The 43,658-nt window shown below is 43.5% G+C and carries 45 protein-coding genes; 8 read left to right on the top strand and 37 right to left on the bottom strand.

Translation table 11 applies throughout. The annotated features are described in order from the left end of the window. Positions 1-546 precede the first annotated feature (546 nt). From VB077_RS04190 to ilvD, 11 genes are all read right to left on the bottom strand, one after another. The gene (locus VB077_RS04190) at positions 547-1,803 is read right to left on the bottom strand and encodes a glutamate-5-semialdehyde dehydrogenase (protein ID WP_323413963.1); all 1,257 of its coding nucleotides are present in this window, start codon (positions 1,801-1,803) and stop codon (positions 547-549) included. Between the two features lie 14 nt (positions 1,804-1,817). After that, positions 1,818-2,921 (bottom strand): glutamate 5-kinase, encoded by a 1,104-nt coding sequence (gene proB / locus VB077_RS04185; RefSeq protein WP_323413962.1) that lies wholly within the window; start codon positions 2,919-2,921, stop codon positions 1,818-1,820. After that, positions 2,918-3,724, bottom strand: a complete 807-nt coding sequence (proC, locus tag VB077_RS04180; protein WP_323413961.1) for a pyrroline-5-carboxylate reductase — start codon at positions 3,722-3,724, stop codon at positions 2,918-2,920. The genes proB and proC overlap by 4 nt, the downstream gene beginning before the upstream one ends. 371 nt (positions 3,725-4,095) lie before the next feature. After that, positions 4,096-5,157, bottom strand: coding sequence for a 3-isopropylmalate dehydrogenase (gene leuB / locus VB077_RS04175; RefSeq protein ID WP_323413960.1), 1,062 nt, complete (start codon positions 5,155-5,157; stop codon positions 4,096-4,098). Then, a complete protein-coding gene (gene leuD / locus VB077_RS04170; protein ID WP_323413959.1) occupies positions 5,150-5,638 on the bottom strand; it encodes a 3-isopropylmalate dehydratase small subunit in 489 nt (162 codons plus the stop codon). The genes leuB and leuD overlap by 8 nt, the downstream gene beginning before the upstream one ends. Further along, positions 5,638-6,903, bottom strand: a complete 1,266-nt coding sequence (gene leuC, locus VB077_RS04165; protein ID WP_323413958.1) for a 3-isopropylmalate dehydratase large subunit — start codon at positions 6,901-6,903, stop codon at positions 5,638-5,640. The genes leuD and leuC overlap by 1 nt, the downstream gene beginning before the upstream one ends. A gap of 4 nt (positions 6,904-6,907) precedes the next feature. Continuing rightward, complete coding sequence (locus VB077_RS04160) at positions 6,908-8,437, bottom strand: 2-isopropylmalate synthase (protein WP_323413957.1); 1,530 nt, start codon at positions 8,435-8,437, stop codon at positions 6,908-6,910. Positions 8,438-8,559: 122 nt separating this feature from the next. Continuing rightward, positions 8,560-9,555 carry a ketol-acid reductoisomerase gene (gene ilvC, locus VB077_RS04155; RefSeq protein WP_323413956.1) on the bottom strand — a complete coding sequence of 332 codons (996 nt, stop codon included), beginning with the start codon at positions 9,553-9,555 and terminating at the stop codon, positions 8,560-8,562. 76 nt (positions 9,556-9,631) lie between these two features. Continuing rightward, complete coding sequence (gene ilvN, locus VB077_RS04150) at positions 9,632-10,111, bottom strand: acetolactate synthase small subunit (protein ID WP_323413955.1); 480 nt, start codon at positions 10,109-10,111, stop codon at positions 9,632-9,634. A gap of 5 nt (positions 10,112-10,116) precedes the next feature. Further along, positions 10,117-11,829, bottom strand: coding sequence for a biosynthetic-type acetolactate synthase large subunit (gene ilvB / locus VB077_RS04145; protein WP_323413954.1), 1,713 nt, complete (start codon positions 11,827-11,829; stop codon positions 10,117-10,119). 17 nt (positions 11,830-11,846) lie between these two features. Beyond that, positions 11,847-13,538 carry a dihydroxy-acid dehydratase gene (gene ilvD, locus VB077_RS04140; RefSeq protein ID WP_323413953.1) on the bottom strand — a complete coding sequence of 564 codons (1,692 nt, stop codon included), beginning with the start codon at positions 13,536-13,538 and terminating at the stop codon, positions 11,847-11,849. Positions 13,539-14,035: 497 nt separating this feature from the next. Here ilvD and VB077_RS04135 point away from each other — a divergent pair, with 497 nt between their 5' ends. From VB077_RS04135 to VB077_RS04115, 5 genes are all read left to right on the top strand, one after another. Further along, positions 14,036-15,319, top strand: coding sequence for a homoserine dehydrogenase (locus VB077_RS04135; protein ID WP_323413952.1), 1,284 nt, complete (start codon positions 14,036-14,038; stop codon positions 15,317-15,319). Between the two features lie 17 nt (positions 15,320-15,336). Then, positions 15,337-16,230: a homoserine kinase gene (gene thrB / locus VB077_RS04130; RefSeq protein ID WP_323413951.1), complete on the top strand. Its 894-nt coding sequence runs from the start codon at positions 15,337-15,339 to the stop codon at positions 16,228-16,230. A 238-nt stretch (positions 16,231-16,468) separates the two neighbouring features. Then, positions 16,469-16,942 carry an Lrp/AsnC family transcriptional regulator gene (locus VB077_RS04125; protein ID WP_323413950.1) on the top strand — a complete coding sequence of 158 codons (474 nt, stop codon included), beginning with the start codon at positions 16,469-16,471 and terminating at the stop codon, positions 16,940-16,942. Between the two features lie 35 nt (positions 16,943-16,977). Beyond that, a complete protein-coding gene (locus VB077_RS04120) occupies positions 16,978-17,706 on the top strand; it encodes an AzlC family ABC transporter permease (RefSeq protein WP_323413964.1) in 729 nt (242 codons plus the stop codon). After that, on the top strand, positions 17,673-18,008 hold the full coding sequence (locus VB077_RS04115) for a branched-chain amino acid transporter permease (protein WP_323413949.1): 336 nt from the start codon (positions 17,673-17,675) through the stop codon (positions 18,006-18,008). The genes VB077_RS04120 and VB077_RS04115 overlap by 34 nt, the downstream gene beginning before the upstream one ends. Positions 18,009-18,082: 74 nt before the next feature. On the opposite strand, the gene VB077_RS04110 is transcribed toward VB077_RS04115, so the two are convergent. From VB077_RS04110 to VB077_RS04085, 6 genes are all read right to left on the bottom strand, one after another. Then, positions 18,083-19,114 (bottom strand): XdhC family protein, encoded by a 1,032-nt coding sequence (locus VB077_RS04110; protein WP_323413948.1) that lies wholly within the window; start codon positions 19,112-19,114, stop codon positions 18,083-18,085. Positions 19,115-19,180: 66 nt separating this feature from the next. Beyond that, positions 19,181-19,594: a MerR family transcriptional regulator gene (locus tag VB077_RS04105; RefSeq protein ID WP_323413947.1), complete on the bottom strand. Its 414-nt coding sequence runs from the start codon at positions 19,592-19,594 to the stop codon at positions 19,181-19,183. A 131-nt stretch (positions 19,595-19,725) separates the two neighbouring features. Next, the gene (locus tag VB077_RS04100; protein WP_323413946.1) at positions 19,726-20,094 is read right to left on the bottom strand and encodes a NifB/NifX family molybdenum-iron cluster-binding protein; all 369 of its coding nucleotides are present in this window, start codon (positions 20,092-20,094) and stop codon (positions 19,726-19,728) included. A 132-nt stretch (positions 20,095-20,226) separates the two neighbouring features. Then, positions 20,227-20,808 carry a class I SAM-dependent methyltransferase gene (locus tag VB077_RS04095; RefSeq protein ID WP_323413945.1) on the bottom strand — a complete coding sequence of 194 codons (582 nt, stop codon included), beginning with the start codon at positions 20,806-20,808 and terminating at the stop codon, positions 20,227-20,229. A gap of 403 nt (positions 20,809-21,211) precedes the next feature. Then, positions 21,212-23,056 (bottom strand): ATP-binding protein, encoded by a 1,845-nt coding sequence (locus VB077_RS04090; RefSeq protein WP_323413944.1) that lies wholly within the window; start codon positions 23,054-23,056, stop codon positions 21,212-21,214. Further along, on the bottom strand, positions 23,049-23,744 hold the full coding sequence (locus VB077_RS04085) for a response regulator transcription factor (protein WP_323413943.1): 696 nt from the start codon (positions 23,742-23,744) through the stop codon (positions 23,049-23,051). The genes VB077_RS04090 and VB077_RS04085 overlap by 8 nt, the downstream gene beginning before the upstream one ends. Before the next feature lie 190 nt (positions 23,745-23,934). Between VB077_RS04085 and VB077_RS04080 the strand changes: the two genes are divergently transcribed. Next, positions 23,935-24,423, top strand: coding sequence for a DUF2680 domain-containing protein (locus VB077_RS04080; RefSeq protein WP_323413942.1), 489 nt, complete (start codon positions 23,935-23,937; stop codon positions 24,421-24,423). An 89-nt stretch (positions 24,424-24,512) separates the two neighbouring features. Next, positions 24,513-25,628, top strand: coding sequence for a 4Fe-4S binding protein (locus tag VB077_RS04075; protein ID WP_323413941.1), 1,116 nt, complete (start codon positions 24,513-24,515; stop codon positions 25,626-25,628). 93 nt (positions 25,629-25,721) lie between these two features. On the opposite strand, the gene nrfD is transcribed toward VB077_RS04075, so the two are convergent. The 5 genes from nrfD to VB077_RS04050 all read right to left on the bottom strand — a co-directional run bounded on the left by nrfD (position 25,722) and on the right by VB077_RS04050 (position 31,573). Then, a complete protein-coding gene (gene nrfD, locus VB077_RS04070) occupies positions 25,722-26,609 on the bottom strand; it encodes an NrfD/PsrC family molybdoenzyme membrane anchor subunit (RefSeq protein WP_323413940.1) in 888 nt (295 codons plus the stop codon). A gap of 13 nt (positions 26,610-26,622) precedes the next feature. Next, positions 26,623-27,219, bottom strand: coding sequence for a 4Fe-4S dicluster domain-containing protein (locus VB077_RS04065; RefSeq protein ID WP_323413939.1), 597 nt, complete (start codon positions 27,217-27,219; stop codon positions 26,623-26,625). Between the two features lie 12 nt (positions 27,220-27,231). Further along, positions 27,232-29,901, bottom strand: a complete 2,670-nt coding sequence (locus tag VB077_RS04060; RefSeq protein ID WP_323413938.1) for a molybdopterin-dependent oxidoreductase — start codon at positions 29,899-29,901, stop codon at positions 27,232-27,234. A gap of 379 nt (positions 29,902-30,280) precedes the next feature. Further along, positions 30,281-30,622, bottom strand: a complete 342-nt coding sequence (locus VB077_RS04055; RefSeq protein WP_323413937.1) for a glutaredoxin domain-containing protein — start codon at positions 30,620-30,622, stop codon at positions 30,281-30,283. Between the two features lie 57 nt (positions 30,623-30,679). Further along, on the bottom strand, positions 30,680-31,573 hold the full coding sequence (locus tag VB077_RS04050) for a LysR family transcriptional regulator (RefSeq protein ID WP_323413936.1): 894 nt from the start codon (positions 31,571-31,573) through the stop codon (positions 30,680-30,682). Positions 31,574-31,731: 158 nt separating this feature from the next. Between VB077_RS04050 and VB077_RS04045 the strand changes: the two genes are divergently transcribed. Next, the gene (locus VB077_RS04045; protein WP_323413935.1) at positions 31,732-32,760 is read left to right on the top strand and encodes a YeiH family protein; all 1,029 of its coding nucleotides are present in this window, start codon (positions 31,732-31,734) and stop codon (positions 32,758-32,760) included. Position 32,761: 1 nt separating this feature from the next. On the opposite strand, the gene VB077_RS04040 is transcribed toward VB077_RS04045, so the two are convergent. The 15 genes from VB077_RS04040 to VB077_RS03970 form a co-directional block, all read right to left on the bottom strand. Continuing rightward, on the bottom strand, positions 32,762-33,313 hold the full coding sequence (locus tag VB077_RS04040) for a TlpA disulfide reductase family protein (protein ID WP_323413934.1): 552 nt from the start codon (positions 33,311-33,313) through the stop codon (positions 32,762-32,764). A 26-nt stretch (positions 33,314-33,339) separates the two neighbouring features. Next, the gene (locus VB077_RS04035) at positions 33,340-34,047 is read right to left on the bottom strand and encodes a cytochrome c biogenesis CcdA family protein (RefSeq protein WP_323413933.1); all 708 of its coding nucleotides are present in this window, start codon (positions 34,045-34,047) and stop codon (positions 33,340-33,342) included. Positions 34,048-34,057: 10 nt separating this feature from the next. Further along, complete coding sequence (locus VB077_RS04030) at positions 34,058-34,753, bottom strand: hypothetical protein (protein ID WP_323413932.1); 696 nt, start codon at positions 34,751-34,753, stop codon at positions 34,058-34,060. A 14-nt stretch (positions 34,754-34,767) separates the two neighbouring features. Beyond that, positions 34,768-34,950: a histidine kinase gene (locus tag VB077_RS04025; protein ID WP_323413931.1), complete on the bottom strand. Its 183-nt coding sequence runs from the start codon at positions 34,948-34,950 to the stop codon at positions 34,768-34,770. Then, the gene (locus VB077_RS04020) at positions 34,943-35,152 is read right to left on the bottom strand and encodes a DUF362 domain-containing protein (RefSeq protein WP_323413930.1); all 210 of its coding nucleotides are present in this window, start codon (positions 35,150-35,152) and stop codon (positions 34,943-34,945) included. Before VB077_RS04020 ends, VB077_RS04025 begins: the two co-directional genes overlap by 8 nt. Positions 35,153-35,228: 76 nt before the next feature. Beyond that, positions 35,229-35,429: a zinc ribbon domain-containing protein gene (locus tag VB077_RS04015; RefSeq protein ID WP_323413929.1), complete on the bottom strand. Its 201-nt coding sequence runs from the start codon at positions 35,427-35,429 to the stop codon at positions 35,229-35,231. Between the two features lie 14 nt (positions 35,430-35,443). After that, positions 35,444-36,802: a radical SAM/SPASM domain-containing protein gene (locus VB077_RS04010; RefSeq protein WP_323413928.1), complete on the bottom strand. Its 1,359-nt coding sequence runs from the start codon at positions 36,800-36,802 to the stop codon at positions 35,444-35,446. A gap of 242 nt (positions 36,803-37,044) precedes the next feature. Further along, a complete protein-coding gene (locus VB077_RS04005) occupies positions 37,045-37,677 on the bottom strand; it encodes a methyltransferase domain-containing protein (protein WP_323413927.1) in 633 nt (210 codons plus the stop codon). A 50-nt stretch (positions 37,678-37,727) separates the two neighbouring features. Continuing rightward, positions 37,728-38,606, bottom strand: a complete 879-nt coding sequence (locus VB077_RS04000; protein ID WP_323413926.1) for an NAD(P)/FAD-dependent oxidoreductase — start codon at positions 38,604-38,606, stop codon at positions 37,728-37,730. A 102-nt stretch (positions 38,607-38,708) separates the two neighbouring features. Next, positions 38,709-39,989 (bottom strand): thioredoxin-disulfide reductase, encoded by a 1,281-nt coding sequence (trxB, locus tag VB077_RS03995; protein ID WP_323413925.1) that lies wholly within the window; start codon positions 39,987-39,989, stop codon positions 38,709-38,711. Positions 39,990-40,199: 210 nt separating this feature from the next. Further along, complete coding sequence (locus VB077_RS03990; protein ID WP_323413924.1) at positions 40,200-40,598, bottom strand: helix-turn-helix transcriptional regulator; 399 nt, start codon at positions 40,596-40,598, stop codon at positions 40,200-40,202. Between the two features lie 37 nt (positions 40,599-40,635). Beyond that, on the bottom strand, positions 40,636-41,502 hold the full coding sequence (locus VB077_RS03985) for a CoB--CoM heterodisulfide reductase iron-sulfur subunit B family protein (RefSeq protein WP_323413923.1): 867 nt from the start codon (positions 41,500-41,502) through the stop codon (positions 40,636-40,638). Then, positions 41,499-42,083: a 4Fe-4S dicluster domain-containing protein gene (locus VB077_RS03980; RefSeq protein ID WP_323413922.1), complete on the bottom strand. Its 585-nt coding sequence runs from the start codon at positions 42,081-42,083 to the stop codon at positions 41,499-41,501. The genes VB077_RS03985 and VB077_RS03980 overlap by 4 nt, the downstream gene beginning before the upstream one ends. Beyond that, positions 42,055-42,468, bottom strand: coding sequence for a 4Fe-4S dicluster domain-containing protein (locus VB077_RS03975; RefSeq protein ID WP_323413921.1), 414 nt, complete (start codon positions 42,466-42,468; stop codon positions 42,055-42,057). The genes VB077_RS03980 and VB077_RS03975 overlap by 29 nt, the downstream gene beginning before the upstream one ends. A 33-nt stretch (positions 42,469-42,501) precedes the next feature. Further along, positions 42,502-43,512, bottom strand: coding sequence for a CoB--CoM heterodisulfide reductase iron-sulfur subunit A family protein (locus tag VB077_RS03970; protein WP_323413920.1), 1,011 nt, complete (start codon positions 43,510-43,512; stop codon positions 42,502-42,504). Positions 43,513-43,658: the final 146 nt, after the last annotated feature.

Below are 43,658 nucleotides of genomic sequence, written 5' to 3'. Positions count from 1 at the left end.
CCGCCAGCGTTCGTCCTGAGCCAGGATCAAACTCTCCATAAATTTTATGAAGAAAATTTGATTGCTCAAATTGTCTTTTACTCATTGACGAGTCATTGGCTGTTCCTTGTTGTTTAGTTTTCAAAGACCATAAGACTAAACCTGGTTTTGGTTTGCCGCAGTTACCCGCGACAGTTATTTATTTTAGCAGATTAACTCTTGCGAGTCAAGTGCTTTTTTCGCTTCCGAACTTCGTTTAAAAGTTAATCCGTTTCTTTCAAAGCTCATCGGCGAGGAGTTTCAGATTAACATTTTTCCTCTCTCGAGTCAACTGTTAATTTTATCCTCCGTGCGCATGTCAGCATATTAGCCGGCTTTAGGATTTCTGTCCCTCAGCGCTCAATAAGAGTACCACAGACTAAGACTTTATGTCAACATATATTTTATTGTGTCGATTTTAGTCCTAATGATACAAAGAAAGAGCCATAGGAAACTCCGAATAAGGTATAAGTTAAGCAAGTCAAAAGGAGTTTGAACCGATGGCCCTTTAAGCTATTTAATTAAAACTTATTTTACAATCTGTCCGTCACCATAGATAAGATATTTTACAGTCGTTAATTCCTTCAAGCCCATAGGACCCCGCGCATGAAGTTTCTGCGTGCTTATCCCGATTTCTGCCCCAAAGCCAAAGCGCCCGCCGTCTGTAAAACGGGTTGATGCATTGACATAAACAGCAGCCGCATCGACTTCTCTTAAGAATCTCTGAGCAACAGTATAGTTTTCAGTAATGATTGTTTCAGAATGTTTAGTACTATACTCATAAATATGATCCATCGCCTCATCGAGATTTTTAACAACTTTTATACTGAGTATCAAGTCAAGATACTCTGTCGCCCAGTCCTCCTCAGTTGCCGGAACTGCATAGGGTAAAATTCCACAGGTTTCAGCACAACCGCGTATTTCCACATTGTGTTTCTGCAGCTCCGCCCCCATCAACGGAAGGAAGGATTCGGCAATTTTCTGATCGACTAAAAGAGTCTCCAGAGCATTACAAACTCCAGGCTTTTGGGTTTTCGCATTGATCACGATAGGAATTGCTTTGTTAAAGTCTGCATTCCTTTCAACAAAAGCATGACAAATCCCTGTTCCGGTCTCAATCACAGGGACTGTTGCATTTTGAACGACGGTTTGAATTAATCCGGCTCCACCCCTAGGAATAACAACATCAATATATTTATTCATTTTTATGATTTGTTGAACCCAATCATGTGACGTTTCCTCAACAAGTTGAATCGTTCCGGCGGGCATACCCTTGCTTTCCGCTGCTTCGGCAATAACACGGGCTAACACTTTATTGCTTTCAATCGCCTCAGCCCCCCCTCTTAAAATCACGGCATTCCCGGATTTGAGACAGAGAGCAGCGGCATCAACGGTTACATTGGGTCTTGCTTCATAAATCATGGCCACAACGCCAAGCGGAACACGCATTTTCTGCATTCTTAATCCATTGGGGCGTGTCCAGAAATCTCCTTCTCCGACAGGATCGGCTAAGTGAACCACATCGCCCAAAGCTTCACTCATCTGATGAATGCCTTCAGAGGTTAAGCGCAAACGATTGATTAAACTTTTCTTAATCCCTTTCTTTTCAGCAGCAGTAATATCCCTGCTATTCGCCCGGAGAATTTCATCTTCAGAAAGAATTAACGATTGGGCCATCGCCATAAGAGCTTCATTTTTGGCATCGGTCCCCATATAAGCTAATTTACGCGCCGCTTTTTTTGCGTTTTGTCCCATCTTTAAAAGTTCTGAATCGAAGTTGCTCATAAAAAAACCCTCCCTTAGATCATCAATGTCATGTTATCCCGGTGTACAATTTCATTTCCCTCAAGATCAGGAATAAGCCTCAGCACTTCATCAGAATGTTTGCCCTGGGTAAGTATTATCTCTTCACTGCTTAATTCAACCAAGCCGCGGGCAATTTCCGTTCCTTTGACGTTAACGATTCGGACAAGTTCTTTCCTTTCCCATTCTCCCTCGGCCCCTATGATCCCCGTGGCAAGGAGGCTTTTGCCCTCTTTTGCTAATGCCTTAACGGCCCCGTCATCGATGATGATGCTCCCCTCGGAAAGTCCGCCATAAGCAATCCAGCGTTTCTTCCCCATGAGGCGATGTTTTGCCGGTACAAAATAGGTTCCCGTAAGTTTTTCTCCTTGAAAATATGCGGGTAAATCTTTCATTCGATTCGAATTTACAAGATAGGTTCCAATTCCGAAACGTGTGGCAATTTCTGCCGCTTTAAGCTTGGTAATCATACCGCCCGTTCCTAGCTGCGTCCCTGCTCCGCCGGCCAGTCCTTTCACTTGGGCAATATTTTCTACCTTTTCAATCAGTTTAGCCTCAGGGTATATCTTCGGATTTGCCGTATAGAGGCCGTCTACATCAGTAAAGATAACCAGTAAATCGGCATGAATAATTCCTGCGACAAGTGCGGAAAGACGATCATTATCCCCAAAACAAAGTTCTTCAACGGCTACCGTGTCATTTTCATTGATAATAGGGATGGCTTTGAATTTTAATAATTGTTCTAAGGTGTTCTGAGCATTTTTGTACCGAGATGGATCAGCTAAATCAATTCTTGAAAGCAAGATTTGAGCCCCTACAAGGTTGTGGTCATCTAAATACTGGGCGTATCTTTCTATTAAAACGCCCTGACCAATCGAAGCAACCGCCTGCCTGCCTGCTACATCTTTTGGCTTTGTGGCAAGACCGAGTTTACCTACCCCTGCCGCTACTGCACCGGAGCTGACAAGGATGCACTCAACCCCTTGCGCAGATATTTCAGAGATAACCTTAACAATCTTTTCGATTGAACGATCATCTAAACCACCTGTAGGATGATTCAAACTGCTGCTTCCAATCTTAATAACGATTCTCCGGTTCACCCCTGATACTCCCTTTCCATTTCCTCTGCACGTGTTTGACAAGCCTTCGCCGCGCCCGTAACAATACCTTGTAAATCCTTTTCCCAGAAAACATTTAATGCGGCTAATGTTGTCCCCTTGGGGGAAGTCACCTCTTCACGCAACCTTGCCGGAGATTTCCCAGATTTCTTCAACATTTGCGAGACTCCGAACAATGTTTCCTTAGCGAGCATTTCTGCATTTTCTTCCGAAAGTCCTATGTTTACACCGGCCTGAATTAAGGTTTCCGTAAAGAGATAGAAATAAGCAGGCCCGCTTCCGCTAATCGCCGTTAAAGCATTCATTTGTTCTTCCTGAATCCAAAGTGTTTTGCCGACAGCTTGAAAAATCGCTTCAGTTTGTTGCTGATGGCTTTCTTGAACAGCCCCTCCCTTTACTAATCCCGTCATAGAACTTAAGACGGCGCTTGAAGTATTCGGCATAGCCCGCACCACAGGAATTCCCGGCAAGATTGTTTCATAGGTTTTCATCGGGATTCCGGCAGCAACAGTAATTAGGAGTTGACTCGCTTTAATATTCTTTTGCAAATCATTTAGTACACTCATTATATCTTTAGGCTTCACGGCAAGAAGAATAATTTCTGATTCCTTAACCACTTCCTCAAAATTAGAGGGTTTGATCTCATATTGCTCGGACATAGCCCGAAGTTTTTCTTTGTTTGAACGATTAGTCACCCGGATTTCACTTGATATTCCAACTGCCCGCAGACCCCGGATAATGGCCTCCGCCATATTTCCAGAACCAATAAAACCTATTGCTTGCATAATAAACTTCCTTTCATTTGTAGTTAGCCATAGCTATAGAAAAAAGGTTACTTTCTGTCCTCTTTCCAAGGACGAAAGTAACCTTCCGCGGTACCACCTTAATTGCTTACGCCGGCTTTAGCCCCTACAACATGGGTTGATTGGGCTCCATATAACGGTTGGAACCGTCTGATTTAATATCAGCACTTCCCGACTGGGTTTCGGTCCTAGCACTGAGCAGCTCTCAGCAATTGCTGCCCTCTCTTCTCGAGCATCTCTTAGACCGTTTGGGTCGTTCATCAGCATTTTTTTTGTATATTTATTTAGCCTTATATTACCATAGCAGAAATCAAATATCTACTATGGTTAACTCAACCCTCAATTATTTAGGCTTAGCCCAGTGCGGCAACAACTGCGTCACCCATTTCCTTTGTCCCTAAACATTTATCCCCGGGTTGAGTAAGATCAGCTGTCCGATATCCTTGATCAAGAACTTTAACAACAGCCGTTTCGATTTGCTGAGCTTCCTTGTCAAGCCCAAAGGTATTTCTGAGCATTAAAGCCGCCGACAAAATCGTAGCTAAGGGATTGGCAATATTTTTACCCGCAATGTCCGGGGCAGAACCGTGGGCCGGCTCATACATGCCTTTCTTCCCGTTCATACTTGCTGAAGACAGCATACCGATCGAACCCCCGAGCATTGAAGCTAAATCCGTCAGGATATCTCCAAACATATTTTCTGTAACAATAACATCAAATTGTTCGGGGTAACGAACAAGCTGCATCGCTGCATTATCGACATACAAATGGGATAACTCAACTTCCGGGTAGTCTTTCGAGACCTTAATCGCGATCTCTCTCCAAAGGCGCGAAGTTTCAAGAACATTCGCTTTATCAACAGAGCATACCTTTTTACGGCGATCTTGAGCGATTTCAAACGCTAAACGAATGATCCGTTCAATTTCCGGAGCTGAATAAGACATCATATCATAAGCGGAGAGCGGATTTTCAATTCGCTTCTTCTCTCCGAAATAGACGCCTCCCGTCAGTTCTCGAATAACAACCATATCGACATTCTCAACCACTTCTTTTTTAAGCGTTGAGGAATCAATTAAGCTTGATAGCATTTTAACGGGCCGAATATTGGCATAAAACTCGAGGCCCTTTCTTAAGCCTAGAAGTGCCGCAGTTTCCGGACGTTCTCCGGCGGGAAGGTGATCCCACTTCGGTCCGCCCACTGCTCCCAAAAGAACAGCATCGGCTTCTTCGCAGCCTTTTAAGGTTTCCTCTGGCAATGCTTTTCCACATTTATCAATAGCGGTACCGCCAACCCAATACTCGATAAACTCAAATTTTTCCGGGGAGTTCGCTAAAACGGCTTTTAAAACTTTAACCGCCTCGGGAACGATTTCTTGTCCGATGCCATCTCCGGGTAATACTGCAATTTTAGGCATTGTTTTTTCTCCCCTTTATATATGGAATGAGCCCGCCGGCTTTAATCAATTCTTGCATAAACGGTGGAAAAGGTCTTGCTTGAAAGCGGGTTCCTTGGGTAACATTTAAGATTTCACCGGTTTCCAGATTAACGGAAACATCATCACCCGCCTGAATACCCCGAGCTGCCTCCGAACATTCCAAAATTGGAAGTCCGATATTCAAAGAATTCCGGTAGAATATGCGTGCGAATGACTCGGCAATCACAACTTGTACGCCGGCAGATTTAATGGCTAAAGGGGCATGCTCGCGAGATGAACCACAACCAAAGTTTTTGCCGCCGACAATCACATCCCCCACCTGAACCGCCTCTGCAAAACTCGCATCTACATCTTCCATGCAATGTGCCGCCAGGTGCTTGTGTGAGGTTTTATTCAAATAGCGCGCCGGAATGATGACATCCGTATCCACATCATCCCCAAATCTCCAGGCTTTACTCATTATGCCACCTCCTGCGGATGCACTATTTCGCCTTTAACAGCAGATGCCGCCGCAACTGCCGGACCTGAAAGATAAACTTCGCTCTCCGGATGTCCCATACGTCCTACAAAGTTGCGGTTCGTGGTAGATAAAGCTCGTTCTCCTTTGGCGAGAATCCCCATATATCCACCCAGGCATGGGCCGCATGTTGGGGTGCTCACAACAGCACCGGCATCAATGAAGATATCGATTAAGCCTTCCTTCATGGCTTGTTTATAGATGTTCTGTGTCCCCGGGATGACGATGAGACGAATATCCCGATGTACACTTTTACCCCGTAATATTTCCGCTGCAATTCTCAGGTCTTCCAAACGTCCATTTGTACAAGAACCGATAACAACTTGATCGATCCTAATTCCATGCGCTTCTTCAACCGATTTTGCGTTTTCCGGAAGATGAGGGAAAGCGACTTGGAGCGGAATATCTTCGATATTAAATTCATAGAGCTCCGCATATTGAGCATTCGGATCACTTTGATAAATCTTAAAAGGACGTTCCGCACGTTCCTTCACATAGGCCAGTGTCTTATCATCCGGTGCAATGATTCCATTCTTCGCACCCGCTTCAATCGCCATATTGCAGATCGTAAAACGGTTATCCATCGATAAGGCTTCAATACCTTCACCTGCAAATTCCATCGCCCTATAGCGGGCTCCGTCAACGCCGATTTTACCAATCGTATAAAGGATCAGATCCTTACCGCCAACCCAAGGTTGAAAGTTTTGGCCCTTAAAAACAAACTTCATCGATTCCGGGACTCTAAACCATGCTTCCCCCGTGGCTAATCCTGCGGCAAGATCTGTACTTCCCACACCTGTCGCAAAAGCCCCAAGCGCTCCGTACGTACAAGTGTGCGAATCCGCACCAATGATTACATCTCCGGGAAGAGTAACCCCTTGCTCAGGAAGCAGACAGTGTTCAATCCCTACTCGTCCTTGCTCCCAGTAATGCACGATTTTTTGATCTCTCGCAAAAAGGCGCAGGGATTTGCTTAATTCTGCAGAGGCAATGTCTTTATTCGGTGTAAAATGATCGGGCACCAGCGCAATCTTTGACGGATCCCATACTTTATCCATATTAAATTTCGCAAATTCTTGAATTGCAACCGGCCCCGTAATATCATTCGCTAAAGCGAGATCAAGCTTGCCTGTAATCAATTGTCCCGGGACAACTTCCTTCAGGCCGGCATGATCAGCCAAGATTTTTTCTGTAATTGTCATTCCCACTGTATTAAATACCTCCGATCTTAAATGAAATCCAGCCTCGTTCAAACGCACGATTGACAGCTTGGAGATATGCCTTGACACTGGCTTCGATAATGTCAGTGCTGACACCACGGCCGCCTACAGTATGCTCATCAAATTGAACACTTACCGTCACTTCCCCTTGAGCATCTTCGCCTCCGTCGATCGCTTGGAGAGCGTAACGAAGAAGTTTGTGGTCTATCCCCAAAATTTTATCAATGGCTTTATAGGCCGCATCAACAGGACCATCCCCACAGGCAGCATCATCATAGCGTTGATCCTGATAATTCAAGCCTAAGGTTGATGTGGGTACAATTTGGGTTCCACTCGAAACTTGAAGATAGTCTAAAGTAATTTCAGGTACATCATGTGTGTGCGTATCAACCAAAGAATATAAATCTGCAGAAGTTACTTCTTTTTTTCGTTCGGCGAGTAATTTAAATTCCTTAAAGACTTCATCCAGGCGTTTCTCATCCACTTCGAGCCCTAATTCGGTCAATCGATCCCTGACCGCATGCCGGCCCGAATGTTTGCCTAAAACAATAGTATCCATATCTAAGCCAATTGAATCCGGCGATATAATCTCATAGGTTGACCGTTCCTTTAAAACTCCATCTTGATGGATCCCCGATTCATGGGCAAAAGCATTTTTCCCAACGATTGCTTTATTCGGTTGAATCATCATTCCGGTTAACCGGCTCACCATTTGACTGGTACGTGCAATTTCCTTGCTATTAATCGACGTTTGAACTTGGTATTGGTCACGACGGGTATTTAAGGCCATCGCCAGCTCTTCGATCGCCGCATTTCCCGCACGTTCACCGATTCCATTAATCGCTCCTTCAAGCTGATGAATTCCTGCTTGAACAGCTGCCAGTGAATTGGCAACGGCGAGACCTAAGTCATTGTGACAATGAACGCTAACCTTGACCTTTTCAATTCCCTCGGTCCGTTCCATTACCTCATATATGAACTTTGCAAATTCTTCCGGAGTAGCATAACCGACAGTATCGGGAATATTGAGTACCGTTGCCCCTGCTTTAATTGCTGAGGAGAATATGCGTCCCAGAAAATCGACATCACTGCGTGAAGCATCTTCCGCGCTGAATTCAATATCGGAAACCTTAGATTTCGCCAATTTAACTCCGGCTACCGCTTGCTCCAGCACTTCCTCGGGGGATTTCTTCAATTTATACCGCATATGAATCGGAGACGTTGCGATAAACGTATGAATTCTTGGACTTTCCGCTTTAGAAATCGCTTCCCAAGCGCGCTCGATATCCTTTGCCTGTGTCCTCGCCAAAGCACAGACGGAGACTTGACGAACCTCCTCAGCGATTTGTTTAACCGCTTCAAAATCTCCAGGCGAGGAAATTGGAAATCCTGCTTCAATAATATTGACCCCTAACTTCGCAAGTTGGCGGGCAATCTGGACTTTTTCAGCCGGATTTAAGGCCACACCCGGGGATTGTTCTCCATCTCTCAATGTCGTATCAAAAATATCAATCTGGCGCATGCATGAACCTCCTCACCTATTGGCTTATGAAACAGCTTTAATATAGAAATTGACTTCAGGCGGAGTTATAGGCTCCACCTGAAGTTCATGAAGCAGTGATTATATCCTTTTAGGTAAAAAGATTAGTGTTTTTTTAACCAAGGCATCATTTTACGAATTTCAGCACCGACTTTTTCAAGTTGTTGATCTTCTTCACGGCGGGCAATCGCATTGAATTGCGGGCGACCCACTTTGTTTTCCATCAACCAATTCTTTGCGAAGGTACCGTCTTGAATTTCTTCAAGAACTTTCTTCATTTCCTTGCGGGTTTCTTGGGTAATGATTCTTTTGCCGATCATTTGATCCCCATATTGAGCCGTGTCGGAAATGGAATAGCGCATCCAACTGAATCCACCTTCGTTAATCATATCAACAATCAGTTTCATCTCGTGACAGCATTCAAAATAAGCACTTTCCGGTTGATATCCGGCTCCAACCAAGGTTTCAAAACCGGCTTTCATCAGTTCGGTAACCCCGCCGCAAAGAACAGCTTGCTCACCAAAGAGGTCTGTTTCGGTTTCTTCTTTAAAGGTTGTTTGGAGAACGCCGGCACGTGTACCCCCGATTCCCTTAGCGTATGCCATCCCGATATCATGCGCTTTACCTGTAGCATCTTGATGAACAGCAATCAGGCAGGGAACTCCGGCACCCTCTTCATAAGTTCTGCGAACCATATGTCCGGGGCCTTTCGGGGCGATCATGAAGACATCGACATCACTGGGCGGAACGATTTGTCCAAAATGAATATTAAAACCATGGGCAAAAGCAAGGGCTTTACCCGTTGTCATATGTTGTTTAACTTGATTTTCATAGACTTCGGCTTGTTTTTCATCCGGAAGAAGCATCATAATCACATCGGCTTTTTCAGCAGCCTCCGGAACGGTCATTACTTTTAACCCCGCTTCTTCCGCTTCTTTCCAACGGCGAGAACCTTGGCGTAATCCTACTATGACATTTAGTCCTGAGTCATGAAGGTTACGGGCATGCGCATGTCCTTGACTGCCATACCCCATAATCGCAATTGTCTTCTTTGCAAGTACTTCAAGATTTGCATCGGAATCATAATACATTTTTGCCATGGTATAAGATCTCTCCTTTTTATTTGCTTCTTATCCTTTTCTATCTTAAATTATTATTTAATAAGGATAGCTATGATTAAGAATCGAGGCGGGTTATTGCAATTTTACCCGTCCTGACAAGTTCCATCAATCCGAAAGGACGAATTGTACGAACAAAAGCGTCAATCTTTTCAGCATCACCTGTAAGCTCTACCGTCAAATTACTTCTGCCCATATCAACAACACGACCACGGAAAACATCGACAATTTGAAGAATTTCGAGACGCGTATCCGACCTAACTTTAATCCGAATAAGGGCAAGTTCACGATCGACGATCTCTTCCTCCGTTAAATCAGTAACTTTATGCACTACAACCAATTTAATCAATTGTTTTGTAACTTGTTCGATTATCGCGTCATCTCCGTCAACCACAATGGTCATTCGGGAAATATTCGGATCTTCAGTCTGACAAACGGAAAGGCTATTGATGTTATAGGCTCGCCGGGCAAAGAGCCCAGATACTCGGGTTAATACTCCTGGGTTATTCTCAACGAGTACCGCTAAAGTATGCAACATTAGCCCTACCTCCCTATCATATCGGTTATTTCATTTCCTGAAGGAACCATTGGAAAAACAAGCTCGTCTTCAGAAATTGTAAAATCCAAAAGCACCGGTCCATTATAAGCAAGGGCTTCATCAATCGCCGACGCAACCTCGTCCAAACGTGTAACCCGGATTCCACGGATATGATAGGCCTCTGCCACTTTGACAAAGTCAGGATTATCTCTCAATTGAATCTGATTGTACCGCTCTTCATAGAAAAGCTTCTGTAATTGACGAACCATTCCTAGGACTCCGTTATTGAGGAGGATAATTTTGATAGGGAGTTGACATTGGACCGTTGTTGCCAGTTCCTGAATGCACATTTGGAAAGAGCCATCTCCGGTAATCAGGAAAACCTGGGCATCAGGTTGAGCCACTTGCGCGCCGATTGCCGCGGGCAAGCCAAAGCCCATCGTTCCTAGTCCGCCGCTCGTAATAAATTGCCGGGGTCGTAACACAGGATAATACTGAGCAGCCCACATTTGATGCTGACCCACATCGGTCGTAACTATCGCTTGGGGATCCGCTTTTTCTCCGAGAACACGAATAATATTTTGAGGTGTTAATTCTTGCAAATTCTCACTGGATTCTTGTCTTGATTTCTGTTCCTTTTGCCATTCGTGAATTTGTTTCCACCAGGCGTCAATCTTGGGCGGTACCAGCTTCTTGGATAAATCCTCAAGAACACTCCGCGCATCGCCGACAATCGGAATATGGGTTTTGACAACTTTTCCAATTTCAGCGGGGTCAATATCAATATGAATAATCTTGGCTTTCGTCGCAAACTTATGGCCTAATCCGCTTGTAACACGATCATCGAAACGCACACCTACGGCAATGAGAAGATCACAATCATTGACCGCATAATTTGCGGATACTGTACCATGCATTCCGACCATACCCAATAAATTAGGATGAGTTGTCGGTAAACTTCCCATTCCCATCAATGTAGTTACAATCGGAAGGTTTCCCTTTTCAACGATCTTATTTAAAATTTCTCCGGCACCGGAACTAATCACCCCGCCTCCGGCATATAAAACCGGACGCTCACATTCGGCTAAAGCCCGAGTGGCTTCTTCAATCTGTCCCGCATTTCCTTTACTAAAAAATTTATAGCTTGTGAGACTGAGCTCATCTGTCTCCGGTTCAACAACAGCTGCCTGAATATCTTTCGGAAGATCGATAAGCACCGGTCCCGGGCGTCCTGTCCTTGCAATATAAAACGCTTCTTTGACAATGCGCGGAATTTGACGGGCATCTTTAACAATATAGGAATGTTTGGTAATCGGAAGCGTAATCCCCGATATATCCACTTCCTGAAAAGAATCTGTTCCGAGCAAAGTTGTCTGAACCTGTCCCGTTAAAACCACCATAGGAATCGAGTCCATATAGGCTGTAGCAATACCGGTCACCAAATTCGTCGCGCCGGGACCGGAGGTTCCTAAACAGACTCCCACCTTCCCGCTGACGCGAGCATAGGCGTCGGCAGCGTGAACAGCTGCTTGCTCATGTCGAGGTAAAATATGGCGGATTGGGGAATGAAGGAGAGCATCATAAATCGATAGAACAGTTCCTCCGGGATACCCAAAGATTACTTCAACGCCTTCTTTAACCAAGGAATTGAGTAAGAGCTCCGCACCGGTAGACTTTAAAACAGTTTGCCCTTCCTCTTTGGCTTTATTTTTACTCACAAGCTTCGCCTCCCGAATCACTCTTTTATAGGTCTAAAAGCCGCCCCCCGTGATGCTGATTGTACATATTCCGAATATCGGCCAAGGTACCCTGCTCTAAGCTCGGGGTTTAAATTTTCTAATTGTAATGGGTTCTTTTCATATTCCACACGCCGTGCTTTTCTTTCTTCATCTGTAGCTACCCAATCAAGGCGTCCTTCTTTAAGATCAATCCGTATTTTATCGCCTGTCTTAAGAAGTGCAATTTCACCGCCAAGAGCCGCTTCGGGAGAAACATGGCCGATAGATAAACCGCGGCTTGCGCCTGAGAAGCGTCCATCCGTAATTAAAGCAACAGAAGCATCTAAACCCATTCCCGCAAGTGTTGATGTGGGACCAAGCATTTCACGCATTCCCGGACCTCCCTTAGGCCCTTCATAGCGAATGACCACCACATCACCGGCATTAATTTCACGATTACGAATAGCCTCAGCCGCCGGAACTTCACCATTAAACACTTGCGCAGTTCCCTCAAAAACCATCTCTTGATCTTCTAGGGCCCCTTGCTTGATTATTGCCCCTTCGGGAGCAAGATTACCGTAGAGTACTTTTAGTCCGCCTTGAATACTATAGGGGTGATCCATGGGATGAATTATTTCTGTGTTTTGAACCTTGGCATTCTTTAAGCGTTCGGCTTGAGTAACACCGGAAACCGTCATCGGGCTTCCGTCAATAAACCTATTATCTATAAGTTGTTTTAATACAGCGCTTACTCCGCCAGCTTCATTCAAATCAGCGAGGACACTGTCCCCCGCAGGACTTAATTTACAGATTTGCGGGGTTGAAGCGCTCACTTCATTGACTTTGCGAAGATCCCATTCAATACCGCCTTCATTGGCAATCGCAGGCAGATGAAGGATGGTATTTGTTGAACAGCCCAAGGCCATGTCAAGAGCAACTCCGTTTTTAAGGGATGTCATCGTCACGATATCCCGGGGACGAATATTCTTCCGGAACAGCTCCATGACTTGATAACCCGTTTCTTTCGCAAGGACCAACCGTTCGGAATAAACCGCCGGAATTGTACCATTCCCGGGTAGAGCAAGTCCCAAGGCCTCAGTCAAACAATTCATCGAATTTGCCGTAAACATTCCCGCACAAGATCCGCAGGTCGGGCATGCTTTAGCTTCCAAACCATGAAGCCATTCCTCATCCTTTTTACCGGCATGTACCTGGCCCACTGCCTCGAAAAGAGTGCTTAGGGTTACAGGTTTTCCTTCGAAATGCCCAGGAAGCATCGGTCCGCCGCTGACGACGATTGCCGGCAAATTCAGCCGCATGGCCGCCATCATCATCCCCGGGACAACCTTGTCACAACTCGGGATTAATACCAAAGCATCCAATTGATGCGCTTTTGCCATTACTTCAATGGTATCAGCAATCAATTCACGACTGGCCAAGGAAAAATGCATCCCTTCATGGCCCATTGCCAAGCCATCGCAAACCGCAACAGTTGAGAATTCAAAAGGAGTACCTCCATTTGAGCGGATTCCTGCTTTTACTGCATCAGCTATTTGTCTTAAATGCATATGCCCGGGAACCATCTCTGTAAAGGAGCTGACAACACCGACAAATGGATTTTGAATTTCCCGATCGGTTAAGCCTAACGCCTTTAATAACGATCGATGAGGAGCCCGATCGATACCTTGTTTTACCGTATTACTATTCATTGCTAATTCCTCTTTTCTCAAAAGTAATTGCTATATTGACTAATTCGAATTTTCTTAAATTATAACTCAAATGTTGATTCCTTGATATGGAAAAACTTTAAAAATTAAGCGCCTCCTTTTCTTATTTTAAATTCTTTTGGATATAACAAAAGCCACGAGCACAAGTCCCCAGACAGAGGAACTTTCCGCTCGGGCTTTTTCTGCCCACGGTGTAAACCCAATTGACTGGATTTCTGTACCGCTCGGTCCTGACAGGATGTCCCCGGAACCCTAGGTACACTTCCTACATAATATATACTCTATTATCGTTGTTTTCATCGTGTTATAATACATTGATTTATTATGGATAGTGTATATGTTACAGCTTAGAGTGTCAACCCATTAATTTTGTTAAACGTTAAATTTTGTTCCTCACTCTTGTAAAACCCCTTCTTTCATACTATAATGTCCACTAGACAAATACACTTGTTTATGCAAGGAGGATTGGGGGAGTTTTTTTGCGAGAAATACAAATTGGGATATTAGGACTGGGTACGGTAGGCAGCGGAGTAGTCCAAATTCTTACCCAGAATGCCGAGGATATTACGAAGCGGACGAATAGTCATATTAACATTAAGAAAGTACTGGTTCGCAATTTGCAAACTCCTCGTTCTATCAGTGGAAATTTTACCCTCACGGATAATCCCAGCGATATTTTAACCGACCCGGATATCGATATCGTTGTTGAAGTCATGGGTGGGATTGAACCTGCGAGGACCTATATTCTAGAAGCCTTCCACAACGGTAAGAACGTCGTAACCGCAAACAAGGATTTGCTTGCTCTTCATGGTCATGAACTTCTGGATGTTGCCAAAGAAGCAGGCAAAGACCTCTATTTTGAGGCGAGTGTAGCCGGTGGGATTCCGATCATCGCTGCCCTTAAACAATCCTTGGCGGCAAATCAGATTTCAACAGTTGTTGGCGTCATAAATGGTACAACCAACTATATTCTCACTGCGATGGCTGAGCAAGGCAGGGATTATGACGAAGTATTAAAAGAGGCACAAACATTAGGCTACGCTGAAGCCGATCCCTCTTCAGACGTTGATGGCCTAGATGCCGCACGGAAATTGGCTATTCTCTCTTCAATCGCCTTTAATTCTCGGGTTACCGTTAATGATGTTTACGTTGATGGAATAGCTCGAATTACAGCGGACGATATTGCTTATGCTAAAGAACTCAATTCTTGTATTAAATTGTTGGCTATTGCCAAGAATTTACCCGATGGCTTAGAAATTCGAGTTCATCCTTCAATTATTCCTGAATCACATCCCTTAGCATCTGTCAGCGGGGTTTTCAATGCCATCTATGTCATTGGCGATGCTATTGGAGAGACCATGTTTTTAGGGCGCGGAGCGGGTTCTTTACCCACAGGAAGTGCAGTCGTTTCAGATATTATTCAAGTAACACGTAATATCGAATCGGAATCCACCGCGGCCATTAACTGTACCTGTTATAATAATCTTCTTTTGAAAAAATCGGCTGATTTTCATACCGCCTTTTATATTCGGATGCGGGTCAAGGATGAGCCCCGCGTTCTCGCAACACTGGCTCTTCTCTTCGCAGAAGCCAATGTCAGCTTTGCCTCGATTATTCAAAAACAAAAAGGCAACAATGAAGCAGAAATTGTTCTTTTAACCCACCCCATCTATGAAGGTCAATTACGGGAAGCGCTTGAATCAGTAAAAGCCTACAGTAAAGTTTTAACCATCAACAATGTCATACGTTTTGAAGGCAACTAAATTCGGAGGTAACCAATATGCTATGCGCTAAAATACCCGCTACTTCGGCTAATCTCGGCCCAGGCTTTGACTGCCTGGGCCTCGCCCTTAATCTATTCAACACTATCACTGTCGAAAAAAGTACAAGCTGGGAAATTCGTTTAGCCGGAAAATATACGGAAAATATACCCGTAGACGAAAGCAATCTCGTCTGGCAAACGATGCTTCACCTTTGGGAAAGAGTTAATTATCCTACTCCCAGAATTACATTGACAATGGAGAACAATATTCCTCCCGCCCGCGGGTTAGGCAGCAGTTCAGCTGCAATCGTCGGGGGTTTAGTTGTGGCGAACACTCTTGCCGGAAACCCTTTTTCTCAGCTTGATCTCCTGCAAATGGCCAATGAACTCGAAGGCCATCCGGATAACGTAACTCCTGCATTATATGGCGGGGTCACCCTAGCTGTCGAAACCGATGCAGGAATTCTTCCGCGCGTCTTGAGTGAGAACTCTGATGTTAAAGTTTTAGCAGTGATTCCCGAGTTCCTACTCAACACTTCGAAAAGCCGGAAAGTACTTTCCTCACAGGTTTCGCGTCCTGACGCGGTCTTTAATATTGCTCATGCCGGATTAATGATCGAAGCTTTTATCCGAAAAGACTATACACTTCTCAAGGAAGGAATGCGTGATCGACTTCATCAAAATCAGCGCGCCGCACTCGTTCCGGGTCTTCCGGAAGCCCTAAGCTCTGCACTAAATAATGGGGCTTACGGCGCAGCGCTCAGCGGATCAGGCCCTACCCTTTTGGCCTTTCTTGCTCCGGAGCATACTCAAGCAGTTGCCGAAGGAATGGTTCATACATTTGCCCGGCACGGCTTAAAAGCTGAAGCCTATCCTCTCCATATTACCCCTCAAGGAGCACATATACTCTAGCTTGTAAAGCTTGTAAATTGAACTTATGCATAGGGGCTGTCGCAAAACAGCCCCTTTTTGTTGCACCCATAATTATAGACTATTGCAAAAGACCCGAAACTACACGGCCATAGGTTTTGCGTCCTATATTTTTGTTATCCCGGCATCTACTTTCCCTTGCCTTTCAAAATAAAGTATAGTATAAATAATCTATATAAAAATATTATTTTGTATTTTAAACGAAAGGTGAATTATATAAATGGGCTTTACTCTGGATCGTTATGACAAAGCGATTATTCATGCACTCCAAGAAGATTCATCAATTTCAAACCTAGAATTATCGAAATCCATTGGATTATCACCTTCGGCGTGCCTTACCCGAACCAAAAATTTACGCGAATTAGGAGTCATTCAGCAGTTTACAGCATATGTCGATGAGAAAATGCTCGGTATTGAAACACTCGCCTTTACAAGGGTAAGCTTATCTCCTCTTAACCGTGATATTGCCAATTCATTCGTTCAAAAGATAAACGAAACTCCATACGTGCTTGAATGCTATACAATTACGGGAGGGCAAGACTATCTTTTAAAAGTAGCTGCCAAAGATATGTCTACCTACCGAGACTTTATTATTGATTATCTTATGGCAATACCCGGAGTAAACCGAGTAGAAACAAGTATCGTCATGCAAACTGAAAAAAGGACCTTATCAATCCCCCTTGGCGAACATTAGTCAAATGATCAAAAAATGATAGGAGAACATTAATGATGGAGGATAAATTAAAAGCCTTGAAGGCTGCATTTCCCTATACCCTGCCTGTAATGACCGGATATCTCTTTCTCGGAATGGCCTTTGGCATCCTTTTGAACAGTAAGGGATATTCCTTCATATGGGCTCTTTTCATGAGTATTATTATTTTTGCCGGTTCGATGCAATATGTTGCCATAGAGCTCTTGTGTGTTGCTTTTAATCCGTTAAATGCCTTTATCATGACTCTGATGGTCAATGCCAGACATTTATTTTACGGACTGTCCCTCTTAGAAAAATACAATACAGCAGGCAAGAAAAAGTTTTATCTTATGTTTGGGCTTACTGATGAAACCTTTTCCATACTTTGTGCAACAGAACCCCCTGATGGAGTAAACAAAGGCTGGTTCATGTTTTTCGTCACCTTTCTTAATCACCTTTATTGGATTACTGCCTGTGTCCTTGGCGGCATATTAGGCTCCCTTGTCTCCTTCAATACAAAGGGAATAGACTTTGTTATGACTGCGTTATTCGTCGTTATTTTTCTTAACCAGTGGAAATCGCAAAAGCGTCATGCACCGGCACTCATTGGCATCGGCGCCTCCGTTATTTGCTTGTTAATTTTTGGTGCTCAAAATTTCATTATTCCGGCAATGGGTCTTATTCTTATCTCCCTGGCCTTCTATAGAAAACCGTTTGAGAAAGGGGCAGAGAAATGTTACTTACCGTCCAGCAGTCAATCATCATAATCCTAACAATCTCAGTAGGAACCTTTTTAACCAGGTCCCTGCCCTTCATCCTTTTCCCGGCAAACCGGGAAACCCCCAAATTTGTCCTTTATCTCGGGGAGGTTCTCCCTTTTGCTTGTATCAGCTTACTGATTGTTTACTGCTTAAAAAACGTATCTTTGCTCTCCGCTCCGCATGGTCTCCCTGAAGCAATTGCCATTACGGCTATTGTCCTCGTTCACCTTTGGAAAAACAATGTGCTTCTAAGTATAGGCGGTGGTACGCTGCTTTATATGCTGCTTGTTCAGTTTATTTTTGTATAACATAAAGTATAAATAGAATGCGAGATCCAGTATCTAATCTGGTCTCGCATTTTTATTTTCCGAAGCTATAAAGATTATCTTCTCCGTACAGAAATGATCTCTGCCATAATACTAAGGGCGATTTCAGCCGGAGTTTGGGCCCTAATATTTAACCCAATGGGTGCTCGTAAACGGACAATATTTTGAGCAGTATTGCCCTCCACCTCAAGTTTTTGAACAATCGCCCTGACTTTTCGAGTACTGCCCAGCATCCCCACATATTTTGTTTCATAGTTTAGGATTTCTTTCACACACGCTGCATCTGTCTGATGACTCCAGGTCGCAACAACAACATAGGTATCTTTATCGGGGTAGTAATTTTGAATACCCGATATATATTCACCCCGTATAACCTTATAAACTTCCGGAAATAATCCCGGCTTAGCGTATTCCGCGCGGTCATCAATAACCGTAATTTCAAAATCGAGCGGTTTGGCATAATATGCTACTTCTCTTGCCACATGGCCGGCTCCTAAGATTAATAAACGTTCCCTTTGGTAGAAAGGTTCTATTAAAAAACTCTGTTCATCATTTATCTTGTGTACCTGCGTTTGCCTTGTCAACCCGAATTGATGCAAATTCTCAGCTAAACATTCAAAATTGATCGTTTCCCCTGCGAGCAGCCTACCTTCAGAATTCACAATCCCCTTAAAATAGGGAGCGTATAAAGCGGTTACCAGAGCTGCATCCTGATCATTTCCCTGTATATCTAACGCCGCTTGCCAGATATTTCGATCACGAATAGGCTCAAGCAACACCTTTAAATTTCCCCCGCAACCAGGCAACTCATCTTGGGCAGGCTCTTGATCATTTTGGAGGTTTTGTATTTCTGCTTGAACTTGGCCCTCCTCTGCTATAATAGCCAATGCTCTTTGATAAATATACTTTTCAACAGCTCCTCCCCCAATTGTACCTATGGTTTGGCCACTTCCCATAATCAGCATATGAGTTCCCAGTTCGCGAGGAGTCGGTCCCTCTGTGTACACTATCGTGGCCAGCACTGACTTTATATGGTTATCCAGATTATTGAGTATCGATCGAAGGATGGCTTCGTCCAAAAGAAACACCTCTATCTATATAATAATTCCAATATAGCATCAATAAATTTATTGATGTTATATCCAACGTATTATTTATTTGCAACCATTGCATCCCTTACAGTTCTTGAACATTTCACACGAATTACAGAGTTCACTCTTATCACTGGCTACAAGGCAAAAGGTTCCTTCTACCCGCCAACAAGGTTTGGACTCATTGATTGCTGAGGTGCTATTTTTCTTCGCCCCACCCTTACAGTTGCGCTTATACCAACATGAATACATTGATGTTAATTGTTTTACACCGGCAACATTCAACCCCTTTTGATCCATTAGGTATTTTATAAACTTCAACCGTAATAAATCATTATTGGAGTACTTCCTTTGATAACTCGCCCGATCCGGTCGAAGAAGATCATTTTTTTCCCATACTCTCAATGTTTCCGGATGTTCGCCAATTAGATCGGCAACAGTACCTATCGAATATAATCCCTTTTCTTCATCTATCATATAATCACCGCACGATCCGTCATTATGGGTACCGCCACTAAAACTCCAGGTGGAGTCAAAACTCCACCCGAAGTAATTTTTTTAACATTAAGCAAATCGATTTGTATAGAATTTTCTATAGTTATTCCTCATTATCCATGATGATGGCATTCATCACCGTGCTCATGGCAAACCGCTTCCTTAGTCACTAAGTTTCCCTGTGCATATGCATTTGCCACATCCACTACATTACCGGAAGCCCCATTGACGATTTCCATGCCTGCTGCGGTAAGCGCGTTGATCATGCCCCCGCCGATTCCTCCGCAGACAAGTGCTTCAATTCCTTTGCTCTTGAACATGCTTGCGAGTCCTTCATGTTGATGCTGAAGATTTAACGTGCTTAAAACCTCCGCTTTATGCGCTTCATTACCCTCAATTTCAAAAACTGTGAATTCTAAAGCCCTGCCGAAATGAGGATCGAGAGCCTCGCCATTTGTTGGAATTGCTATCTTTTTTGTCATAATAAACTCCTCCTTAGTTCTTTGTTTCTATTATTTTGCTTTTCTCTTTCTATAATGCATATTATATATTCTTTTTTAGATATATTCAATATTTCTATTGAAGTTTATCTTCTAAAACATGAATTTCATGTTTTAGTTCTTAATAGCCACAATGCCATATAAGACCTCAGCAAAATGGTATTCCTCATCCTGGCTAACCTCTAAACCCGCTGTCTTTAAAAGGGCGATAACTTCGTCCGAACTAAGGCGATGTTCAACAGGTGGACCCATTTTCGTCGGCTTTTTCTCCCAGTCTACCACAGCTATTCTGCCTGAGGGCTTTAAGATTCGATGTGCCTCGCAAATAAATCGTTCCTTATCTTCAACTTCATGGAGAACAGTAACCATCAGTGCGAAACTAACGGATTCATCGGGAAGTTTTAAATCATACTCCCCTGTTTTGATCGGAATTACGTTGGCCACGTCTAATCCAACGAGCCTATTTTCTACTTCGGCGAGCATTTCTTCAGAAGTATCCAATGCATAGATTTGATTCGTTGAATCAACAATTTCGGTTGCCGGAATTGTAAAATAGCCGATTCCACAGCCTATATCAGCCATACAATCTTCGGCCCGAAGGCCTAATTTTTGTAGGGTTGGAACCGGGGGTATCGCTTTAGTACGCCATTCGGCTCTAAGTTTATCCTTGTGGGCCGGATCAAATTTATGGCTCATTATTCCCTCCTAGCAAGACGATAGTCCTGATCCCTTAATGTAAAAACCGCGATTAAAAAAGTAGTTAGAATACTCAATAACCGAATTACCGATATGCTCCTCAAAAGCCGAACTATAGACAATTTTAACTCCTTTTGATTCGACAACCACATCACCATTCTGATTGTTATCCTCTTTTAGCTCATCCAGAGCTAATTGAAATTTCGGTCCCCCTCAGCCAAATCCGCCAAAAGAAACCCTAATCACTGTATTATTTGAATTAGGTTGCTTTTCGATAAGCTCATTGAGCTTTTGGGCTGCTTTTTCCGTTACGCTGATCATAGCTTTCTCCTTCTATCCTTCATATGCCCCCTATACGGGGGGCAAGTTCATCATAGCTTTTCCCTTTGTCAATGTCAATCCTTTAGCTAAAGCAAGTTTCCTTTATCGGAAGCTCAACGGTTACCCGCGTGCCTTTGCCGACTCCACTTGTTAATGAAACCTGTCCTCCGTGCAGCTGAACCAAGTGTTTAGCAATAGCCAGGCCAAGTCCCGTACCTTTGCTTTTCCTGGATTTATCCGCTTTATAAAAGCGATCCCAGACATAGGGCAGCTCTTCTTCCGGAATTCCATAACCTTGATCCTGAATTTCAACTTCTATCCTATTATCCTTGATTATGCGTGTTGATATGATAATAGAAGTTCCCTCCGGAGAGTACTTTACAGCGTTATCAATAAAAATAACAAATAACTGCCTTAGCCGATCATAATCTCCCATGAGTACGGGTATGTGTTCCGGTCCTTGAGCGATAATTTTCATTTCTTTTTTATCTGCCAATGTTTGAATACTCTTAACAACATCAGAGAGAAGGCTGGGAATATGAATCTTTTCTAAATGAATTGAAATTTTCCCCGACTGAAGCCGGGAAAGCTCAAGAAGATCCCCGACCAATCGCTCCAGTCCCTTCGTTTCGGCCAGCATTCTCTGATGATAATGCTCAATATCGCAGGTTTGGTTAACCGTACCATCCATCAAAGCTTCCAACGATCCCTTAATCACCGTGAGCGGTGTTCTAAATTCATGGGATACATTAGCAACAAAATCTTTGCGTAGTTGTTCCAGCCTTTCACTTTCACTAACATCCTGAACCAAGGCCACACATCCGGTAACCTGATTTAGTTGATCCGTAATCGGTGACAATGTAAGTTTAAGCTTTTTCCCCTTCCAATCTTTAAGAATTTCCATTGGCTTTTTACTTAGCATTACTTCCTTAAGTGAAGTATAAATCTCTAAATCCTCAAAATCCCTTCTCAAATCATCGTCGGAATATATTAAAGGTTTGTTCATAATTCCGGCAAGCGCACTATTTACACTCATTGGCATAAAATTTTGATCAAAAGCCACTATTCCCTCCGAAATGCTGGCAATAATATCGCTCATTTTTCCCTTCTCCTGAAAAAGCTGATCAATCGTGTAGCCCAGCTTCGAAGCAAGCAGGTCAAGTGAATTTCCCAGCTGTCCTAATTCATCTTCACGCTTAATCCCTGTTCGCGTTGAATAATTGCCTTGTGTCATTTCCACTGCGGTATGATTCATCGCTTTTAGGGGCCGTGTAAAACGCAAAGAATAAAATATTCCTAAGCCAATAGCCAGGATCAGTGCAACCAATAGACTGATTGCTAATATCATAATAGATTTATTTATGGTTTCCGTTATGCCACGAACCGGTGCGTGTAACAAGACAGCACCGATTACTTTGTGGTTTGAATCCCATATTGGAACCCCCACGGTTAAGGTTGTTTCATTATATACGCTGCTGAAACTCTCGCTGATTGATTCTTGCCCTGACAATACCTCATCGATCACGTTTTTGGCTTGTGACGGCAATGGATCGGTACTAAACGTTTGGCCTAAGTTTGCCGCCATCCCCTTACCCATGCCCTTTCCCATTCCATTTTCCTTACCCATGTTCATACCCGATATTACCGCAGGATCACCTTTATCATCTGTTATCCATATCTTCGCCCCTGCAAGGTTATTGAGAGCTTTCATTAATCCTCCCATACCCCGCATCTGCCCCGTTTTTTCCGTATTTTCACTGAAGAGCTCTGATATGCTGTAAGCTTTTTCTAAGAGGATCTGCTCTTGGCTGTTAAAGGTATACTGCTTAAACATTTGAATAAAAAGAAGACCGATCGTTAACATGGATATCAACACAATCCCTACGAAACCAGCCGTTAATTTTAACGTTATTGTCTTTTTAATCATGTTTAACCTCAAATTTGTAGCCTACTCCCCAAACAGTCTTTATATCCCAGTTCAACGTTTCCGAAGCGTCTATTTTGGATCTGAGTCTTTTAATATGGGTATCCACAGTACGGGCATCACCGAAATAATCATAGCCCCAGACACGATCAAGAAGGGCATCCCGCGAAAAAACCTTACCGGGATTTCCTGCTAGCAACCATAATATTTCGATTTCCTTCTTGGTCAAATTTATATCCTTTTCCTGTACCCATACTTCATAAGTCGAAATATTGATTTCTAGTCCTGAAAAACGGATGATATCCTTTTCTTCTTCCTCCTCAGAAATGTCAATCCGCCTCAAAACCGCGCGGATCCGTGCCATAACTTCCGCCGGACTAAACGGTTTAACGATATAGTCATCTGCCCCAATATCGAGACCCATGATTCGGTCTCCATCTTCACCTTTTGCTGTAATCATAATAATAGGTACATTTGAATCTTTTCGAATCCGACGGCAAACCTCAAACCCATCCTTTTTCGGCATCAATACATCGAGCAAGAGCAGGACAGGTGAATATTCATTAAACTTCTGGATTGCTTCGTCTCCATCATGAGCAAGAATCGGTATGTATCCTTCCTTACTCACATAACGCTGCATAATTTCAAGAATATCGTCATGATCATCGGCAATCAGTATTGATTTGTTCAAAATAATTCCTCCAAATCATTATTGACTTCTTCTAGCATTAATTTACCACGAAATATAAACAATGTGTGACATAACTATGGCATATTCAATGACAAAAACTTTTCGAAGTTTTGCCAAAGTTTTGCCACATTTCTTGCTTATAATCCAATTGTAAGGTAATTACACCAATGATTAAAAGGAGTGATTAATTATGAAAAATGTAAAAAAACTAATTGTTGTCGCAACTGCCATAGGCGTCTTGGGAACGGCAGGTACAGCTTTTGCCGCGACATTCAAAACCCCGGCTGATATTGCTGCCGAAGTGACAGGACAATCCGTAGAAACTGTCACTGAACAGCGGATTTCTAGCAATAAGTCTTATGGAACAATTGCTAATGAAGCCGGAAGGCTTGATGAATTCCAATCCCAAATGTTAGAGCAGCGCAAAGCAATTCTCGACGAACGCGTTCAGAGCGGGGATCTTACACAAGAACAAGCCGATCAAATCTATGAAGCCATGAAAAATAACCAGGCAACCTGCAACGGTCAGGGAATGAGGGCCGGCGGCTATGGCCGGGGAGCCGGTTGTGGTTTGGGGCTCGGTCAGGGTAATGGCAGTGCAGCCGGATTCGGAAATCGCGGTGGCCGGGGCATGGGTGCCGGTCAAAGAACGGGACAGAATTCAGCTATAAACCAATAAATAGAGAGTTATGAATTAACCAAAATGGGGCTGCCGGCGGAACATTATTTCCGCTTGTAGCCCTTTTACAAAGGAGAGAGTGATGATAGTTGAAAAAGAAATATATAAAATATCTGCGTTGGTCTATATTGATCCTAATTATCCTTTTTATCACAACCGAATCCTATTTGCATATTACTCAAGGTGGAGGAAAATCACCCTCGGTCCATGCTCTTTGTCCTTTCGGCGGACTCGAGAGTTTATATCAGGCATTCACGACAGGCAGCTTTATCAGCAAAATCTTTGCGGGAACAATGATCCTCTTTGGAATCACTCTCCTCTTGGCCTTTCTTTTTAGACGAAGCTTTTGCGGGTTATTATGCCCTTTCGGAGCCATTCAGGAATTTTTTGCTAAGATCGGTCAAAAAATATTTAAGAAACGTTTTATTATGCCTATTAAAATAGATAGACCGTTAAGGCATCTCAAATATTTAGTCCTCATTATTACCGTATTTTATGCCTGGAAGACTGCAGGTTTGTGGATGTCCCCTTATGATCCATGGTCAGCCTATGCCCACTTACCGGAAGGTTTAGGAAGTGTATGGGAGGAATCTGCAGTAGGTTTAATTCTCTTAGTCGTTACCTTGATCGGATCACTTCTCTATGATCGTTTCTTCTGCAAATATCTCTGCCCCATGGGGGCGTTATACGGAATACTCGGTAAAGCAAGCCCCTTTAAGGTTGTCAGAGATGAATTGACCTGTATCAATTGTGGAAAATGCAACCGTTCCTGTCCCATGAATATTGACGTTCAACACTCCCAAGAAGTAAAAACTGCGGAATGTATTAACTGTCAAATTTGCGTTTTAGAATGTCCTAAGCCTGGAGCATTAGAGAACAAAGAAGGTCCGAAAGCATTGCAACCGCTTCCTGTCATTACACTGGTTATGGTCATATTTTTTGGTTCCCTCCTAACCTTCAAGGCTGCCGGGGTATACACGGTTTTACCTACTCGACTAACGGCAGGTGAAACGATTGATTATGCTGAAGTCAAAGGCTATATGACGATTAAAGAGGCCGCCGAAGCGACAAATACCGAGTTAGATCAATTTTATAAAACATTTAAGATTCCCGAAAATGTTTCTCAAGAAACCATGATGAAAGAAATCAGCAAAGCGGCTCCGGGATACAGCTTGGATGAAATGAAAAAAGCTCTTCAAAATTGATTGCTAAATATTAGGCTCAAAATACGAATAGAGGATATTGGGAAAACCCAATATCCTCTATTCGTATTTTAGGACCTAGGCAAATATTATCTCTTAATAGGGCCAAGGATAAGTTTCAATTCCATTATTTACAACGCAATTCCGGGCAGCAAAACCACCAAAGAATAATGCGATTGCCAAAGCGGGCATCGCCCAAGTAATTGAGGCACCTGAGAAAAACAGATAAGCACTTAACACTAACGGGAATAACACCCCGACTATTGGATAAAGGATAACAAAACGAGCGGTTTTCAGCATACGATGCATTCCCTCTTTAGCCTCAATCGGGCCATTATGAGTATGCTCGAGATAAGCTAAAGAAATGCCGAAGGTTATTGCCGTAAGAGCCAGGATTGCGCCCATAAAAGCGGTATAAACAGCTCCTTCTGGTCCAAAGACCGCACCGATAAAGGCAATGGCTAAGGAGAATGATGTTACAAGATAGAGCAGCGGCAAGGCCGGAGTGTGCCAGAGAGGAATCGATGCCGGAGCAGAGAGTAGCCCACCGGAGATGATCGGGAACATAAATCCCGCAATGGCCGCTATAGCACCGAAAATTACTTGATAAGGAGCAAGAGCACTTGCTAAACCGCTCAGGGCACTTATATTCGCAAACTCGGGAATCACAAAGAGAATCCCAAATACATAATTCAGCACAATCAGCACGATATCCCAAGAGATTCCGGATTTGCTTACATTATTTAAAGAGTAAATTGCATTGATAGGGCGCTCCAAATCAAAGAAAACGAGGAATAACCCCGCAATGGCGAAAAAAACAAGTCCACTCAGAGCCGCTAATCCGACCATTGATCCGGTTGCTTTAAAGAAATTGAAAATATAGGACAGTGTAATCAACGCACCGCCAAAACCACCAAAGAATATATATACTGCCACAGGCCATTCAAATGCCTCTTGGCGTTCAAGCTGCATCGGTTTTGCCATGGATATCCCCTCCTTAATAAATATAATAGACGCGTGGTTCGGTATCGAGGTCAGGCCGGAGCGGTTTAGCCAATCCGGTGGCTACATCTTTTGCTACTTCGCTGTTAGGATCGTCCAAATCGCCGACTATCCTTGAAGCAGTTGGACAGGTCGTAACGCAAGCCGGTTCCATCCCACGGGCGATCCGATCTTGGCAGAAAGTACACTTATCAATGTGAACTTTGTTGTGTTGTGCACTGTCACCATATATTTCTTGCGCCTTACGTACATCCTCTTTGCTGTATACATAGCGGGCTCCATAAGGACAAGCCGCCATACACGCTTTACAACCGAGACACGTATCATAATTGACCAGGACGAAACCCTCATCGTTTTTAAAAGTTGCCTTAGTCGGGCAAACCGCCATACAGGCCGGTTCTTTACAATGCATACAAATCGTGGGGACAAAATGCCTTGCCGTATTGGGATAATGGCCTACTTGGATATCCTTTACCTTGGTCCGCCATTTATCAGACCAATATGGAGTTTGGTTTTCAATGGAACATGCTGCACTACAAGCCTGACAGCCTACACAGGAACGCAGATCTATGACCATGCCATAGCGTGCCATATTTATTCCTCCTTACTTTGTTACGCGAACGGTGAATTCTTGACTTCTGAATGCACTCACGAGAGGTTCAACCTGATAGGGAATTAAAGTATTGACCGCTGTTCCGACTCCCACAGCATTTTTCAACAATGGGTTTTCAGTTCCGAATGATGAAGCCATAAAAACGGTATCAGGACGAACCATTTCGGTTACAAAGGCTTTAATTTGAGCTTTTTGACCGCTAACCAAGTTTTCAACCCTTACGGTATCGCCGGTTTTAATCTTTAACATTGTTGCTTTTTGAGGATTAATCCATAGACCCATAAATTCATTTTCCTTGACTTTGGATAGTGCCATGAGGATGGGGTTATTAGCGTTCGTGGAAGCGTAAGAAACGGTTGGCACTTTTCCATATATAAAGTTGAATTCATCCGGTTTCTTCGCTTGGTTTACTTGCGGAGGAATATAACTGAGTCCCGGATTCCAGCTCTGGGAAGGACCTTGCTGCATCGTAAAGCCGGCAAGCATTAAGGAATATATTTCGGCCCGTCCGGAAGGAGTCGGCACCGGTAAATCTTTAAATAGTGTTGCATGCTCCCGCATTTTATCAGCTGTCTCAACAACAAGAACGCCTTTTTCGCGGAGGATTTGTTCAAGCTTATCCGCCGACATACCCAGATTCTTTGCATGTTGCTTAAAGGAGACATTACGCAGAGCTTTAGTGTAGGTTTGCTGGCCTTTAACTGCTTTACCAACTTGTTCTTGGAGATCTTGGAGATTCATACCGCTAAGCTCAGAAATCGTTTGAACTAAAGGATCTGTTGCCCCAAAAGCTTGGGCAAAGCCAAAAAGAATGTCCGCAGTTCCTTTTAACTCTGGGCTAGACTCAACTGCACTAAACCGAGTGGTAATTGCATGATCAGTGGAAGGGCCAGCTCCATAGATGAAAGGCTCATCCCGTTCAATGTAGTTCTGATTCGGGAAAATAACGTCCGCATAAGCCGCGGTATCCGATGGGACGATATCGATTACTGCAAGTATCCCAAGATTAGGACTTGACAACATCTTCTTCCAGCGAGATTCAGGATAGTAATGACGAACAGGATTTGCTGCATTCATCAATATGGCTTTAATTCGATAAGGCTCGCCGTTATATTGCAGCTTGCCATCTATCGCTTCCTCCAGCCCATAATCAGAGAATGCCGGCATAACTACGCCCGGTCTACCGGCCGCTTTTTCCGCCATCGAATGGGCCATGGCAAATGAAGGATGATTGTGTTGCCATGAACTTGGATCAAAGAACTTACCGGCAGCGGTCATTGGGAAGTTCATCCCAGGAAGTTTTAAAACCGGAGTTGGCTTACCCTCTTTCATGTTCTTTACAAAATGAAGAAGTTTTTCCCGATATTCACCGGACATGAGCCAGCCGCCGGTGGTATCAATGCCGCCGACCAAGGCTTGAACAACGCTTTGTAAACGACGGGTGTTTATCATATTGCCATAACGGGCACCATGCCAGCCCGGATCAATTAGGGATGGCCGTGTTTGTCCAAATTCAATGGCGATTTTTTCAATCGTAGCCGCCGGGATATCTGTTTCTTGTTCAGCCCATTCCGGGGTAAATTTCGCCGTTTGTTCAATCATATATTGGAAAATCGTTTTTGGCTTCTGACCATTCATCTCAAAATTTTTAGGTACTTCCAACGCGGGAACAAGATTTTTGCCCTCTACATCGACCATATTTGTATTGTTATACCCGGGGAGTTTACGGACCTCGCCGCTGACCTGATCAAGTACCCAGAAAGCCGTTGGGTTGCCTTTTTCATCATTTTCCATCATCGGAACGACCATTCCCTGATGTTCAACAGCCAGGAAAGGCATATTTGTGTGTTTAGTTACAAAATTAACATCATATAAACCTTTGCGAAGGATGACATGAATCATAGCTAGGAAAAAGGCTGAATCCGTCCCGGGTTTGATCGGGAGCCATTCATCCGCTTTTGCCGCCAACTCAGACATACGCGGATCTAAAACAATAACTTTCGCGCCCCGTTTTTTCGCTTCGGCAAAACGGACTAAACGACTGGTTGATGCTGCCGCTACGCCAGAGTTCGTTGCCGAAAAAATAATGTATTTAGCATTTTCAAAATCAGCGAGAACTTCATCATGGAAATTAAAGTTACCGGTTACGAGGTCATTGCCAAAGTGACCGGCGGTAACGCATTGCTGCATAGGAGCGGCTACAATATTCGGCATCTGCAATGTAAAAGCAAAAGCCAAAGCTAAGGGCATATAAAATACGCAGGAAGTCCAGCCGCCAATCATTGCCATTTCCCAAGGTTGAACTTGGTGCTCTTGCATTTTCTGCATGAAATATTGGGTTGCTTCCTCCCATGATGCAGGCCGGAAATTCCATTCACCCCGTTTTGATCCGGCAACCCGAATTAATGGAGTTGTGAGACGACCTTCATCATAAGTTTGTTTTAATCCCGCTTGACCGCGTGCACAGGTTTTTCCTCGATTCAAAGGACTATTGGGATTTCCTTCAATCTTAACGGCGGTCTTTTTACCGTTTACTTCTTTAACTCCGATGCGCACATTACAAACCGTTGAGCAAAAATTGCAAATACTTGGAACCCACTCAACATCACGTGAAGCAGTGGTTTGTTTAGCTGCCACGTTGCGTTCTTTTAAAGAACTCATCGCAAGGACCTCCTCTGTTCAAATTTTCACTTTTAGTGAGAGCATACCCTTTTTCTAACTTTTTTGCGAACGACAAAAAGCGTCAAATATTGGGATTATTATCACTAATCATCCAATTTTTCGCTGTAGGTCATTCATTCTTAGTTTATCCCCTGTACCCCGGGTGGGTAGATATTTACTAGACAAGAATATGTTGATTTTACCTTATAAAACCTTTTATAAAACCTTATTTTTACCTATATTACCTTTGCAAAATATTTGTTATATAAAAAATGAAGGGGAAATTATAGCGGCGTAAAAAAAAGAAGCTGATGCGCAAACATTGGTCTGCACCAACTTCATTTAAATCTATAAAGCCCCTTGAACTCTCGCGCCTCGGTTAATTAGGCGTAACATTAAATGTATGTGAGCATTTTGGGCAAGTCACTTTAATTGTTCCTTTGTCAATCGGAACTCTCATCTTTGAATGGCATTGCTCGCATTCGACAACTCGGTGATCAACAAGTTTTAGTATTTTTGCTTTATCTAAGCCTACCACAACATCATCGCCAATTAAAAACGTGGGTACGCCGCTGATATTTCTTCGCATCAATTCAGCTCGAGCTTGATCATCCTTGTTAATATCCTTTTCTATAAAGTGAATTTTTTTCTGCGAAAGAAACTCTTTCGCTACTTTACAGTACGGTCAGGTTTTCGTTGTAAATAAAATAACCTCTTTCATTTTAATCCCCCTCGTTTGATATTTCAGCGGCATCGCGGGCTTCTTCCATCGCAGCAATTATACTCTTATTCCCGCACGCAGTTCTTCCACAAAGACTTCGGCAGCTTTTGTAAAAAAATGATCAGGCATACGTGCAATTACAAATTCTCGAAAGGGCTCAATTTCATCGAGGTGAAGCGGTACAATCGCTAGTTCTCCTGACGCCAACTCCCTCTCGATAATGATGCGGGAAACTAAAGCTATTCCCAGCCCGCTAACCACCGCAGCTTTAACCCCTTTATTGCTGCTGAATAGATAAGAATGCTTCATGTTCAGGTTAAGGGTTTTTAAAAAATGGTCACTAAACTCGCGAGTGCCGGAACCTGCCTCCCTTAATATCCAGATTTGATCGTCCAGATCTTTCATTGTTACCTCATTCGCCATTGTCAGCGGATGTTCCGGCGGAGCAATCAATACCATTTCATCCTTCATAAACTGTTGAACAATAAAATCAGAATTACTGATTCGTCCTTCAACCAAAGCAATATCCAAGCGATTCTGGCTAAGGCCCTGGGCAATTTCTTCAGTATTCGAAATGGTTACGGAAACATTGAGATTAGGATATTTTGTGGCAGTCTGACTAACCACCTCGGGCAGGATGTATTCTCCTATAGTGTAACTTGCTCCGATTCGCAGGCTTCCCGAAACCACACTTTGCATTTGATTAATTTCTTCTTTGGCCTGCATATAAAGATTGATAATTTGACAGGACTTTTCATAAAATATTTCACCGGCCGGGGTAAGCTCAACATGTTTGGATGAGCGGTAGATAAGCTTTGTCCCAAATTCACTTTCCAAGTTTCGAACGCTCAAGCTAACCCCCGGTTGAGATAGAAATAAATCTTCTGCCGCTTTAGAGAAGCTTTTTTCTTCTACAACTTTATTAAAGATTTTAAGTGGTTCAATGATCAAGATATCCTCTCCCTTAAGCATATTATAACACTTACCCATAAATGAGTTATAACACTTATCAATAAATCAGATTATGAATTCATATTGGTTTTCCTGCCTCACACATTGTAAAGTAACATATGCAACTGATCAGTTAAATTAAATATTAGGAGGATATCATGTCTAATATTAATATTCTATCGGAAAGCCTGCTTTCCTCGTCCAAATATGATACTTTGCGTTTCTTCTTAGGTATTTTATTTACGGGAGTTATTGCCGCAATGGGTACGGGATTATCTTATTTACCTGTGGCCAATAAAATAGGCGCTATGCTCTGTGCCATTTTAATTGCGGTGCTTTATCGCAATACTCTTGGATATCCTGAAGCACTTCGTTCAGGTATTCAGTTTACAGGACAAAAGATCTTGCGTTTTGCTATTATTTTATACGGTTTTCGTCTAAATATTAATATGGTTCTTCGGCAAGGACTACCCTTGTTGCTTCAAGGTGCGCTTACCATTGTCCTTGCTATAAGCATTACACTGATTATATCCAAATATCTTAAAGGAGACAAAGAGCTCTCCTTGCTCTTAGGCTTGGGAACCGGAATATGCGGAGCAGCGGCGATCGCCACTGTCGCTCCGATCCTTAACGCCAAGGATGAAGATACAGCTATTGGCGTAGGTATAATCGCTCTGGTAGGTACGATTTTCACGCTTGCCTATACTATCCTCTACCCTTATTTAGGTTTAACTCAAGTCCAATACGGAATGTGGAGCGGACTTACCCTGCACGAGATTGCCCACGCAGTCGCCGCGGCTGTTCCGGCAGGGTCTGATGCCTTGGAAGGGGCCTTACTCGCCAAACTGGGAAGAGTCTTTCTTCTGATCCCTGTCAGCTTAATCCTTGTTTTATGGATGCGCCATAATTCAAAGGAAAACCCCGAAACTGCTCAAAAGCCTTCGTTTCCTTGGTTTCTTTTAGGATTTATGCTCACCAGCCTTATCGGCACCTACCTTTCAATTCCTACCCGGGTCTTGGATTCCATTGCAACTCTTTCCTCATTCCTGCTTGCGACCGCCATGGTTGGACTCGGATTGAACGTTCACATCGGGAGCTTGCGCTCGCGGGCACTTCGTCCCTTAGCAGCAATGCTGGTTGCCTCAATCACAATATCAATTGTCTCCTATTTGATTATCGTCTTTTAAGCTATTTAACAGCCCCCAGCATGGACCGCATTGAATCATATGTCATAGGACCCACAAGCTTCTTTTGAATGACCCCCTCAGAGTCTATGATAAAGCTCGCCGGTATTGAGGATACCTTGTAGAGCTGACCCACTTTTCCACTCTCATCCAGCACTACAGGAAATGTAATACCATTGCCCTCTATAAAAGTCGGAACATCTGTCCGGCTTTTTTCTGCGCTTGTTAGATTGACACCCAAAATTTCAATCCCGTTTTGATGATTATCGGTATAGAATTTTTCCATATCCGGCATCTCTTGTCGGCAAGGCGGACACCAGCTTGCCCAAAAATTAAGAATAAACTTTTTTCCTTTGAGACTTGAAAGGGTAATTGTTTTGCCGTCTAATGTCTGAAGTTCAAAATCAGGAGCTAAGTTACCCACTTCAAGACCAACGCTCAAGCCCTGATCTTTGTTTTCGGAAGTGCTGTTCGGTCGGCTATTGTTACCCTGAACACTGGCAAAACCCCAAAGACCTAAGGCAACTAAGACAATAATAGCTAAGTATTTTTTCATTCACACCCATCTCCTCTAACCTAGAATTATAGCGTAAATTGGGATAACCATGCGCTCATCTTTTGGAGTTGACCTGTAAATAATAATAAACCCATACCCACTAAAATCCACCCGCTGATCATCGAAATGATTCCCAATTTACGGTTAATAGCCCTCACGACCTTAAACGAATATGTAATGATTAAGGATATCGCCAGAAAAGGAATTCCCAACCCCAGGGAGTAAACGAAAAGCAAAAACATTCCATTATATACCGTTTCAGCTGATCCGGCGATTAAAAGAATAGAGGATAGGGCTAAGCCAACACATGGAGTCCAGCCTGCTCCAAAGGAAACCCCCATGATCAAAGATCGCCAAATCGAGTTTCCTGTCGCTTGGCTGCCATCCCAGCGTTTCTCCATCATAAGGAAACGGAGTTTCAACACTCCCGCCATTTGCAACCCCAGCATAACAATGAGGAGTCCGCTGATCTTTTGAATAAGCTCTCGATTATTCGTAAAGAAACGCCCTAAAGCACTCGCTGAAGCGCCCATGAGCACAAAGATAATACTAAATCCAAGGATAAAACTAACAGAACGCGTTAAAAGCACCCGTTTAGAAACCTCGATCCGATTGTCTCCATAGGTTGAACCTGTAAGATTAGCTATATAAGCTGGAATCAAAGGAAATACGCAGGGCGAAAGAAATGATAGTATCCCTGCTGTAAAGGCAAAAAGTATTGAAACATTCTCCATAGGGCTCCTCCTAAGCGTCCTTTTTAGTCCTGTCTGCCGGTAAAAAGTCAAGCCCAATGCACACTGCAGCAAGGATTATGAAGTTAATTTGATCTTGCGCAAAACCCAGCCAAACATTTTGTTTTAATGGATTTAAAAATGAAACGAAGACCTGCCCGAGGCTGAACCATAGTAAAGCCCGGTTGAGGTTCTTTAACCTTGCAATCTTTGCGCCACTATGAAAATGAAGATAATACAGCACAACTGCAATAAGGACTTGACTTCCGTAAACCCATGCTTTGTTCATGTTTCCAATAAGAGCAAATATAGAATATACTCCCATAGCTACTAAAAAGGCGGCCGCTAAAAGATCCATATAAAGCCAGATTGAATTACCCTCTTTTTTCGCACGGTAGTAAAAAAAGGCGACGGCAGTGACAATAGCTAACCAAACTCCCCGCTCTCCCCCTGAAAAATAGAGTAAAGATGAAGGATGAGCAAGGACACGTACCGGCTCAAAAAGGATAAAGCTGAATTTCCAGATTGCGATCGCAAGAATAAAAGCGATCTCAAGCGTTTCAATAATTTGATTTTTATTGGAATCCGCAATACTTTCGATACGTTTCAACCGAAAAGTAACATTATAATAACCCAAAAACGCTGCCATGGCTATGACTAAACCTTGGATTTGGAGTACAAACGGACCTATCTGAAGAGTTGAGCTCATTTTTACCCCCAGTTTTACACTGACTTATTTTTACCTAAAAGCTGCCGCAGCTTATCGATTTCTTCCTCCAGTTCCTCTAGCTCAATAAGCATAGCCGGCTTTATGGAGTGAGCTGGCCAACGCAATTTGAGGTCAGCTAATTCCTTCTGCAACACATCAAGACGCTCCTCAGTCATCTTCCTTTGATTCTCATCCATGTGCGCTAACCTCCCCTTTGGTCTCACGGAAAGTAATCGCCCCCTGCATACAGACCTCCATACATGCTTCACATTCAATGCATAGGTCCGGATTCACGACCGCTAACTGTGAAAGCATTTGGATTGCATTCTGCGGACAGGCATGAACACACCTCTGACATCCTCGGCAGAGTTTTTCCAAAACAAATGCAGCTAAAGACATCCCAACTCCTCCCCCAAAGTCAACCTTAAAGCCCCTTAATTTTATCAAGAAACACACGGTTTCCCTAGCATCCGGCTCAGCCAAACCCAGATGACCTTACGGGTGCTGCACCAGCGCTGCCGGTAGCTTTACTTCCCCCAATATTAACCGCCGTAAATCGTTGATTAACCTTCGGGCTTTCACATTGCGGACACTTTTGCTGATCTTTTTGGCTAATGCTGCAAAACACTGAAAATTTATGTCCACACACCTGACAAATCATATCATAGCTTGGCATATCTGTATTCCCCCCTAAAAACCCATTTTAAGAAGATCATCACCATAATATTTTAGACCTAAAGTAAGGATTTCTTTGATTGGCCGACAGTCCGGTCCTTGCACACGACCCGTCCGATCCTTCGCAATGGCACCACAACCGCCGCCACAGATTAAACTGACATCACAATCCTTACATTCGGGGATGGTTAATACACTTCGTTCTTCCCATTCTTTGGCTTCTTGTTCCTTAACTGTATACTCGGGATAAAAAGTTCCAAGTTTATATTCATCTTGTCCGGCACTTGCCGTACACCCATAAATATCACCATAGAGATCATAGACCCATTCCGTTTTACACGCCGGACACGTATCATAACTTGGTAAATAGAGTTCTCCCGTCTGAACCAAATGATTGATCCCTTTGAATTCAGGCTTGTGGAACTTTTTAAGAATAGGATATTTTTCGGCTAACTCTATAAACATCGCCCAATGCTCAGCCTGACCCAGTAAATGATCGGGCATCGCATAGCATTCAAATAATTCATAATTGCGGCCGATTGCCGTTTTGAACCGCTGAGGCGGAAGATCCAACCAGCCTCTCCGGTCAAAATCCTCGGCTAAAGTTACCAAATCTTTAAAGTTCGTTTTATCAACAACGGCCCTTAGATTAATCGGAATTTCCCGTTGAATTGCCGCCGTAAGGCCCTCCATAATACGATCATAGGATCCTTGTCCCCCTGCGGTAGGACGACGAAGATCATGAATAGACTTCGGTCCATCAACCGTTACCTGAATTTCCTTAATCTCTGCCTGCTGTAGAATATCCAGATATTCCTGCAAATCATAACCGTTTGTAACCGCTGAAATCGCGTACCCGCCCTGTGCCGCTTCTTTAACAATGTAGTCAATCATTTCTTTCTGTTTAACGGAATTTTTCAAGGCCTCCCCGCCAAATAAGGTAATAAAGGGTTTACGGCCCGGAAACTTCTGAGCTAAATGTTCAAAGAAAGCGTCAACGACATCTTTCGTTACAAGATCCTTTTTGTGTTTAATTCCATTTTCATAGCAATAAGGGCATGCGAGATTACAGGTATACGTAGGTACAAACAAAACTTGCGGTGCCGTTTCATTAAGAGCGTTATTGAATTCCGGCAACCGTTCTTGCAGACGCTGATTCTCCGCTTCCTTATCCTGATAAAGATAGCCTCGGCTTTGCAGGTAATTTAGGAATTCAATATCCTCTATCACTTCTCCTCTCTTCAAGGCTTGCAGTTTCTCATAATCTTCCTGGGGAACAAGATCAAACCCACCGGAAAGCGAGTTCAAAATAGCATACGGAAATTTCGGGTTTTCTTTCATCGGCAAAATTAAATTATATTGACTAAAAAACATCTTCCCACCCTTTTCTTTCAAACCGACTCCTATAAGGAGAAATAATTATCAAAAAAGCGGCAGACTTTCTCCGCCGCCACCCTAATTAGTCGTGGCAACCCGCGACGATTTGGGAAGACTTCGAGCAACATTGTGCAACAGTCAGTGCTAGACTTGAGTTGCAACAGGTTGACGATGTTGAAGTAATTGGACGCACCACTCTCACCCCCCTTCTAAAGTGCCCCTGCACTTTTCTCAATTATTTATTCTTTATAGCCTTGGAAGGTGCGACTGATCATTTCATATCCATTTTTTAAATAGCGTCGTTCTTTAAATACTTCAATTTTAGTAAAACCAGCGTTACTCAAAGCTTCTCCATATTCCTGAACAGTGATTGCTCCCCCAAAACATTCGGCAATGGCTTCCGGGTCTTCTCTAATCTCCCGCGGTAAAGGCTTTTCAGTCATAATATCTGATACGATAAAACGACCGCCTTGCTTCAGAACACGATGTATTTCACGATAGACGGCAGCTTTATCCTCAACGTGGTTAATTGCACAATTGCTTAGAACCGCATCTAGGCAATCATGTTCAAAAGGAATCTGATCCATAGAAGCCATAATAAATTTTGCATTCTTAACTCGCTCTTTCTGTGCTCGCTCCTTGGCAAGGTCAATCATGCGCGGTGTTAAATCAAGACCCCAGGCAAAGCCTTTTGGCCCCACGCGTTTTGCTGCTTCTATCGTTTCTCCGCCCCGGCCACAGCCCAAGTCGAGAACCTTTTCACCTTCTTTTAAATTAAGATATTGAATATTTCCCCCGCAGCTTAAATTCGCATCTTTATCCTCTTCTGTATACCTTTTCACAATCTCAACAATCGGCACAATTTCTCCCATCCTCAATCCACTTTATTGTTTAAATCTATAATCAATTATCCTTTGGACGCCTATTTCTTTAGTCCATCCAGATACTTAATAGCATGCAAAGCCGCTGTTCCGCCCTCACCTGCAGCTTTTATCAACTGATAGGGCTGGCCCGTACTGTCTCCCGCTGCAAACAAACCCGGAACATTCGTTTCTAAATGATGATTGACAGCCACGGCTCCATTATCCATTTGGAGACCCGGAACTAATTGCTCCGTAGGCAAAATATCACGCAAGAAGAAAACACCGTCGACGTCCAGTTCCTCTTGCCCAAGTGCGAGCGTCTCAACCTTCTGGTTCCCTTTAATCTCTTTTACTTTATCCTTCTTTAGCTCAATTCGTTCATCCAGTTTACCGACTTCTTTATAGAAGGGGATATAATAAACTTTTGAGCAAAGATCCGCCATAAAGTTTGCTTCATTCTCGCCTTCCCGATCATAGGAAACAATTGCCACAGTTTTTCCTTTATAAAGCGGGCCATCACATGTTGCACAGTACCCTACACCACGACCCAGAAACTCAGCTTCACCCGGTACGAGTTTTTGAACGGAGACCCCCGTGGCTAAAATCACCGCATCCGCTTCAAAGGACTGATCCTTCCCAACTAACATAAACGGAGGTCCCGGATAAATGTTCGTGACTTTCAGTGATACAATTTCTATTTCCATTTGTTTCAGATGATTTAAGAAACGCTGGCGCAGTTCCTCCCCTTTAATTTCTGGAAATCCCAAAAAATTATCAACTTGGGGAGACTTCGCGAGTTTGGGGCTGCAAAAATCGGAGCCTAACAAGACGAAATCCCGTTTCCGAATCTTTGCATTAAGCGCAGCGGCCATACCAGCCGGTCCGCACCCCACAATCGCTAACTCATAATGTGTTTTAAGTCGAAAGTCACTTGGCATAATTAGTTCACTCCAGCTTTTAATTTCTCAATCACTTGCTTTAACTTCTGGTCTAAAATTATTTGGAGTTTACCCCCAGTTTTAAAGTTTTATTCATCCGAACTATTTATGTGACGCCAAATAGCGTTCAGCATTAACTGCCGCCACTGCCCCATCACCGACAGCTGTAGCGACTTGACGGACAGTCTTGCTCCGAACATCACCCGCGGCAAAAACACCCTCGATATTCGTTCTCATCTCATCATCCGCTTCAATATATCCCCAACTGTTGATTTTTAATTGATCCTTCAGAAGTTGGGTACGGGGCTGCATTCCGATATAGACGAATACCCCGTTTGCTTCAACCGTGCTCTCACTATGGTTTAAAACATTTTCTATTTTAACGCCTGTCAGATGTTTATCCCCAATAATTGAACGCACTTCCGAGTTCCAAATGACGCTGATCTTAGGATTTGCCATTGCTTCTTCCTGAGCTGTCTTTGATGCTTGGAAGTGATCAAATTGATGAATAATTGTAATATGCTTTGCAAACTTCGTAAGATATATGGCCTCCTCTACGGCTGAATTTCCTCCGCCGACAACAATAACATTATCGGCCTCCTGGTACATTGCCCCATCACAGGTTGCACAGTAGTGAACTCCATTTCCTCGAAAATCCGCTTCTCTTTCTGCCGGAAGACGGCGTGATTCCGCACCTGTTGCAACAACAACTACAGGGGCCCGATAGACTGCATCTTCAGTGACAATCTCTTTTACTTCGCTGCTTAAGCCAACACTGAATACTTCTTTCAGATCATGAATTTCTGCACCAAAGCCCTTCACTTGATTGATCATATTTTCCATAAGATCTTTGCCGCCGATAGTTCCCACGGTTCCCGGATAATTCGCAATATGATACGTGGTTGCAGCTTGACCGCCGGCAATTCCTTCCTCTATTACAATTGTCCTGAGCCTTGAACGGGAAGCATATAATGCGGTGGTTAAACCCGCAGGTCCCCCGCCGAGGACAAGTACATCTGCATCAATAACTTCTTTTTCAATTTGTTCGGGTTCGATTCCCAGCAAATTTTCTAAAGCAATTCTCATTTGCGATTTGGCAATATACCCCGTTAATCGTTCTCCGACTTCTTTCCCGTTTTGAAAGAAAAGAACGGTTGGGCTTCCTTTGACACTAAGACGCTCCGCAAGCGGACGATACGTTTGCCGCATCATTTTAACAAATGTAACTTGCGGAAACTTTTCTGCCATACGTTCGTAAATCGGTGCTAATTGGGCACAAGGCGGGCAATCCTCGGAAAAGAAATCTAGGACTAAGAGACCTTTGTTATGGTCTAATTCATTTTCAAATTGTTCCGCTGATAGATATAAAATTTTGTCACTCATTTAAATCTCCCCTATCTATACCAATAGTATGCACATTTATTAAGGAATCATCATTATGCTTGTTCCCTTACCCCAGGGGGGTATATTTACAATATATGTGATTTCTGCTTTTTTGTCAATAGTAGGACATCCTCTGCTAACAAAAAATTAATAAAAAAACTGCGCCAACCTTTGCGGTTTGAAACGCAGTTTTTATCATATAAATGAAAGCTAATTTTGAGCAGGCAGTTCCTTTTTAATCAGAAGATAGAACTCCTGATATATTTCATTTTTCTTCTGCTCGGGTAATGAAGACATGCCAATTTCTTTTAGTGCATCCTGCAAGATTGGATGCTGATCCACTTCTTCTCGAGCAATGAGTGGGGCTTTTCCAAGACAATTATAGATATAGTTTTCATCAAGGCTGCAATTATCAGACAGGCTCCTAATGAAGGAATCATCAGGAATCCGTTCTCCTCGTTCAACTTCCCTTAAATAAGAAGGATTTACTCCTAACCTCATGCTCAAGTGCTGCAAGGAAAAATTTCGACGTACTCGACAATCGTGGACATAACGCCCAATTTCAATATAGATATCCTTGTTTTGTTTTAGTTCTTTATTTATCGTCATATTTAAGGGCTCCTTTTACCTTTGAGCGAGTTAGATTTTAGCTTATTTTAGCCGTCACGGCTGCGGTGCTAACGACATGTTTACGAGTCCCTAACTCCGAATGGGGAATACCCAAAGCCATTCCCAGGAGTTCTGTAATATACATAACCGGAACTTTGGTTTCTTTACCCGTGGCTTTTTGAATAGCGCTTTGCCGTAAATCTAAATTAGACATACACATGGGACAGGCGGTTGCTATGGCATCCGCATGCGCCTCTTTAGCCTGATGAACAATTCGGCCGGTCAGTTCAAGGACAACCTCCTGCCGGGTAAGAACATGGGCTGCCCCGCAACAGTCTGTTTTCGCGCCCCAATTCACAACTTCTGCTCCTAACGCTTCCAGCAAACGGTCCATACTTTGTGGATTGATGGGATCATCAAACTGAGCAATTTTCGCGGGTCGTGTCAGCACACATCCATAATAAGGAGCAATTTTCAAGCCTTTTAACGGTTTCTTCACCTTTTTGGCAATGTTCTCTATGCCGACGCGATTGACTAAAAGGTCAAGAATATTGAGTACGTGAACGTGGTTATCAAATTTCATCTCAATTGCTTTTTGAACATTTTGATGCGTTTTTTTATCTTTGGCGCACTCTACCTCGGCAGTACGCAAATGGCTGAAACATGCCGCACAGGGAGCCATAATTTCTTTCATCCCTGCTTTTTCCGCTAGGGCTAAGTTTCGAGCCGACAAAGACAAGGCTAAAAGATGATCCGTTTGGTGGGCGGGCGTTGAGCCACAGCAATTCCAATCTGGGATTTCATCGAGCTGTACGTCTAATGTTTTAAAGACTGCCTGTGTTGATGATTCATAATTTTTCGCGGTGGAATGGAGGGAACACCCAGGGAAGTATCCAATTCTCATCTTGCATGTCCCCCTTGCATTTTCTCGACATTCTCAAAAATCCTGGCTACAGCGCTTTGTCCTTGGATCTTATGACCCAGCATATCACCGGGTCCCATAATTCCTTTTAAAAACATAGGCGGACCGATTGGAATTAAGGAAGCGGCATCCTTGACGAATTGACCTTGACTCAGCATGTTTTTAAGCATCAGATTCACTTCATGCATACGGCCAAGATTTTTCACTTCTCCGAGGAAAATCTCATTCATTTTAGGAATCTTTTTCTCATTGGTAATATATCCTTCTTCTTTAGCCATAGCTCTAAGGACATTGATGACCTCAAAAAGCTCAAAACCTGCAGGGCATTGGGCCCCGCATGTTCCGCATTGAACACACATCTGAATGGCTTTACTTGAGAGCAATTGGTCTTTCATGTTGTACACAATCATTTCCAAAATGGAATTAGGAGCATAGTCCATAATTCCTGAAAACGGGCACCCGCCCGAGCATTTACTGCATTGGTAACATTCCTGAACCTTCTGCCCACTGCGGGCTTCAACCTCTTCCAAGAAGCTATGCTTCTCGTCCATCCATACTTTCACTCGCTTCACCCTCTCTCCGGTGTTTCGCACAGTGGTTAAATTTATGATAAATCAGCGACGGCTGCAGATATTTTGGCTCAACGCCTCGTTCCTCCGCCACTCCCCTAAGCACTGACATAATTTCATTTAGAGGCAGCCCAACAGGGCAGATGATTTGACATCCGGAACATTTTTTCCCACACAGCCAAATAGTTCGACTATCCAATACCCTTTCATCCTGGCAATCCAACAAGGATTCGATGATTTGACGCGGGGTAAGATCAAATTCATCTGTAAAAGCACAGCCTCCCCCGCACTTTGAGCATTGGAGACAAGCCGTTAGAGGTCTCTGGATACCTAGTTCGACTTGATTCCGGATTCCGTCTTCATTAATACGCAAGCGCATTAGATTCACTTCCTTGCTTCAAGTGATCGGATTTTACCGGGCTAAAATCAAGGCCTCAGTAGCCGCTAACCCGCCCATAGCTACTGCGCTTGCGATTTCCATAGGTTGAGTACAACTTCCGGCTAGGAATACTCCCTGTTTTGTAGAGTGACAGGGACGCACATTCGCTTCTACTTCTTGGAAAAACCCGTACTCATCGGTTTCAATTCCAAGGATTCCGGCTAATTCACGGGAACCTGTCGGCGGCTCCATGGCCGATGCCAAGACAACTAAATCGGCTTCCACTTCAATCGGGTTGCCAATGAGCGAATCCTCAGCGCGAACAAGGAGTTTGTCTCCTTCCGGCAAAACTTTCGCAACCCGTCCACGAATATAACGAACATTATATTCTTCCATGGCTGAGCGGATAAACTCTTCATACCCTTTGCCTAAGGCACGGATATCGATATAGAAGACATAATTTTTAGATTCCGGATTTGCTTTTTTCATCATAATGGCGTGTTTCGCAGAGTAGGAGCAGCAGATTTTTGAACAATAGCGATGTCCTTTGGCTTTATCGCGGGAACCGACACAGTGAACAAAAACAACCCGGGCTTTGCCTTTAGGAAGGCGTCCTTCGGCTGCCATCTTTTCAAATTCCATACTTGTGACCACTTTAGGGCTGCTTCCATAATAATATTCCGTATAGGCTGTCGGCTCCATATAATGAAATCCCGGAGCCACAATAATGGATGCCACATTTTCCGTTCGGGACCCCTTGGAAGTGTTTAACTCTACCGTGAAATTTCCGGCCTCGCCGCTGACTTTTGCCAAGGTTGTTTCTTTTAAAATCTCGATCCCCGCGAGGGATTGAGCGACATCCATTTCTTTATTCAGCAAGGCCTTCGCATCACCCAGAACCGGAAAAGTGAAAGTTAATTTAGCAAAGTTTCCGCCGAGTTCCTTTTCTTTTTCAATCAGGATCACTTGACCGCCATTTTGGGCAACCTTTTCCGCGGCCGTAATTCCTGCGATTCCTCCGCCGATAACTAACGTTTTCTTCACGTTCATTCCTCCTCGTATAATATGATTTGTTCCTAGCTCCACGAGTCCTTTTTAAATGGAACGTGGAGTTTTAATTTAGCCAAGTTATAACTGGAAATTTCTTTGAGCAATAGGGTGCGCGCAGTATAACGCATACCCCATGCAGC

This window comes from Desulfitobacterium sp., assembly GCF_034927245.1.
Classification (GTDB): Bacteria; Bacillota; Desulfitobacteriia; order Desulfitobacteriales; family Desulfitobacteriaceae; genus Desulfitobacterium_A.
The sequence above is the reverse complement of the archived record's forward strand: the minus strand, read 5'-3'. Positions and strand labels throughout refer to the sequence as shown.

Excerpts from the sequence above, each read along its gene's own strand:
- ilvD (WP_323413953.1), bottom strand. The coding sequence starts at position 13,538 with ATGAATAGTAATACGGTAAAACAAGGTATCGATCGGGCTCCTCATCGA.
- VB077_RS04035 (WP_323413933.1), bottom strand. The coding sequence starts at position 34,047 with ATGGAGAATGTTTCAATACTTTTTGCCTTTACAGCAGGGATACTATCA.
- VB077_RS03975 (WP_323413921.1), bottom strand. The coding sequence starts at position 42,468 with ATGCGCTTGCGTATTAATGAAGACGGAATCCGGAATCAAGTCGAACTA.
- VB077_RS04065 (WP_323413939.1), bottom strand. The coding sequence starts at position 27,219 with ATGGCACGCTATGGCATGGTCATAGATCTGCGTTCCTGTGTAGGCTGT.
- thrB (WP_323413951.1), top strand. The coding sequence starts at position 15,337 with ATGCTATGCGCTAAAATACCCGCTACTTCGGCTAATCTCGGCCCAGGC.
- ilvN (WP_323413955.1), bottom strand. The coding sequence starts at position 10,111 with ATGTTGCATACTTTAGCGGTACTCGTTGAGAATAACCCAGGAGTATTA.
- VB077_RS04120 (WP_323413964.1), top strand. The coding sequence starts at position 16,978 with ATGGAGGATAAATTAAAAGCCTTGAAGGCTGCATTTCCCTATACCCTG.
- VB077_RS03990 (WP_323413924.1), bottom strand. The coding sequence starts at position 40,598 with ATGACGATAAATAAAGAACTAAAACAAAACAAGGATATCTATATTGAA.
- VB077_RS04105 (WP_323413947.1), bottom strand. The coding sequence starts at position 19,594 with ATGATAGATGAAGAAAAGGGATTATATTCGATAGGTACTGTTGCCGAT.
- VB077_RS04125 (WP_323413950.1), top strand. The coding sequence starts at position 16,469 with ATGGGCTTTACTCTGGATCGTTATGACAAAGCGATTATTCATGCACTC.
- VB077_RS04045 (WP_323413935.1), top strand. The coding sequence starts at position 31,732 with ATGTCTAATATTAATATTCTATCGGAAAGCCTGCTTTCCTCGTCCAAA.
- VB077_RS04090 (WP_323413944.1), bottom strand. The coding sequence starts at position 23,056 with ATGATTAAAAAGACAATAACGTTAAAATTAACGGCTGGTTTCGTAGGG.
- VB077_RS04015 (WP_323413929.1), bottom strand. The coding sequence starts at position 35,429 with ATGCCAAGCTATGATATGATTTGTCAGGTGTGTGGACATAAATTTTCA.
- VB077_RS04010 (WP_323413928.1), bottom strand. The coding sequence starts at position 36,802 with ATGTTTTTTAGTCAATATAATTTAATTTTGCCGATGAAAGAAAACCCG.
- VB077_RS04040 (WP_323413934.1), bottom strand. The coding sequence starts at position 33,313 with ATGAAAAAATACTTAGCTATTATTGTCTTAGTTGCCTTAGGTCTTTGG.
- VB077_RS04020 (WP_323413930.1), bottom strand. The coding sequence starts at position 35,152 with ATGTCTTTAGCTGCATTTGTTTTGGAAAAACTCTGCCGAGGATGTCAG.
- nrfD (WP_323413940.1), bottom strand. The coding sequence starts at position 26,609 with ATGGCAAAACCGATGCAGCTTGAACGCCAAGAGGCATTTGAATGGCCT.
- ilvC (WP_323413956.1), bottom strand. The coding sequence starts at position 9,555 with ATGGCAAAAATGTATTATGATTCCGATGCAAATCTTGAAGTACTTGCA.
- VB077_RS04080 (WP_323413942.1), top strand. The coding sequence starts at position 23,935 with ATGAAAAATGTAAAAAAACTAATTGTTGTCGCAACTGCCATAGGCGTC.
- VB077_RS04190 (WP_323413963.1), bottom strand. The coding sequence starts at position 1,803 with ATGAGCAACTTCGATTCAGAACTTTTAAAGATGGGACAAAACGCAAAA.
- leuB (WP_323413960.1), bottom strand. The coding sequence starts at position 5,157 with ATGCCTAAAATTGCAGTATTACCCGGAGATGGCATCGGACAAGAAATC.
- VB077_RS04100 (WP_323413946.1), bottom strand. The coding sequence starts at position 20,094 with ATGACAAAAAAGATAGCAATTCCAACAAATGGCGAGGCTCTCGATCCT.
- VB077_RS04000 (WP_323413926.1), bottom strand. The coding sequence starts at position 38,606 with ATGCCAAGTGACTTTCGACTTAAAACACATTATGAGTTAGCGATTGTG.
- VB077_RS04060 (WP_323413938.1), bottom strand. The coding sequence starts at position 29,901 with ATGAGTTCTTTAAAAGAACGCAACGTGGCAGCTAAACAAACCACTGCT.
- VB077_RS04115 (WP_323413949.1), top strand. The coding sequence starts at position 17,673 with ATGTTACTTACCGTCCAGCAGTCAATCATCATAATCCTAACAATCTCA.
- leuD (WP_323413959.1), bottom strand. The coding sequence starts at position 5,638 with ATGAGTAAAGCCTGGAGATTTGGGGATGATGTGGATACGGATGTCATC.
- VB077_RS04025 (WP_323413931.1), bottom strand. The coding sequence starts at position 34,950 with ATGGATGAGAATCAAAGGAAGATGACTGAGGAGCGTCTTGATGTGTTG.
- proC (WP_323413961.1), bottom strand. The coding sequence starts at position 3,724 with ATGCAAGCAATAGGTTTTATTGGTTCTGGAAATATGGCGGAGGCCATT.
- trxB (WP_323413925.1), bottom strand. The coding sequence starts at position 39,989 with ATGAGTGACAAAATTTTATATCTATCAGCGGAACAATTTGAAAATGAA.
- VB077_RS04005 (WP_323413927.1), bottom strand. The coding sequence starts at position 37,677 with ATGGGAGAAATTGTGCCGATTGTTGAGATTGTGAAAAGGTATACAGAA.
- VB077_RS03985 (WP_323413923.1), bottom strand. The coding sequence starts at position 41,502 with ATGAGAATTGGATACTTCCCTGGGTGTTCCCTCCATTCCACCGCGAAA.
- VB077_RS04160 (WP_323413957.1), bottom strand. The coding sequence starts at position 8,437 with ATGCGCCAGATTGATATTTTTGATACGACATTGAGAGATGGAGAACAA.
- VB077_RS04095 (WP_323413945.1), bottom strand. The coding sequence starts at position 20,808 with ATGAGCCATAAATTTGATCCGGCCCACAAGGATAAACTTAGAGCCGAA.
- VB077_RS04030 (WP_323413932.1), bottom strand. The coding sequence starts at position 34,753 with ATGAGCTCAACTCTTCAGATAGGTCCGTTTGTACTCCAAATCCAAGGT.